Genomic DNA, 55,601 nt, shown 5'->3' with positions numbered 1-55,601 from the left:
GGCCCGAGAAACCCGAGCCGGAGCAGAAAGAGGCTGCTTAAAACAGCTTTGCGCGACAACTATCTTGAAAAACGCCGCCAGCCATGAGAGCAGCCATAAAACATACCCCCCTCAATCTATTACTAACTTTTTTCATTGGCATCCCTATACTCCTCAATAAAATTTATTAATGCACTATTGCCTTAACAATCAGCAGGATCAAAGCGCTCAATACTACGGCGGTAATAATTGCCTTAAACATTCCATAATATGTTACTTTGTCTGTCCCCAATCCTTGATAACAGGCATAGGCTACGAACAGAATAAATATGAATGCAGCGGCGTACATACTGCCTTGAAGCAGAATTGATGTTTGGCTGAATGTGGAATTAGCTCCGACAGCAGCCATGCATTGAGATACATTTCCACCTGAACAAGATGCGCTCATTTTTTATACCCCATAGGTAATGCGCGTTCGCGAGACAAATTTGCGTCCGGCCGGGGTAACGCATGCGCTCTTTGGTAGTCCGTGTAGCCACCATCCAGGGGGACTATGGCTGCCGGATCCATAGGCGCGGAGAGGTATTGCAAGATCCCGTCTTCGACGGTGTTTAGGTCGTCACGAATGCTTCGATACTCCATTCGCAACCGGCTTTGGTTGTTCATGCCCGCGCTCTCAGCTTCGACGAGTAACTTGTTTACCCGAATCAACTGCTCACGTACACGGCTCAGGATCTCACGTTCTTGCCACGCATCAGCTACCGATGCTGTTGAAAAAAGCGCCAACATCCCAACACTGATCACCGTCTTAAACAATCTCACTCAACACTCTCCATTTGCTTGGATCCGTGGCACCGTAAAGAGCCAGGTCCCGTTGGTGCGGTCTTTGAGGCGTGGCATGTTTGTCAGTTAACTATCCACAATGGGATTCTAACTCGGCGCTTCAGGATAAAATGAGCGCTTAAAATTGGGGGGGTTTTCTAGCAGGGGCGGCAAGAGCTTTGGATGCTTCACTTCTTAAGGGGCTATCAATAAAAAAGGAGGCCTTGGCCTCCCTCATTTCAAACTGACATTTTTAACCAACAGGTACCAAACTGATGGCGCCTCACTTAACTATGAGACGACGGGCCATTGCCACCAGTGCCAGCGCTATCAGGCCTACTGGACCAGTTGAACCACCGCCACCACCATTTTCTGTAGGTTCCGGAGTCGGGGTCACGGGCGTTGTCTTTTTATTCACCTCAACCGTGTCGCTACCTGTAATTAACAGCTTGCCGCTTCCCTTCACAACAACGGTGCACTCCTCAAGAGGTGCTGCCGTCCCGTTTTTGCAGGTATTCGATTCAATTGTGAGATCCCCTTCGGTATAGGGTGCAAAAACTTCCGGGTCCTTGTGGAATGACTGCACCTTGATCGTTACGGTCCCCTCGCCCTTCACCTCGGCCGGATACGACCATGCAGCGATTGTTTCAAGCATCCATGCAGTAGTTTCTGCTTTATAAAATGCTTGGCACGATTGAATGAAAGTGCCATCACCTTGACCAGCAGATCCTTGAATTACCCCCCATACACCAGCTTCGTTATAACAAGGACCACCGGAGTCACCAGGCTGAGAGGTACCGGTACCAATCCCATTTACGGTGTCATATTTCAGTTCGTAAGCATCTGGAGACCATCTTGCATCTGCTTTGCCTACAGTCTCATTGGAAGCACCTTTCAGTATTCCACCAGAGAGGCTTGACCAGCCAGCTATGGATTGAATTGAACCGACCGCGGGTTCGGTGTTAATAACACTTGCTGTCGCTGGCATTTTTTTATCAAGCTCCAGCAATGAAATATCATATACACGCGGTACGCTGCCATCATGCATTGGATGAATTACTGTGCGTTTAATGTTCACAACACTTGCATCGATGTTACTTACAGTCTGCCCTGTCAAATCACCACAGTGTGCAGCTGTTACGACCCATTTACCAGCAATTACAGTACCAGAACAGATTCCCCCAACCCGAACAAACTCAGGTGATTTAATTTCAGCGCCATTGTAAATAGCATGCGCAGGAGAAATGGCTGACAAAAGCAGCGCGGCAACAATAGTTTTTCTCATATCATCCCTTTTTTTCAAGTTTATGTTTCATTGCCAATGACGTTCTCATTAATCTATCCAGATTTATTACATCCGTCTCTAATTGTGAGACATCTTGCTGAGAAACCTGATCAAACTTCATAGCTCTTTGTATTTGTGTGTTTCCATAAAGTATACCAAGTCTGACTACGGTAGCGAAGTTACTTCTTTCAATCTGTTTCCCCTCTTTTCATGCCGATTTCTCTAACCCACACGTCGATGTCGCCGAGGGAATCGTCCTGGCTGACGCCGCTTAGTGGCCGACATCATATGTTGCTATTGGATAACGGACGAACCGTTTATCTGTACTCATCATGTCATGAGTTATGCCAATGCAAATTTGGTTGCCTGGCCCACCCGGTCCGCCGTGCGCCGAGGTTCTATAACAAGCTTTTCAGCTAGGCAGTGGAACGAAGTGCTTAAACAGTTCGCCTGAATCCAGGCTTACGAACTCGACACGCAGATTGACAGACAAAAACCATCATCCATCGCAGGGACCAACACTGGATTGCCCGCCGAATGCTCACCTGATACAGCACATCCGCTAGCATGCCGTGAGATCCTGCAGGGCCCTGCCAGATCTCGTGCCTCACGAGCGGAGCCCAGGGCTCCATCACGAGGGCTCTCGAGGTATTGACCCTCAATAATGTCGTGCTAGGTACGCTGCTGACCTGAACCTACCCCGGTGATCATGGTTTCGGCACAATCGCCTCTGTCGCGCGCTTGAGTAGCCTGATAATGCCCTTTCTCGATACCCTACCCATTTGTTAATGACTGCGTTGCTGGCCTGTTGCAGTGGGGCCGCAGCGGCGAGCGTCGATGATGCCTGGAATGCCGCTCCGGCGACTCGGGACACCACATGGGCACAAGCCAATTCAGGTCCTGTCAATCCGAAGACCAACGGCCAAGATACCGGCGGGATGTTTGATGGGAAGTGGATTAGAGGTAGTGCGAGTGGAACTAACTCATACGGGGCTGGGATTCTTGTTAGCGCACTCTCAGCTACTGCTAACAATCGCTCTCTATCGGTTGTTGTTGATGGTGTGCAGCTGTGCTCCTCGTCCTTTTCGTCATCCATGAACAACACTAATTCTGAAACCTGCGTGGTTCCTGTTCCATCAAACTCAACTTGGGGAGTCACCGGCTCTGTGAGCGTCAATTTGTTCGTCCCCAAATGATGGTAATGGGCTTGTAGTATCGAGCTACAGGCCCTGCTTATAGGCTGTATCCCACAACCCGCTTTATTACTGGAGCACCAGTCCAAACCCCCTCCCCCCGCAGTGTTACCAGAACACCCGATCGACTCACTTTTATGAGGGCGTCATAGGGCCTGTCAGCGTTCTCCCCCCCCCGGTTGTACAGTCTCACATCACCTCTGGTGACGGCCTCCTGAAGGTCGAACATCAACTGAGTGATCCCACGACCGTCCAGATCAAAGCTCACATAGAGCACATTGACGGTGGTAGGCACAGAAATGTTGACTGAAGTGGATGAACCGCTATACAGATCGACTCGTCCACCCGAACCAGAGAAAGAGGGGTTGACTGCTGCTGCATATGCTTGCGCCCACTGGGTATCGTAAGTCGCCGGAGAGGCAGCCCACACATCATCGACACCAGCCGTTACTGTTCCGCTGCAACACGTCAGCAACGCGGCCATTAACAAACGGGTAGAGAATCGAGAAAGGGCATTATCGCTATAAAGTTTCATTCAGACCTCTTATTTGGTGGGATTTTTAAACAATTTATTTGCTACATTGTTGCTGAACCAAAACGGATGCGTTTGGTGGAGCAGGAATAAACCATGCCTGGGTTCCATTCTGATCAGTTTCCCATATCCGGACGTAAGCTCTCGTTCCATCAAACCGGCCCTCAACAGCCCCCATTTTGTTAAACGGGAAGCCATTTTTGCTGTATGACAGAGGAATCACGTTTACTTTGCGAGTCCCGCGATTAGTAGGACAGGAGACAAGGGAAACGATCTGGTTATTTTGTTGCACATTACCCCAAGCCAACCCAGAAAGTACGGTGCGATTTGTGAGGCCGGAAATAGAAAGATCTTTTACGTTCTCGATGGCATATCCGGCAGCATTCATGTTCCCCTTTAGCGCCCTCGATCCATCAAGCATATAAAAATTGTCGTGAGCAACCTCAGTGCCTGGTCGACCAATTTCCGTAACTATATTTGTTCCAGATACGGTAGCAAAAGGCAGTGAAGACAATAATCCAGCGGCAACGTCATTTCGTTGATCTGCTGGCACTTTTGCGAGTGGTATGGTCAATTCGAACCTTGGAATTGTTGGGTTCCCAGCTACACCATAAGTCCTTACAGAAATAGCATCCCCCCAGAGAGTTTCAGTCATTGGCCGGCAGTTACCCGCACTCGCATCACTTACGGTACAGTTCCTAATGTAACCCTCATTAATTAGTACCTGAATCGATGATGGGAAGTTAGTAGGTGTAACTGTGTTATTGCTCTTAGATGTGAACTGATACCTTTCCGCTGCTTTTGAAAAAAGCTCAGCAATGCGAAGGCCTTGTTGTTCCGCAGCAGAATCAATTCTTTGCTGCCTCATTTCATTGTAAACAATCATGCTCACGAAAATTAAAACTGGAAGAACTATAGAAAGTTCAATGAGTGTAAATCCACTCTGGCTTTTACGCATTACTTATCTCCAATGCCATGTGCCCAGCAATTTGTTGGACTCCTATACATTTCTCCAAACGAAGATAGCCTTGGAGACTTAATAGGGAACTGAAATGATAATGTACTACCTGACATGTAATCTGCGCCAGAATCAGTATATAGCTCGCCAGCAAAAGCGGCATTCCTTACATCTATTGAAACCACGACATGAACAGGCTCACCCCCGCGATACCCAAAAGCGAAACTTGTCGCCCACGGCGCAGGATATACCGATGAGTTGGGCACCCCTGCTGTAATTAAATCAGCATGAGAAATGCTTATGCCAGTCAGGCAACCATTAGGCACCTTAAGTCGAAGCGCTGAGTTAACTCCAGCATTCACATCAGAGGCGATTCCATGAGCCTTTATAGATTGCATTGCTATGTTTAAATTATACCCAATAGCAGTCACGCCAAATGAGATAGTGGCAATTACCGCCATAGCCACCGATAGCTCAATCAAAGTGTAACCACTACATTTCTTCATAAATATGCCTGCTATGTTCTAAAATATGGAGGCGGCTAAGCCGCCTCCTTAACAACGATAATTTACATCGTTCCTTTAACACTGCTGCCAGTGACGGTAATAGTTGTGCACCCTGTAGCCGTCTGACAACGCCCTGTAGTCATGGGGGCTAAGGTATCAGCTAGATCGGTTATGTAGTCAGCCGGCAGGCCCGCCATCGTGATATCAACCAGGCTGGGGTTGGTAGTGTTTGCTACAACGGTAATATCACCACCAAATGCATTTGCCGCCTTACCATCTTTGGCAGTACCACAGACGCTGGCATCAAGCAGCTTAGACCCCGTCGCACACAACACGCTCATGCTCACACCATTCTTATTCGGGCGCCCTTTTTTCCAACGCTCCGTTGCAGTTGTGATTTGTTGCATCTGCTTTATGAGCGCCTCTTGCTTAGTTTGATATTTTACACCTTCAGCTACTTGCAGAACGACCACCAAGAGAACGGCTGCAATTGCCACCACAATGGAAAACTCGATCAATGTGAAGCCGCCTTGTTTTTTGGAAGCCATGATTTCATTGTTCTGGTTTACGTAGTTCATCATTCAACCCTTAAAAATTAATAAGCAACTCTAGCGGACTGCGCCACCACGAGATATGTACCACCGGCCAATATAGCCATACCGCAACCTGCAGCCATCATCGTCAGCAAGTTTGCCAATTTCCCCAAACTAACTATCTGTTTTTTTAGCCTCCTTCGCTGTCTTATCGAGCTTTGCATTAGCACCGATGGAATGTCTTCACTATTACTTAATATTTTAATTCTTTGAATTTCAACTTGACCAAGTAACCCCACATCAAATACATCACCATAGTTTTTCTTACCTGATGCTATTTTCAACTTTATTTTCTGTATTTTTGCTCGAAGCCAACGACTTGAACCCTGGCCAATAATGCTCATACAATCATTAATCCCGACCCCGGCTCTCATAAGGCTGGAGACACTAGCTAACACTGCTATCGCATTGAGGTCTCTATATTGTTTAAAAACTATGGAGTTATCAAGTGACTCTCTATATGGAAAATTCGGTAACATCCACATCAAGCTTATGAGGCTAGTAATGGCCAAGCACATAAGAAAAAACATCCAGTTATGACTGAATTCTGCAAGACTCCATGCTGCCTGTGATATCCCCCCCCATTTGTAGAGCGGCAGTCTGTTTTGCATATCCAGCATATACTCATATGACGGACCACCCGCTACAGTCAACAACGCAACAATCATTACTGCAGGATATTTTACTGCATTCAAAATATCCAAAGTCAATCCAGAAGCATCTCTGATGGTGTTTATACCAACATCAAGCCCCATGTCTATGTCACCAGTTTCTTGTCCAGCAGCAATTGTAGAAATTATTATTGGTGAGAACCATCCTTGCATACCAGATGTAACTGGCCTACCATTTCTGATAGCCATCAGCATATCACCTGCAAGCGCTTTAGCAGAGGGAGATCCGAACTCTACCAAATTAATACAAATATCTTTCTCATCAATACCAGAGTTGATTAACTCCTTAAAGTCCTCGAGGAATTCAATTTGGTCGGTTTTAAAAAAAACCAACTGGAGCCACGTCTTCGAAAGGATGTCAAGATTCACAACAGCTCCTTAATTTGTTCAGCAGCAGAGTGAATATCGCATATCCCAGCCCTTACTTTTTTAAGTGCATAGTGCTTAATATTTTTCCAGCCATTCTCCAACAAGTGGATCTTCCACGCCAACGCATCACCTTTAGCTATGAATTTACGGTCGTCATCTGTTAAGACGATGACCTCCATTACCAAGGTTCTACCTTTTTCACCTTCAACACATTTGCTGCAACCATTACTATTCTTTACTCGAGCGAGGTGTAGATCTACACCCAGAGCTCTGCGCAAAATAGCCTGCTGTTCTTCGGTTGCCTTTTCATGCGGAATTGAACAGTACGGGCAAAGAACCCTGATTAGCCTCTGATGAGCGAAGACTGAGAATACATCAGGGCTACTGGCGATTACTGACGGCACGCGTAAATGTTCTACCAGCTTGGTTGCAAGACCGGTTGCACTTGAAGTATGTGTGGTTCCGATTAACAAGTGCCCGGATTCTGAAAGGTGAGTAAATTCCGCGGCGCTTTTTTGGTCACGCACCTCACCAAAATAAATGACGTCAGGATCTTGCCTGAGCATTACTTTTCCGTAATACGCAAAGTCACGCTCTTTACCTTTCTTTGTCAGGCCATAATCAATTCGCGTTTGAGAAACCCCATCCAAACTCCATTCAGGTGGGTCTTCAAGCGTATTGATATTGCGGCCATCATCAATAGTTGATAGCCCCGCCATAGCTACTGTGGTTTTCCCTGAACCGGTGGGTCCAGAGAAAAAAACGGCCCCTTGAGGCTGCTTGAATGCATGCTCAATGATTTCAATGTGATCTTCGTCCATCCCCATATCTGCGAACGAAGGAATATCGTCCCTAATGGGTGTCAGTAATCGCAGTACGGTTTTGGTACAGTCTTTATCGTCGCTACTGCTACTAACAGGTAGCATTGACGTCCGCCAATCCCATGCTTTTTGAACATTATTTACAGAGATAATCTTACTAAAGCTTCCAGCATTTGGAATTAACGCTGAATAGCTTTCTTCTGAACCGCTGTGACCATTAAATACATAAGCTGTTAGTTCTGCCCCATATTCTTTTGTCTGAGGTGCAGAGATATCAATCAAACGACCATCAATACGACATTTTATTATTGTTTTCTTTCCTTTCACCAAAATGTGTATATCAGATCCCCCCATTCTAATACACCTTGACAGCAATCCCATCAAGCGGTCTTCAACTTGTGTTGGTGCGACATCAGTGGCGTTCTTAGCACTTTGTTGGACTGTGTCGACACTTTGAGTTGAACCGACCTGCAAAGCATTCAGTACTACTTCGCTATCAGCAAGATTAATATTCGGCTCCTTACCATGCAGCTGAACCTTAACCTTAGAAATTATTGTATTTAAGTTATCACTCTTTGGATCTGATGTGTAAACGACCCAGTTCTCATCAACGAAGCAGCTTTTGTCCTCCCGGCAAAGTGCTAAGATTTCATCATCATCAATTAATGACACAGTGTTTTTAATTGCCATGTTCATATTAACATCCGGTTCCTCAATAGACCATATTTATGCAGCGAGATGACTTTCCATATCTTGCGCACAATTGCCTATCATTCAGGGAGATAATCTTAATACCATCTATTGTCTTACCTACCAGAGCAGGAATCATTCTTCCAGACTCACCAATAGAAACATACGCGGTCAGCCTCCCATCTACACGGGCCGCATATCGAAGAATGAGTCTGTCAAGTTTGCTACCAGGCTGGTCCATCTCCTTAGGCTCATTAAATGCGATTCCAGTTCCTACCGGCATTGGATTGCTAGAGGACACGGTTGCGCCTACAGGCATTTCGTCCTGAAGCAAGAATGCCCCAGAAGGTGGGGTGCTTTCCGCTGGCTTCTCTGCTGCTACTTTTTTCTTTGCGGCATTAATCTCAATCAGCTCTTCCACCGTGTTTGTTGCCAGCAAGGCCTCTGCCTTAGCCCTTCTTTCTCCGAGGCTCATCAGCTCTTGTATGTTTTTTGGCAGCTTCGGCATCTTCACTGCAGCCGGGGGGTCAATCACACTTTGGCTTGCCATATCGCCCCCTCCAACTACAGCGGTTGATGCCGGCGCCCGCTGCTCTGACTGTGCGATAAGAGCATTGAGACGCTCATTCCGCTTTTCCTTTCTATTTTCTTGAGCCTGATATAAATAAACCGCACTGGCACATGCTACTGACAGCAACCCTAAATATGTTACCAACTTTTTAGTGTTATATTTATTTTTGTTCTCATTCATTGTGAGCCACCTCCAAACTGAATTACCGCATTATTGAGGGTGCAATCCCCTTCCTTGCTAATGCTGAACGTTGCTGATTCCAATTTTATTGGCATTCCTTTCATCGCATTACCAAGCTCGCTAATGAACCAAGGATTAGCCTTTGCGATGGTCAGGCTGGCCTTTCTACTTGCCCATACCCCATTAGCTTCTATGGGTTCATAGCTTGCTTTCAAACCTGATATCAACGAAAGCTTTGAAAACAAATCAAAGACTGTATCATCAAGAACCTTGAAATTGGCATGATGTGAACTCCAATAGGAACTCAGAGGGATAGCTACTCGAATAAATGGTGATGACCCGCTGAATGACATAGATAGGTTATTTTTTTCAGTCCATGCATTTATCACTTGTCTATCGATCACAACTTCAGGCAACACCATATTGATGCTGCCTATTTCGATGGTTCCCGCAGGCAAATCCGTGACAACGGGAATTGTTCCAAACTTTGCACACGTCACACCAAACTCACTGATCGCATCACCCGCAAGTTGCACATCTGTCCATGCTGCGCGATAGGCATACCAGGGATCCGTTACTTCCGGTGGCGGCGGTGGTGGCGGTTCAGGCCATAGAAACCAGGTAACAGCTGCAATAACAGATATACAAACAAGTGATGGTTTAACCATTCTTGCCAATGCAGAACCACGAAACTCAACGAGCTCGAAGTCATCAGGCCTTAAATTTAAAGCCTCAATTATCGTTGTTTCTATGCCATGAACAGATAATTCGGTTGTAGAAAAAATGCGGTCAGATGGGTGTACCTGCAACCACTCAGACAATTCCGTAGCATCGACGACTTCATCACGACGAATATCTCCAGCGTCCCAGAGAACGCATCGATAGGCGCGGTCTGAAGCAATAATGCACACCCATTTCCTGGGGGTGTCTTTCACTTCGTGAATTAGTGCCTCAGCAATGCATTCGCCCCAAGCAATATCAGCCTCATCAGAGGCTACCCGCGTTAGCAGTTCTCCATTCTCGAATATCCGCTCATACTTAGCCGGATACTCCACCCGCCACCGCTTCAGGACTTCTTTTTGCTTACCACCATGCGGCAGAGTAGTTCTGATAGTTCCCATGGCTCTATATCCGCTTAGGGGTGATCAGAACAATTGTTTCTGTCATGCTACTTTCACCTGAGTTCCCACCCAAGAATGAATTCTTAAATACAGATGTCTCATCAGACTTATTTGACTTCTGTTTGTATCCATTAAGCACGAGGGTTTCGCCATATTTAAGGCCAATATCTTGATCAAACTTTATTTCTTGAACTTGCGGCGCCCGAATTGTTACACCGCTCACTTCTGTATCATCCCATTTAATAACTTTTGATAGAACTCCAGAAATTTGGAGGTTTACCATATCATCTGATATATTTGGCATCACGGACATTGTAAGGCCATCACTTACAACGGCATCTTCAACTTCAACGCTTGCATCGGCATTTTCATTTGGTGTAACTGTTACTCTGGCAATATATGTCAGTTTTTCCGAGTTATCTATTGAGGCCACTCTGTTATTTCTAGCAACAGTTCTTGGCTCATATTCTACACCAACATGCCCTTGAGTTTGCAGTGACTTCATCAGGATGGTTGTTCCATCCCATTTTGGATTTGTCGAGGTAAATGAAAATCCATAATTCCCTGAATCACCTAGGGTTGGCAGTGATGGACCAGCAAACTGCAGCTTACCTTCTGAAAGATTTCGTATAACATTCCAATCAATGCCAAACGCAGAACCTTTGCCTCCTTTGAATTGGAGAACCTTTACTTCAATCATTACCTGGCGAGCTATTGCCTGTTTTCTTGATGAAATATAGCTCTCAACCAGGCTCATACGATGCGGGGTTGTTCTAACAAGAATAGAAGCAGTCGAGGAAGTTACGATTACATTCCCTTCTAATGGGTTCTTATCATCCTTACTTGCACCGTCACGCCTCAGAATCGACTCTATAGCAGCTAAATAGTCATCAAACGGATTTATGTCGACCACTTCAGTGGTTGCGTAAGTATCCGAATTCCCAAGAGAGCTTGTAATTGTTCGGTTTGCTAATCCCTCACCGCTATTATTTACTGAGTTAGCCTTGCGGCCAAAGAGGAATGAACTTTTTCCCAAGAGTGAATTTAACTCAAATACTTTTGTGACATATCGTTCAAAATTAATTTTGTTCCCAAGAACACTAACGGAAATGTCAGCTTTTGCTGCGATCTCATTTAGCGCCCCATTCACATCCCCCTGATAATCCACAGAAATAATTTTGTCTTGGACCACATCAGGTCCATAGTTAACTGATATTTTCTGATCGGCCGATTGCAGCAAGTTCCTTACTGCAAAGCTAAGCGGTATATTTTGGCCTTGAATGGTGGCGGGCTTTCTGACCCACCAAGGGGCCCCCTCACCGATTGTCGGATTCAAGTCCAAAGGGGGCTTGTCGATATAGATACTTTTAGAGGATTCATGCTTACCCTCATACGCCTTAATTTGTCCAAGTGTATCGTTAGCAGCATTTTTCTGCTCCAAATGATCCGTGGCACCACACCCTGAAAGAGCTATGATAACTGCTGTTGCAATAGCACTGCGCGATTTCATGATCAGTTCCCCTGCACAAAATAAACGTGTTGTGTTGACTTCAGTAGCTGTGGTTGGACTGGGTATGATTCGATCAACGCATTAAGTGCTGATGCTATATCCCCTCTTTCCGTGACGATTGGCCAGCTTGACGATACGTAATAATCCTGAGGACGCCAATCTTGTATTGTCGTATTCCACCCATAGGACTTGGTAAGACGAATTGCATTTTCTTTCAGGCTGCCGGCAGTGACATTAAATGTCTGTACCAACACCCCTGGAACGTGTATTACGGCACTTTTACTCATAGCGTCGTAGCTAACAATGAATTTTGAATTTGTTTCATTGCCAAATGCGCTTTGCGCGTCGGATATTACCCCTTGGAAGTCATACGCAGAAAAGTGCGTTTTCTTTGGTATAGATGAAAAGCCAGTAGGCACTCCCCCTGGGAAATAATAGAGAACTGTTTTATACCCGTTATCTCTAAACCATCTCGATAAAGCACGCTCCCAAGATTCACCAGCTCGAACAACCATAGACAACTTTTCTACTGTGATGGCAGGCGGCTTTGTTTCATTAATTGGAACGAACACCTTCCCACTCGTCACAACAGGAGCCAGAGGTTTCATCAACTCTTGGGGCGTGCTTGCCATTGGATTCGATGCTGATGCAAGCATCGGCTTCTTGGTATTACTTGCCGTCGCAACAGGGGTCCATTGGTGCTTAGTTGTTACCTGCTCAACTTTTTGTTGAACAGCTGCAGCCAAGTCATTCTGCTCCGCTCCAACAGTGTTATATACGCCGGTGTCGTTCTGGCTGCGCGTCGACACGATCTGCGGGGCGCTGTGGTCTTTTAGTACGTTGTTCGGGCTGCACCCTCCTACCAAGGCTGCAGCTACCGCCACCGACAGGAGCTTCAGTCGCACTTGATGATCTCCGTCGCTGTGATTGTCGCGGATCGATCCCTTTCATGTATCTGCGGAAGAAGCGGCAATCCAGCCAGGAACGCTTCAAGAGCCTTTATCGGCTCTTTTTTATCGACCTCAAAACCGGCATCAAACTGCCAATCGCAGTGAGCCGGTACGGTCTTAGACCAACGGATTGCCTGCAACCCCAACGCAAAGCGGAGGCTCTCCAGCTGTCCACGTAGTGATCCAGGATGCACGCTGAAGTAACGCTGTTCTCGGTCCCGACGAATGAAATTGATCGCCTGCTGACGGTCATTGATGATGTGACGTAGGCGAGTAATCTGCCCGGTGATCCGCGCGTTATGCTTGGCATACTCATCACGCAAAAGGGCCAGGTCGTTCTGTAGCAGTTCGATTTCAGTGTTGAGCTCTATGAGCGTTTTGTCGCCATAAGTATCACGTGCCATCTCCGCCATTGGCGGAGTTCTCCTCTCAGGCCGTGTGTCGCCTGGTGAAGCCTGCACCTGCGATATCCCCAGCAGGGCAACGACACTGAATGCCAAAACACTTTTTCTCATAGACGCCACCGTATAGAAAATCCTAGGGGGCGTTATACCGCACTCAAGCGGAAATAATTGCACAGCTAAAATGGGGGGGGTTTTCTGAACGGTCTCGAGATAGGAGGAAAAAAAACCCGCCAATTACTTAGGCGGGTTCTGGGTTTATGTGTTTTCCATCTGGCGTTGTCGCTGATGGATTCGGCTTGGCGTGAACTGACCAGACCATACAAGCCCGGTGTCTATCGTGACCTCTTGCCGTATCCTGATCTTCATGCTCTCACCGCTCATGTCTTGGATCGTCTCAAGTAATCTACTCTCAACAGAGTGCAGGAACTCGAGATCCCTCATAGCAACTTTGAGTAAGGCTTTCTGTCGTTCTTCTCGCAATTTTGCCTTGCGATTTCGCATTTCAAATATGCATGGGATCGCGACAGCGATAACGGCGAAGAACCCAGAAATCAAGGCCACTGTGATAGTTTCCATAGTGCCCTTCCTTAGTATTCATCACTCATGATGATTGTTGTGGTGCTGCGGTCTGCCTCAGTGATAACCCATATCCTACCTTGGCCTTTATCAGCCGGCAGGCTGGATAGAACCCTCTCATCATTGCTGATAGCATCAAGGTTCTTAAGTCTCTGTGCATGGCTCCACAATAACCCCTCTCGATGAGCGTCAAGCAAAGCTGATGACGATATGCCCAGGCGTTCAAGTGTTTCCATAGCGACTGGAGTGGCACCGCACGTTCCTAAATTAAACATTTGTAGTTCCTGTTTCTGTGCCCTGGAGGCTTAAATTGTTAAGCCGCCTTCTCTGCAAGCGCGTTCGCAAGCAGCAAGGGCCACGCAGGATCGACACTGTTCAATGCCTGAATGACTTGATCAGCATCTAAAACGCAAGATGTGAATGTTGAATTAAGTTTGTCTATGTCTGCGGCCGGCGATCTCACAACTGTTCTTATGAAGTTGCATCCTTCGCCTGGGTTCACGCTTGCATAAACGTTGGATTCCCCCAGCCTTACAAGCTGGCCAGTAGAGATAAGTTCTCCAGTTTTGGTTACTTCGAACATGATTATGCCTCGTTGAATTTGGTTTTAATCCCGGGTTGGTGTTGGTCACGAGTGACACATTGCGGACCGAGTGCCATAAGACAGCCTTGGGCTGTTTCTGCATGTACGCTGACGCCGGAGAATAACCGGTGAACGGACATGCAGAATCAGCCTACGAGGGCTTGGGTGATGGATCACAGGTGGAAGTACCTGCAGAGTGCAGGTAGAGTTGATGTTGGTGCCAGGCCGGGCGGCCTGTCCCCACGTAGGCACCGAGGACTTATACAGAATAACCTAGCGGACTAATATCTGGCAATCTGGTACAGATTTAAAAATTGATGGCCATGCATAAATGGCATGGCCATCACATTCAGATGAGGAAATCGTCCAGCGAGCGCCCTTGTGCTATCTGCTCAGCCAAGTGCTTCGGGGTGCGCCCCTGACCTGTCCAAGTCTGTTCGTTTCCATCAACAACATAACGATACTTGGGCGGTCTCGGAGCGCGTTTTTTCTTTTCACTAGAGTTTACGCCTGAAGCATCCCCGACAAGTTCTTTGGGGTCGATGCCGGCCTTGGCCAGCAACTCCTGGAACTCTGCCAACTTACTCATTCGTTCTGATTGAGCAGCCTTTTCTTTGTCTACTTGAGTCTTACGTTCCAAGTACACCAACTCGAATTTTTCGTGGGCCTCTTGTACTTGTTCAAAGGGCAGATCTCGAAGTGCTGCCCGGAGGCTTCGAATATTCAACAGCATTTTCAAAAATTCTTGCATGTGTGATCCCTACTAAAAAATTCAACGGAAAGAAACTAACTATTAATGCTCAATAATTGTCACTCTCCGCTTACCCCATTCTGAGAGTTGTCTATAAACGACTGCGCATCAGCTTTAGATTATATTGATCTCATAAAAATGAAAATGATATTTTTCATGTTTCGGATACTCTGAGTATTTTTTCTACCCCCACATCACCCATCATGCCCCCAGATTGGTAACTTTGGCTATATGATCCGATTCCACCCCGGCAGTGGCCCGCGGCGACCAAGACGGAACAACCGATTGGCAATAGCACTGAAGACATACCGCACTGGTTGGTAGCCTTAGAGCAAGCCACCAGAACATAACTGCGGTGTTCGAGCCCTACACTTGACGAATCACTGGTTGGCTGGGCCGCCGCAAACACTTGTGCGACGGCTTAGTTCCACAGCAATGCTTTGCGGCACCCTTGAGCCACAATGGGCCGCGACTTGCAAGAGCTCCCCTACAACCCAAACTGAATAATCTGCTCTGGTGGCGGTTAATCTTCAAGAACATCATCAATCTACCCACCAAAGTGCCGACCAACCTAGTGCTGGGTCTCACCCTAATAACCATTCAACCGAATTAATTTTTGTATAGATTGATTGGGCAACTATTTTGTAATTGAGGAACGTCTACCATTCTACGTATTGCCAATCTTGCAAGCGCAAGATTGAATCCGATATCTATATCCTGCTCAGGGTATCGAGCGCCCCTCAACTTTATAACTACATTTAAATTACTACCGGTTGTGAACTCAGACCATACGAGTGTATCTTGCTTACAACCAAAATAGTCCAACAGGGCTATTACATTCTTAGCATAAACACCCTTATAATTACTAATAGCAACTGCATCGGCGAAGTGTTTATATGCTTCAAAGTATTCCCCTTTCTCAACTCCCAACCTTCCAATGTAGCTATATGATGCAGCTAACCCCTCATGAGATAAAGTTTTGTCACCAGAACTAAACTTAATAAATTCAACAAACTGCTCCGACTGAGTTTTTGTCAGTTCAAACTCATCCAGATTAACCATGGCCGGCAAATTGACAATAATATTTGCGTCATTTTTTTCCATTCCTGAAAGAAATGCTTTTTTGGCTAACTTTACCCACTCCAAACGCTCTTCTGTTACATAACAAATCCGGGATGAAAAACGTTCACAGTTTGGTTCCATAACATCAAGCATTCTTCGCTCATCAAGATGCTTTATTAAGGCATTTCCATAAACAGTTAAATTGATTGCATTATCCATGCTTTGATTGTGGTACTTATCAACAAGTCTCACTCCCTCATAATCTGTGTCTTTGCACCCGCAGAGAACAGCACCCAGGACCACCATACAAAAAGTAATCTCAAATTTATTCATATTTCCCTACCATTCCTTCATACATAAGTAATTACCGATAGCACTACGCTTTTATCGTCCATGCTCTCTTCGATATAATCTGCATGAAAATCCGAGCTATCTTACAAATAAAACTCCCGATCCTCATGGGGACCTACGAGTATGCTTGGTGCAGAACTATCAGTGCTGATTCTCCCGCTATTTTGTCTAATGCAAGGCTGTCATCGACTCAACACCGAGTTATTCAGGGCACCGGCCTGTTAGTGCTCCAAGCATCCCACGGGGGCCTTGTTCCACTTGTAATACCGGCACCACCCAGCCGGTACTGGCCAACTTGAGCGCCGAGCTCGCAGCAGCCCGGGGCCACCTGATGCACAGACCCGCCGGACCCAGTACCGGCACAACCCCGCCGGCAGTGGCCAACCTTGGCGACGAGCTCGCAGCAGCCCGGGGCCACCTGCAGCACTGACCCACCGGACGCAGTACCGGATCCACAGCCAACCTAGACGCCGGGACCGCGGAGGCCCGCAGCCACCTACGGCACCGGCAACACCGGACACTGCGCCAGATCCCCCCGCCAGCTGTCGCCACCCTGGCACCGAGAGCTCGGCGGCCCAACTGGCGCAGCACCTGATCACCCTGCCGGCACTGGCCACCTTGGGCGTCGAGCTCGCAGCGACCCGGGACCACCTGCAGCACAGACCCAACAGACGCAGTAACGGATCCCCCGCCGGCAATGGCCAACCTGGGCGACGAGCTCGCAGCAGCCCAGGGCCACCTGCAGCACTAACCCACCGGACGCAGTACAGGATCCCCCGCTGGCAATGGCCAACCTGGGCACCGAGACTTCGGCGGCCCGCAGGACGCTGCACCGGCCTCCCACCCGGTCGACGGCTACTTTGGGTGACGATCTCGCAGTAGCCCAGTACCACCTGTTACTCCTTCCCACCGGGCGAAACACCGAATCACACGCCGGCTGTGGTCACCCTGGTCGTCGGACTCCCAGCGGCCCAGGGCCACCTGCTACTCCTTCCCACTAGGCGAAGCGCCGGGTCACCCCGCCACCGCTGGGTAACCTCTGCCCGAAACCGCAGCGACCCGAGGCCACCGGCAGCACAGACCCGCCGGACCCAGTACCGGCACCACCCCACCGGCAGTGACCAACCTGAGCGCTGAGACCGCGGCGTCCAGGGGCCACTTGCTGCACCGGCAACACGGGGCGCACAGACCCGCCGGATGCAGTTCCGGATCACCCGCCGGCTGTGGCCCCCTGGGTGCCGGCTCGCAACTGCCCGGGGCCACCGGCTACACCGACCCAACTGGCGCAGCACCTGATCACCCAGCCGGCAGTGGCCACCCAGGGCGTTGAGCTCGCAGTGGCCTGAGGCCACCGGAAGCACAGACCCGCCGGATGCATTACCTGATACACCCCGCCGGCGGGACCGCGGAGGCCCGCAGCCACCTGGTGCACCGACCCCCACCCGGTCGATGGCCACCCTGGGCGCCGGCTCGCAACTGCCCGGGGCCACCGGCTACACCGACCCAACTGGTGCAGTACCTGATCACCCCGCCAGCAGTGGCCACCCAGGGCGCCGGCTCGCAGCTGTACGGAGCTACCTGCAGCACCGACCCACCGGACGCAGTGCCGGATCCACCCCGCCGGCGTTGGCCACCCTCGGCGCCAGGACCGCGGAGGTCCGCAGCCACCTACGGCACCGGCAACACCGGACACTGTGCCAGATCCCACCGCCAGCAGTGGCCAACCAGGGCGACGAGCTTGCATCTGTACGGAGCTACCTGCAGCACCGACCCACCGGACGCAGTACCGGATCCACCCTGCCAGCAGTGGCCACCCTCGGCGCCGGGACCGCGGTGGCCCGCAGCCACCTACGGCACCGGCAACACCGGACACAGCGCCAGATCCCACCGCCTGCAGTGGCCAACCTGGGCGACAAGCTCGCAGCAGCCCGGGGCCACCTGCTGCACCGGCAACACCGGACACTGCGCCAGATCCCACCGCCAGCAGTGGCCACCCAGGGCGTGGAGCACGCAGCGGCCCGGGGCCACCTGCAGCACAGACCCACCGGACGCAGTACCGGATCCACCCCGCCAACAGTGGCTACCCTCGGCGCCGGGACCGCGGAGGCCCGCAGCCACCTATGGCACCGGCAGCACAGACCCGCCGGGCGCAGTAACGGATAATAAAAATCCGCCTCAAGGGGCGGATTAGGTTTTTCCAATTTCAATAAGTGGTGATCAGCGCGGTGCCCGGCAGCATCTTGACGCAGTTGGTGACGATAGGGCGTTGAGGTTCAATGGCCTTACCTGCCTCCTGCATTGACTCACCAGCCTGCTGCAAGGCCTACAACAGTCGTCGATAAGCCTACGTAAGGGCAAGGCAAATACTGTTATCCATTCGGTCGGCAAAGCGTTCTGCCGGGTTTCTGCACTCGGCCAAGACGCCAGTACAACGGAGCCAAGCGCCATTTGCTTGATCTTCATTGGTGTTTTTTCTCTTACTTACCAACTTCGACTTGGGTATCCGAAATCAGCTGCTGCATTTCTTCGATATGGCGGCGATCAGAGTCGTCTAGTTCGGTGCTCTCGGCCAGATAATCCAGATCTTCGGCCAGCCTGAAAGTCAAATTCTGCAACGTGGTAATCCGGCCCAGCGCCACAACCTGAGCCATCGTCAGCCCCTCCCAATTTGACCAGGGACATTCTGCAACAGGGTGCGCCCATGTCTCCCCACTCAGGGTATCCGGCCCATTCCGGGGCTCTAGCTTCGCCCCACAACAACCGCAGTTCTGTTCAGCCATGCCGTATTCCCTCTTACTCAAGCCGCAAACGTTCTTGCGCCATCATTAGCTCATATCCGCTGATCCGATCTACCCCTTGAACATCACGTTTGGGTGATCGAATTTCCTTACCGTTAACTGTGCCCGTCAGTATCCACTGTCGAAGCTGGCCAAGCGATAGGCCCAACTGCTTGGCTGCATCGTCCATGCGCCATGAATACTTGAGAAGTAGATCATCTGCTACTTGGTCAAAATTCCCGGCCAGCATCCGTTCCAGCGCACGACGAGCCAAGCCCTCAGCAATGTCTCCATAGCGGGCAGTGTTGTAAGTAACCCGCAGCCCATTGTACTGCGCCTGCCACTGGCCTGTTGCGGCCTTAAAGGAGAGTCCTTTAGGGAGTCGGTCGCTCACGGTTCCTTTACCTCAATATGACGGGCTTAATGAGCCCACGACTGCGCGTTATATGGAGTCTCCAGCAGCTCACCACGAAGAATGCAGTCCCCTAAGAACGCAGCCCTCGATTCAACCCACTTCACCTCCTCTGGTAGGCAAGCTGCGAGGTCAAACATGCAATAGAGATGGCGTTGCCGGTACGTATCTTTTTCAGATTTGAGCCCATCACGTAAGGCTCGGATGCTTTGAACAATGATCACTTCTTGCCCGCGGTGCAACACGGCTACTCCGCATTTTCGTCCCAACCGACCCAGCTCAAACTGGTCTATGGCACCATCGGCGTAATCCAGTTCAACGATGCGGGCGGCCTGACCTTCAATCAGCTTAAGTGCAACTTCTTTGCTACCCGCTTGCAGAATATTCATCGTTTTTCCCAAGTAATCATCACTCAATGTCATTTGTGGGTTCTTTACACCAGGCTCTAGATGTTCCAATGGCCACCACCCCCATCACTACGCCTGCCAAAAACACGCATAGAAAGGTCAAGCATAAACTCTCATATCTAATTGATATATCGACCAAAACAATCAAAGAAAATATCGCAATAAGAACTATCAATCCAGCTATCGGATGTAACCTTATGCCTAAATTTCTAACCGATGTTGGTTTACCATATTGTTTAAAGTTCAACCCCATTTTCCCTCGATCAGTTGCTTGTTGCTGCGAGCATATCAGCCGCCATGACGTTAGCCAGCTCGGGAGCCAATACTGTAGTGGCGCTGATCAGCCTGTACTCGCTCGTCTCATACTCGCTCGGCCAGCCTACCAGTTCGGCATGAACCTTGATAAGGCCGGACTTCGACAAACCAGCGCCGAGAGCTTCAATAAACTGCTTGTCGCCATCCTCGGCTATATCATCAAGAACCATCTTCCGCACATCCGCGTCATGTGATGACACCTCAAGAACGGCACCGGCCGACCAGCTCACACCAAGTGCTATCAATGCTGTAAATGTCATTTCCATGGTCTTTGATTCCTTGCTTTCCAATCAGCTTGCTTTCGCGTAAGGAGCCGGTGGTCTCCCCTTTCACGTATCTTCGACATTGCCGGTTCTTTGTAAAGATGCACACTCTACTTGTGCCGGCATTGTGTGGTTTTCACACAATGGCCATCAGTTTCTCAGTGCTAATTCTCCCACTGGTTTTACCAATGCAAGGCGGCCGCCCCTTCAACACAGGTATTCAGGCCGCCGACTTCGCCGGACGCTGTGGACTTGATCTCTCAACCAGCTCGGCACAGGTCCGGGGCGATCCAGCCCTACCACACCGGCAGCGTAAACGCTGAACATCGATTAGCTCGGTGGTCCATTGCCACCTGCAGCCACTGGATGCTAATCCATATCACTGGTTGAGGTCGTTCTTAGCTCCGTGCACCAGATCAATGACACCAGAGCTGGCCGCTCTGGAGGCGCAGTAAGCACCATCGGATAAAGGTTCCCGAACTCTACATTCACCCCGGCAAGGGCCCTCAGGTCACCAGCCGTGTCGACCCCAAATATCAAGCCGGTCGGCAGCTCGCTTCCACCTACAGTGCTAGCAGCGCCGAACTATACACCTGACCTCCGGAACCAGCCCTAACCACTCTGAACCTACGTACCAGCTCAGTGGTACCGGCGTGCCCCCTTGGACGCTGAGCTCACAGCGGCCCAAGGCATGTCAGATCCCTCCCCTCCTCTCGGCCGAAGCGAGCTAAACCGGAGCCCTGGGTCCCGAGATCGGCATGCACACCGACAAAAGCCCACAACCATCCCCAGGCCCCTCCGCTCACCGGCACCGGTGCAGGTCTCCCAGGACGCCGAATCCACTGTGGCCAGGGGTCCGTAACATCTGGTCCTTCAAGGGTACTGGGTCCAGAACTCGGCAAGCACACCAACTAGATCCCGCCACCACCATTGCAGGCCCCACTAAACACCTGCACCGACCCAGGATCCGTTGAACACTTCGCACAAGCTCACTGGTGCCCCCTTCCCTGAAATCAACCAGTAGGCATCCCACACCAGGTCACCAGCCCCGACGCTAGCCGCTCAGGGGGTGCCTTGAAAGACGCCGTAGCACAGAGGCCCGAATTCAGCATGCACACAGACAAAAGCCTGGGCCTAGCACACGAGTGAGATCTTCCGGGCCACTTGCTGTACCGCGAGCACATTGATAGTGCAGGCCAACACCAATCAGAACTGGGGGCTAATCAGGCGTGTGTTCAGGAGGCTGTGACTGGCGGGCTCGCCAGTGAATACCTGCAACTTGCTGACGGAATGGATTTGCCCGTCAGTGCGCTCATGGCGCCAGTTGCATTGCGAAGATCTGGGGGATGATCGAAGTAAGCAAAAAAATCGTCTACGGGTGCTATAAATGTCCTTTTTGAACGCAACGGCTTTCCTTGATTACTTGTTCTGCCCTCCCCTTTCAGGGCACAAAACAACCGTCATCGCAAAAACGGTGTCCCAAAAAATCAGGTGCAATATTGAAGCGATCAAAATTGTAAAGCGCTGCTTGGCTGATGGCTCGCTGGCTGTATCTGACGTCGAGCGTGATGTCCTTACTCAGTATACCGGATGGGGTCAACTATCAGGACTCTTTGAGCCAGAACACCCCCAGCATGCCGAATTGAAATCGCTAGTCACTCAAGCAGAATTCGCTGCGTTGGAAGCATCTGTATTGACCTCCTATTACACCTCCGAATGGATTATTGATGCCATGTATCGTGCCGTGGCACGCCTGGGTGTGCAGGAAGGTCTATTACTCGATTTCGCTACAGGCTCAGGTAAATTTTTGGCGGGGCGCCCAGCGACTCTTTCAGCGATGAAATCCTTTGCTGTTGAGTTGGATGGCCTGACAGGGACTATCGCCCGCCTGCTGAACCCTGCAGCCAAGATCTATGTCAATCAGCCGTTCGAGCAAGTAAAGCTCCCGAATAGTGGCGACTTTTCCCTAGTTATTGGAAACCCGCCATACTGCTCTGTTCCTGCCAGGGATAGAGCATTTGGCACTCTTCCACTACATGCCTACTTTCTGATTAGGGGGTTGAGCGAACTGCACCACGGCGGGCTAATGGCTGTTGTCGTATCAAGCTGGGTAATGGACTCGAAAGATAACGATGCGCGGCTATCTCTCTCGGCCAGGGGAAATTTGGTTGCAGCCTGTCGTCTGCCGAATTCGGTGTTCAAGGGTGAAGGAGCCAACGTTGTTACCGATATTCTGGTCTTTCAAGCCTGCCAGCACCCGGAAGAAAACCCTTCATGGATCGACACCGTAGAGGTCAACGACGAAGCAGGCTCGGCATATCGTGTGAATCGCTTGTTTGTGGATCGTCCTGAACTCGTCGCCGGCAAAATCTCAGCTCCTAGCACCTTCAATGTGTCTTGCAACGTTGCAGACCCTGGCCGTGATCTTGCGAGTGTTGTAACTGAAATCCTCGATATCCAGACTTCCAACCCCTTATTTTACCGTAAGTCTACGGTTCCAGTTGCAAGGAAAGGCGTCATTTCTGCCCCCGCTGGTATGAGCGATGTTGGGCCATATGAGTTTTGCCAAACTCCGGCGGGCGAGTTGATGCGTCGAGTGGCAGATCATGTTGATGAAAACGGGGCTAAGGTGCCCACGTTCCAACAGTGCGAGTTTAAATCAGCCAAGGATAGGCTGCGTATATCGGCCATGCTGAGAGTTAAGAGGGTCTTGGCATCACTCATCAACGCAGAGCAAAGCAATGCGCCAGACACCAGCTTGCGAGCTATTAGGGCTGATCTTAATGCAACCTATGACCGCTTTACTGCCGACTTCGGTCCGTTCCACGCCTCAAAAAACAAATCTGTACTTGGGGAAGATCCGTGGTATTACCGCTTACGTGCTCTCGAGCTGGACTACATCGCACCGATCAGTACCACGGTTGCCGAAAAGGAGGGCATCGCAGAGCGTAAAGAGCAATGGAGTAAGGGGGATCTGTTCACCCGCCGCGCAATCACTCCGTTGATCACTCCCAGCTATGCCGCGAACCTTGCCGACGCCGTGCTAATTTCCGTGAGCTACAAGGGTGAGGTCGATCTTTCATACGTTCGGGATCTGGTCGGCTTTAAAGGGACAGACCAAGAACTTTTGCATCAGTTGGCCGAACAATCTCTGGCATTTGCCGAACCAGATAGTGGCAACCTGGTCATTGCTGCAAAGTACCTTTCAGGTTACATCCCCAGCAAGATTGAGGCTGCACAAGGAGCGGCCGAATCCGACCCTCTGTTTGCTATCAATGTTGCCAAACTGCAGCGAGTCATGCCCTCCCCCATCAAGGCGGTAGACATTTTTGCACCGATGAACTCCCGTTGGCTGCCTAACCATTTCCACGCCGATTTTATCCGCCATCTGGTCGATCAGCCCAAATTGAATGCACAAGTTACCCTTATCGACAACGAGTATCATGTTTCGCATGGCTCTCTTCCTCAAACCGTCTTAACCTCTGAATGGGGTACGCAGCGCCGCGATATGACCACCTTGCTCATTGCGCTTTTGAACAATCGCGCGATTGAGGTACGCGATCCACATCCGAGCATATCTAATACGACTGTTCCGAACCCGGACGAAACAATGGCCGCCCAACACAAAGCAGAGGAAATTAAGGCGGCCTGGGAGTCGTGGGTGCTGGATGATTCCGAACGCCGCAACGAAATTGAGCTTGCTTATAACGCACATTTCAACGGCTTTGTTGCCCCAAAATATAATGGCTCACGCCTGCCTTTAACTGGTAGTGCAGTAGACCTATATCACACACAGAGAAACGCCATTGCTCGGGTCATTCATGAGTCGTGCACTTTGATCGATCACGCTGTCGGCGCCGGAAAAACGTTCACAATGATTGGCGCGGCAAGCGAACTAAGACGCATTAATAAATATGAGCGTGTAGTGCTGGTCGCGCCTAATCATCTTGTTGCTCAGCATGCCACCGCTGCACAATTTATTTTCCCTGGCATGAACATCTTTGTGCTCGATAAAACGATGATGACCCCGGCCACACGCCGCACAGCCTTAGCCCGCCTTGCAATGACAGACTTCGATCTATGCATCATCCCGCTGAGTGTGTTCGGGCTAATCCCAGCCCCTCACGATCTCTTAGTCGAAATGTTGGAAGCAGAGATTGATGATCTTCACCGGTGTTTGTCGGAGCTGAAAAATGAGCGGTTATCTGTACGCCGGATGCAGACGCGGATCCAGCGCAAAGAAGCAGAACTCGAAGAACTGGTGAACAAACGCACTGATGAAATGCTCGACTTTGCTGACCTAAGGATCACAACTCTAATCATTGATGAGAGCCAATTCGGTAAGAACCTAAGTTATTCTTCATCCCTGCAAAGCGTTGCCGGCATGGGCCAGGCATCAGGCAGTAAGCGTGCCTTTGATCTATTTATCAAAAGCCGTGCTGTTCTGCGTGCCGGTGGGCGATATGTTGAGGCTACCGGAACACCAATCCTCAACTCCGTTGTGGAAGCACATCGACATCTGCGAGTGATGGCCGAAGATTTTACTCAGTCAGCAAAGCTGACCCACTTTGACGCATTCAGTGCAGTTTTCGCCCAGCCAGTGACAGATTATGAATTGGCGGCGTCCGGGCGCGGCTACAAGATGAGAACTCGAATTAGTACATTCACAAATTTGACAGAGCTTCAAGCTATCTACTCAAGCTTCGCTGATGTAGTTACTTCTGAGCAGTTGCCTAATGTCTTGCCAAAACTAGCTGATGGCCGCAGTGCTATACCTCCCCTCACAGGGGGCAAGATCATCGAGCTGGTGATTGAACCCAATGAGCACCAGGAAAACGGCTTCGCCGAAATCGTCAGTGCATATTCTCGAGTCGATAACCGGGAGAACAACCCCCTTAAACTGCTCAACCGGGGGCGAATGCTCTCTCTCGATGCTCGGCTTGTGTACCCAGACGCACCGGACTACCAGGACAGCAAAATTAATACCGTAGTGCGCTACCTGCTCGAAAAATATCAAACGACAACTAGCGTTCGCGGTACTCAGATGGTCTTCATGGATCGCAGCATTCCCGCTCGCCATCGTGCCGGAGCTTCGAAAGAGTGGGCGGCAATATTCAACCTTGCTAGGCAGGGCGATGAAGAAGCGTTAGAGCGTATTGAAGGCCTAGACGAACTCGAACTTACCGCCATGGTCTGCAGTTCATTCAGCCTCTACGATGAGCTGGTAGAAAAATTGGTTGAGGGTGGCGTCCCCCGCAACGAGATCGCAGTGATCCACGATTACCGGACGGACACCAGAAAGGAAGCGTTGCGTGACATGATGAATGAGGGGCAGATCCGAATTTTGCTTGGCTCTACTGAACTGGCAGGCTCTGGGCTCAATATCAACCGGCGTTTGGTTTCGTTGGTTCACTTCGATCTCCCATATCGGCCCGGTGATTTGGCGCAACGAGCTGGCCGCATTGAGCGCCAAGGCAATCTGTTATGGGCGAATGACCCCGAGTTCACCATTGATATTGTTGTGCCAATCACCCGTCGCTGTCTTGATGCTTGGCAACTGGGTTTGCTCAACACCAAGCAGCGCTTTATCAGCCGTTTCCGTCAACTCGATAGCTCAGTCCGGCACTACACAGAGCAAAATGAAGCGATTGATTATGCCGAGTTAAGCGCCATCGTAGCCGATGACCCGCGAATCCTGGCTCATGTCAAAGGCAAAGCAAAGCTGCGAAAGCTTGAGGCAGCCCGGAATAACTGGTTCCGGAATCGCGTCAGATTGGACGACCAGGCACAATCCCTTGAGCAAAGAAGCGCAACCTTGGCGACCAAAATACAGATGATTCGAGCCGATGCAGCTAACATTGCGGCCACGGCGGATGAGTTGTTGATCACTGTGGATGGTGTGACATATGAAAAAATGGGGGTGGATTCGACGGCTACAGATCGTCTAAACATAACCGCCGCCGCCCCGGCTGTCGGTTCAAAATATGGCAGACTGAACTACCGTGCAGATATTGGCAGTCAACACGACATGGCTACTTACCGGGGGGCTACTCTGGTCTATGAAAAGCCGTATTTCGCCAAGTTGTGCTTCGCCACCGAGTTCACAGTTCGCGGCCCCTCTGGTCATCACTACGAGCTGAGAAATTTAGAGCGCAATAGCATTAACGCTGTGATGGCCGCCTTTGTCGTGCTCGTCGATACCTTGCCGCGCTTACCAAACATAGCCACGGCCCAAATGGCTACTTGGACAAAGAACGCTACCGACTATCGCACTGAGGCAGCGAAGCCATTCAGCGCCCAAGCAGAGCTTGATGAACTGATCCCATTTTTGCGGCAACTTGAAAAGGAATTGGCAGATTCAGCCACACATTCAGTAAATCAAATGGCCGCTTGAGGAATGATGTACCCCCCCACCTGCTGACAGGGGGGTTGTTCATTGACGAAAGATATTCGTCTGCTATTTGATAGCCCCAACTAATGATTATTGGTTTGCCCTCCCTTGCATTGACCGATGCCGTGGGATCATAACCCCATTGAAACCAGAATGGGGTTATGAACATGAACGCATTGAAACAAGGCGCCTCCAACCACACGGATGATTCTTTGGTGATGCTCACTGTTGATCAGGTAGTCGCAGCCCCCTGGGGCAACGTCCGTCGCGGCAGCCGCAACAATACCAAGTGGACGGATTTTCTCGCTGATGTAAGGCTGCGCGGGATCATCCAATCGGTGACGGTTCGCCCCCATCCAGAAGTGGCAGGTGTTTTCGAGCTGTTAGCAGGATATGGCCGTTGGGATGCCGCCAAAATTGTGGGTTGCCCGCTCCCCGCCCTTGTCGTCAATTGCAGTGACTCAGAAGGCGTTGCTATTGGCATGATGGAGAACCTGCAGCGGGAAGACATGGGGCCGGTTGATGAAGCCCACGCAGCACAAACGGCACTAGCTCTATGCAATGGTGATTACGAAGAAGCCCGTAAGCAACTCGGTTGGTCGCTGGGTCGCCTCAAACAGCGCCTGCATCTTACTCGCTGCACTCCGGCAGTGCTTGATGCAATCTCAGCCAAATTGGTTTCACTTCGCCATGCCGATTTGCTCGCAGGTATCAGTGCTGAGGCGCAGAACGCTCTGTTGCCCTCAATTACTGAGAAAAGCCTTAGCGTGGATGCGCTCAAAGCCTTGCTTGGTAAAGCCTCGGCACCGATTTCCTCTGCGCGTTTTGATGTAGGAGATTGCGCCTCCTGCATTCACAACAGCCAGCAACAATCCAGCCTGTTTAATGAGTTCGCTGTTGTTGACGGGGCTGTTTGCCGGAATCTTGTGTGCTTTAAACAAAAAACTGCAGCTATGGTTGCGGCCCGCAAGGGCGAACTCGCCGAGCGTTACGGCACCATCATTGTTCTATCCGAAGTGTCCCAAGGTTCGATTAACCATGTAAGCCATGACACCGTTGGCGCAGAGCAGATGTTTGATGGCTGTTTACCTTGCTCGAAGCGTGTTGCATTGCTCGATGACCGCATTGATACCGCAGGTGATGTGCTCGAAGATCGTTGTACCGACCCAGATTGCTTCAAAACGTGTGTTGCGAAGCACTGTGATGCAGTGGCGGAAGCTGCAGAAATCACTGAACAGGCGAACTGGGCGGCGGGGATTGATCCCGCTCTCACCAATACAGCCCAACCCTTGCAATTGGATGACGGGAATAAGCAGGCTCCCAATGTGCCCAAAAGAAAGGCTGCCGATAGTGATCCCGCTACCTCTTTGAGTAGTTCGGTGGTTGCAGACCACAAGATAATGCTAAGACGCGCAGCCGTTGAGGCGTGGGGAAGCGACGCAGAGGCTTCACAGCGTTTCCAACTATCAGTTGTTTTGTCGAGCCTTTTGTCCGTTGCTGGCAAAGCAACCTTTGGACGCGCCCTGCCGGATACCATTGCTGATAGCAGCAAAAGTATTGAGGCGTTGCGAAGCGAGATCGCCAGTACCATGAGCTTTATCGTCGAGCGTTTGGACGGCACCGGCTACTGCCCGATGGTGGACGTTATGATGGCCACTCTCCCCCACGCTCCTAACGCTAAGGAGAAGGCTATAGCCCAATGGGTTCCCACACCCGAGCGACTGAAAAGTTACACGACAGATACAATCACCTTCATCTTGAAGGAGTCCGGCTTCTTGACTGCCTATGAGGCTGCCCACGATGCCAAGGCACTGAAAAAGCTTATCGGTATGAACAAAGGCGATCTTATCAAGACAGTTGGCTCCTTTGAGTTCAGTTGGTCAGGCTACGCCCCCAGTTTTTACTTTAAGGGGTTTGAATAGTCCCTCTCCCCTCCCCCGCTTAGTAGGCGGGGGAACACCCCTTTATGATCCCCTATGCTTATTCCACTATATGTCCTGTTCCTGGTAGCCCTCTAGCGGGGTTGTAATCTGCTAGGATTCGCAAGGGTGACAATATGCTCAGTTCATCCGGTCCGGTACAATTGTAGGTTTTGTTTTCTTCCCTTACTCCAATCCATCAGAGTATTTCTGCAAGGTGACCTACCTGATGGGCACTTGCATTATCAAGTAACAGCGTAAGTTGACTCCACGCACCAAGGAGACAACCGTTATGATGGAATTTACCTTTAAATCCAGTTCATCTTTTACCGACGCAATCACCTTCGTTGCAGCTCATGCAAAAGGGAGCATTGCACCGATTCATAAATACCTTCTACTGCAAATAGCAGAGAACGGCGTTCTGTCAGTTCAAGCCACGAATGGTGGTTTCTTTGCTACCCGCATGACGAAAATGGATTCGTTCAGCGGCACGGGCTCTATCTGCGTTGATGCGGCAAAATTCAATGCCATCGTTCACTCGATGCCCGTTGATGCAACCGCAACTGTCAAGTTTTCCTCTGACGGCAATAAATTATCAGGCGTTGTTCAAGCAGGGCGTAGCCGATTCCAGTTAGTGTGCTTATCAGCAGACGAGTTCCCTCAGCCAGAGATTTGTAATAACACCTCTCGCTTTTCCATCCAAAGTAGCGATCTGCTTCCCACCCTGACCCGTCTAAACCGTATGGCTCCGGCTAATGATTGCCGCCCAACGCTCAATTCCATTTGCGTTGAGCTGGACGATACGAGGGCCGTAGTTGTGGCATCTGATGGATTGCGGCTGGCTAAAGGGGAGTTCCCTATCAGCAGTATTAGCGGTGATGTGCGGGGGCATCAGTTGTTGATCCCTAAACAACAAGTGCAGCAAATAATTTCAATGACAAAGATGGGGTGTGAGCTGGTAGTTCTCTTTGATGCTTCACGCCTTGCCATCATCTGTCCGGTACATGGTTGGAAACTACAATTCAGCCTGCTGGAAGGAAAGTACCCCAACTGGCAGCGTGTTATCCCGAATCCCTCTGGTCATGGCTGGGCTGACCTAGGGGTAGATCGGGAATATTTCATTTCATGCCTTGAGAGAGCCAAGATTTTGGCTGATGGTCGCAAACAAACTGTGCGTTTCCAAGTCCAAGCTGGGGAGATCACTATCAGCTCGAAGAACGAAGGGAGCGACGAGGGGGCGACCGAGATCGTCCCCTGTAAGATGCCGTTAGGCTTAGAGAGGGTATCGGCCATCTTCAATGTTGGTTATCTCGTCGATGCTCTGCGCGGATTGTCCGGCGCAATAGTCAATCTGACCATCGATACCTCGGAGCAGAATAGTGCGGTTCTCATGCGTTCTGAAACTGACATTACTGCATTGCAGGTGTTGGCCCAAGTTAAGGCTTGATGTTATCTGACAGCTTGCTTTTGTCGTTCTATTGGGGGGCAAACTAATCGCTATGCCCCCTTGCATCATCCGGTATCGGGTTAACCTAAGTCCACTGAATAAAGAAACAGACCGGAGAAATTTCCATGTTCCAGCCCCTGATTGAATGCCTTTCCACTCGCCTCGGGGTGAGTCAATTCAACCTTCAAGTGTCCGGCTCGGCAGAGTTAACACAGGTGATCATCATCCCCGTCCTCTCGGCTCCTGCGGCCAATGTTGCGGGGGCAGGCTATCAGGAGAGGGGGCAAGCCTACCGTGCTGCCCTGACAACTCCGGTTGTCGTTTCCGCACCTCTAGGTGACATTGATACTCGCTTAGCTGAGATCCTTGACGAGTACGCTCAAGGTCTCTCTGATACATTACGCCAGCCCAGCATCACTGAGCAATTGCAGAAGGCTGTATCTCAAGCGGCGGTCAAGGGTGTTGAGCCGAAGAAGAAAAAGGGGGAAGCCACACATCCAGTGACTGATGGAGCTATTCCAACAGGGGCAGGGGCAGGGGCAGGGGCAGGGGCAGGGGCAGGGGCAGGGGCAGGGGCAGGGGCAGTTCAGGAGAAAGTTGATGCCCAAGCACTTTTTGACCAAGACATTTTGTCCTCTTTGGGAATCTAAGGGGAGTCCATATGCAAACCATCAACTTACTGCGTCGAACCTTTAAAATTGGCTCTGCTATCGTAGATGACCCTGTTCCTGGCCTGCCACTCGAAACGGCACAACAAATCCTATCAGCCACCTACCCACAGGTACGTTGGACAACCTTGTACGAGACCGATGGCCTTCTGGTAGGGAATACCTTGCAATACGAATTTCTAATACCCCCAGTCAAAACCAACGGTTAGATGTTGGGAGGGGAGGGGATCGAAAACCGCCGCAAGGCGGTTTTATCTTTTGTGTGTGTGGATTCAGCCGCCAGCTATCAGTCCTAGGGGAGGTTTGAGTGACCCAGTACTGCTGATGGGGTGATGTTGTCGGTGAACAGGCAGCAGAAAAATACAGTGTATTTGTGTTTCCAACTTGTTATCGGCAGCGCAAGGGAGCAACAAAAATACACTGTATTTTTGGGAGTTTGAGCTGATCTTGCGTCTGAGCAATCTAAGGGATACTGGCTGCATAGGAGGTGCTTACATGCCGACTCATGATGAATTAGCCGCATGGCTGGATGTAATTGAGGCTGAGCCAGAACAGCCAACAGAGCAAGTTTCAGATCAAAACTACCTAGAAGAATTTGCCAAGGAGAAAGTGAAATGGATGCAGTTTGCTCAGAGAGTAGCGCGAGCACCAACCGAGCGGGATTTGCAATCCGGTTGGGCGAGCCGGCCTCGCTGAAAGGGCAGGCTAGCGCGCGTTTGCAAGTACCCCCCTCCTTGCGTCTGCGCGGGGCTGTAATACCAAGACCGGGGTTTGCGGCTACAGATGGTTTCCATTCATCAATTCATTCTCTGGGGGAAATTGCACCACTGTTGAAGCCTGTCGTCACGCTGGCTCACAAGAACGGCTGGGGGGCCACAGAACTGACCAATTTGATGGCAGCGCAGACTCTAGCTGAGCGCCTGAGTCGCTTTGAGGATCTTGCGCATGTTGTATGCCAAGAGCTGTCTGAGCGGGCTGAAAGGGCAGGGGAGGTATGTGCCTGCGAACTGCGGGAGATCCTAAAAAATGTGGGTGGGGAAGCGTTGGCCACAGAGTTTGACAATAACTACGCAACTTGTAGGCAGATACTTGATTTTAGTTTTGGCCTTGTTAACGACCGAAATGGTAATGAGTTCGGTCAGGCCAGCGAGCAGTTCAGATTTAGGCTGTTCTCTGACCTCGAATTCATGGTTTTTCCATCGTCAGTGTCCAGCGACTACCTCGCAGCATTTCAAAACCTCATGTTCTCACAACTCCCACTTGTTGGGTTCATCCCAAGTAATGCCTTCTTTGAATACACCCTCGACTGGATGACTGAGTGTTACGATCTTGAGTTACCAGAGACTTTGGAGGCCAGCCAAATTGACGAGTTCATCGGCGTTTTGGAGCAGGCCGAAAGTGAATTATCCAAGATAGACTCTGCTCCCAGCATCGAATCAGAAGCCCCCGACTTTTTCGATAAACTCGTGCTGCTAGTCGGTGGCAAAGCAGAGGCAACTGCTGTTCTTATGAAGGTCAAAGATGCCAGTGATGAACTCGGTGGTGATGGATACTCAGCCATGTGGAGCTGTTTTGATTATTGCCATCAGAAAGCTGGCTGGACTGAAATCGCTCAGTCAGTGAAGGAGATCACAGCTGAAGGGGGGCTTGCGGCTGTATTTGGCCGCCTGAGTGAGGTGGATGATAACACCTCTCTGAGTGCCTTCCTGTTGGGGGCTCAGACGATCATTGAAAGGGAAATGGCGACCAATAGGGTAGCGAAAGAGGTTTTCGACTATCAAGACGAGTCTGACATATCCATTGACTTTAAAATCCCCTTTGAAACAAAGGTGCTGTCGCGCAGGGAGCTTGCTGATGATGCCTACAACACTCACAACGAATTTGCCATGAACGGGGATCTTTGTACCTCTAGCGTTTGCGTCCACATCAATGATGATACTTTGATGGCCATGGAATCGTGGCAGCGAAGCATTGCAATTATGGCCGCTGTGTACGTCGCAGGAAACAACATGAAAGAGGAAACAGGTCATGCAAGTGGTCAGAAATAACGCCTGTCAGAATAAACAGAGTCTACCCCGCCTTGCGCTCGTATTTTCCAGCTCTAGTGAGCAGATGGCAGACCTGACCGGCATTACACGACACGCCATCGTTGACGACAAACTTGGGCTAGGTGAACCCCTTTCAATGCAGACGATTCAGGATCTGTTGGCAGACCTCACAGGGTCGCTGGATCGCTCCCAGGGTAACACGAAGGGCAACTACCAATTCATCCCCTCAAACGTGCTGCTCAGTAGCCCAAGCGCCATTACATGGTATCAGCCCTCGCGGGAAGGAATGTTATGGTTACAGGTAGGTGGTGAGAGGTGCGGTTTCCAGATCCGTTGGCCAGCACTTGTGTTCAATATCCAGAAAGGGTCGGCACGGCTATCTGTAGCCGCTCTGGAAACCGATGAGCGCCCTACACCCGAGAACCATGTCTACGATGTTCCGATGCCCAACTGCTACCACGGGGGAGGGTTTTGCCTTGGGAGTGCAACGTTGCCCCGAGAAATTAATTTCTCGACCTTGCCGGAGATTGAGGCTTGCATGTACGAGGCGCTGAAAACACACAGTAACAACTCCCAAGCGTTAGCCGACGGCTCTACGCCAACCGCGTTTTGGGTCGGAATGGACGTAGAGCGGAGAAAGACCGGCGTAATCCCGACAATAACAGCCTCCCAAATGACGAGAATTGGCTATCTCGGAGATTGGATTGAGCAGGTTGCATCACGATAAAGAAGGGGATAATTGCGAACGTTGAGTTGAGTAAAGGAGCAGGGCGATGAAGTGGAAAACCCCCATTGAGTATTTGTCTCAGGAAGTGGATGTTGTGCTTATTGGGTGTGGAGGGACTGGCAGTTTTGTCATGGGCGAACTGTCAATGTTACATGATCTCTTGGCCCGTCTTGGTCATCCCGGCATCAGTGTGACCGCCTATGATGGCTCTCCGGTTCGTGAAGCTAATTTAGGTCGCCAGAGGTTCCATGCGGCAGACCTGGGGCTCCCCAAAGCACAAGCCTTGGTCGATGCGGAGCGTTGCTATAACGGATTCGCTTGGGAAGCTAAGGCAGACTATGATGTGGGCCAAGGACACTTTAATCGCCGCCGTCCAACCGTATATATCACCGCTGTGGACAAGCCCAGTTTTCGTGCGCAATTCGGGTCGAAGTTTGCAACGTTGAGCAAAGGAAACGGCCTCTGGATTGACGCAGGCAACGATAACAAGACGGGGCAGGTAGTCTTAGGGGGGGCGGGATTGCCGACAGCCTATGACCTGTTTGCGGGGCAGTATGAGGTGATGGTGGATGACCTATCCAAGAGCTGTTCATCAGCGGAGGCCGTCGCCAAGCAAGATTTCGGGGTTAACTCTACGGCAGCCAGGATTGTTGGCCAACTCATGTGGAATATGTTCCGGCATGGCGGCCTTGATTCCCACGGTGCGTTTTTCGACGTACACCGGTTATCAGTTGACCCCATACCCATTGACGAAAAAGTGTGGTCATCGTTCGGTTACTCTCCGAAGACTCAGTGAGTGCCATGAACGCAACCCTAAATAAAAACCGCCCGATGGCGGTTTTTATTTACTGGCAGGTTGGTGGAATCCTATTGATGCTGTTGCTCCCATGCCCAGCCCTCCCTGCTTGATCCTCACTTTTTGAGCATAGCAAGGAGATCGAACAGTTGCTGACTGGAAATCTCGTCTGGTAGGGTCAACTCGAAAGTATTGCCCTTTTTTTGCTTCACCTCGATTCCGGCAATCACATTCACATTGGTGCGCTTTTTCGGCTTTTCACCCGCAAGTTCTGTTGCTTGTGCGGCAATGTCGGCCAGTGCTTTCGGTGCTGAGGGGTATGGCTCTTTACCTTGGGCCCATAATATCAGGGCTTCAACTTGTCCCTTCGTGAGTAGCTTTAGGGTTCTTCGCAGATTTAGTATTGTTGGGCGCCCAGTACCAGTTCCATCCGGTAGCAGTTCATAGAGTGGCAGCGGGATCTCAAGTGCCCACTGTGAGGCGCGGACTTCTGACTCATGCACCCCGAAAAGTGCTGCGGCCTGGAGTACATCTAACCCTTCATCCTTCATCACCCGGGCATAATGCAGCCCTTTATCATAAAGCGAGTTGGGTCGAGTGAGGTTGGCAAGTCGACTGAGCTCGCGTAGCTCTGCCATGCTCAGATCCTCTGTTTCGTCGGTGTAAGCTATGGGTAAGCCTTTATCCGCCAACAGTGCACAGTATCGGCGACGCTGACCGTCAAATATGCCATACCTGGTATCTGCTCCTCGTACTGCCAACACCTCCATCACGACGCCACCAGACCGAACTGAGCCGATCAGGTCATCTACAGTTTCTTCAGTCACTCCCGACTTGGAGCGAATATTCGCTTCGTGGATATAGGTTAGCTCCTCAACATGTGCGGAGGGGATATAGACTGACGTCAGCCGCACGAGGCGCCCATTTTTAAGGCGTATAACCCGGAAAGCACCAGTCGATCGAATCTTGCTGGCCAATGCTTCTTCCGCGTCCAGAAATCCCCCAGCCACATCCTCAGGTATGCTGAACACACCGCTTGAAATGGACGGCTCGGCTGCTGATGCAGCCATGTGGGCCACTAGGCCTGTGCTCATTGGCGTGCGCTTTTTGCTCATCAGTTCGATACCTCAAGAATGTTAGAGAAAAACTCAGCCACAACGTTCTCCGCAACGTTCTGGGCACGTCGGAGTGACCGGGTATCTCCTGCATAATGCTTCGGTTGGATGGTGAATACGGTTCGGCCATCTTCAGTGACAGAAGAGAATGGCCTCAGTTGCTCCATCCTGTTGACAAACAACTTCGCTGGTTCAAGGTTCTTGAGCATCATGTAGTTATCCAGATGCTGTGGATTGGTGCCGTCAAATTTACTGCCCAGAAGCCAGACTGATGCGGGATCCAGGTTTGGGGAGGGGATATTCGCCAACAACCCATGAATGGACTCGAGGAATTTCAAGCTCGAGTCAAACTCCAGCGGGTCGAGGCCAATAGCAACAAACAAGCTGTCACTCGCTTGCAAAGTGTTAATCAAGGCCGCGTCAAGATGAGGACCCGCATCAAGCAAGATGAGATCGAAGTGATCACGAATCGGATCAATGACATATTTTGTCAGCAATTCGGTCATGTTGATGCCGGTATCTGCAGCGTGTTGGTATGCCTGCAGTGAAAAGAAACCATCAGCTGTACCCGCCGGCATGACGAATAGCCCATCGCTAGAAGTAGGCAGCATCCATGACCTTACCGTTTCAGGTGTGGCTCTGCTGGCAATGGCTTCGATTGCAGAATGCTGTGGCACTTTTCCAAGCCCGGCGAACCCAAAAGCAACGGAAGTTGACCCCTGGGGATCCATGTCAATAACCGCTACCCGCAATTGATGACGGATCAGGTTGCGATGATGAACCAAACCGGTCGCGATGGTAACGGTCGATGTGGTCTTGCCAACCCCCCCCTTTAGGTTCTGGCAAGCTACCACCTTAGCGCGAGTATCGGAGCCAAGAGTGGACTTGATCTCGGCAAACGAACGCTGGCCTGCGGCCTTGTAAATGGCCCGCACATCGGCATGAGAAAATGTGTGTGGTTGGAGCGCGTTTTTCTCTGCTGGTAGCCGGCTAAACTCTCGGCCACCATCACGCAACACCTTGATGGCCCCTTCAACTCTGGCCCGGGTCATTTCCGGTAAACGCTGCACCTGGTACATCGTGTAAACCGCACTTTGATAGCCGTCCTCAATGGAGGAGTCCCGGCGGTCTTGCTTAACATCGGCTATGTACCCCAACACCATTCTTGCTTGGTTGCGGAGTTTCTCGAAGCCCACCAAGCGTTGCTGTCTTTCCAATACACTGATCATTCGACTTCCACCGTCAATTCCATGTTTTTAGGTCTTGGGATGATAATTCAGGAATTATGGGTTTGTCTATTTTTTGGCAATAGGCGCAGCTGGAGGCACAAGCTCTGCCCTCAGCTAAATGCGGCCAACTAAACCAAAAGCACATCAGATGACCGATCACATTCATTCGTCACCAGCCCCAGCCTGATTGGAAGAAGTAACTGCATACTGATTCTTCCCCGCAAATCATCACCGTCACCAACACGGTCGTTAACCCGCCGAGAAGTGATACAAGGCAACTACGACAGTAGTTCAACAGTGATACAAGGCGACTACGTTGGTAGCTCAATGGTGATACGACTTGCATCAAATGTGATTCGTTTATGATGCAAAGCGTTGACAAGGGTAAGGGCGAAAATGAGCACAACAATCACCAATCCTTGGCACCTAGACAGCATCTCTTAGCGAGGACCTTATGTTACCAAGCAGAAAAGGCGCATCGAAACTCGAGCCCTATACAGATGAACTCCTGGAGCTGAGGGGTAAACATTCGCTTGAGGTGATCCGTGAGTACCTAGAGGAGAAGTACAACATTGAGATAACAAGGTCCGCAATAAATGCGTTCGTAAAACGAAGACAGAAAATATTGGCAAGCCATAGTTCGACCCAACCAACTCCTCTCGTCCCCAGCGAGGAACCCAAAATGGCGCCAGCCGCCGTGCAGCGTAGTCATGTGGCCGAACGACTTCCTTCTGCCACATCCAATAAGGTGGAAACGCCTGTAGTTGTTGACGTGTGGGCAGGCAAGGTAAAACTCTGAATATTAGGGAATTAATAGATGAAGATTGTTGTTGTATCTAAAACAGGATTTGTAGGAAAAACCGTTCTGTCTGCCCACTGGTTGAAAACCATGATGCCCGCAGCCCAGCTCTTCTCGATTGAGGACATGAACCAGGCCGCTGATGCACTTGGTGTTGACGTAACCACAATGAACGGGGGTCAATTCTCAAATCTGATGAATTCAATCATGGTAGAAGATGAGGCCATCATCGATGTGGGTATGAGCAACGTCCGGTTCTTCATCGACGGACTTCGCAAGTTCAGTAACTCTTGCCAAGAGTTCGACTACTACTTTATCCCCCTCACACCAGAGAAGCGTTGCCAGGCAGAGGCGGCAGAAACCATCAACACGCTGTTGGAAATTGGCGTTGACCCTGCTCGGATTCGCCCGATTTTCAACAAAATTCCAGCCACATTCTTCTCCTTCGACCAGTTTGCAAGCTTCGTGTCATACATGAAAAAGCATACAAAAGTGGAGACCGACTTCCGGTGGGCAGTAGAAGAAAACCCGGCGTTTGAAATGCTGTCGCGGCAGGAGCTGAGCCTTGCTAGCGTGGTAGCTGATACTCGAGACTACAAAAGTGAGGCAAAGGCTATCGTTATGAAATCTCGTACAGAAGGGTTGGAGCTCGATGCCAGGAAGGTAGAAGAACTGACGTCCATGCACACTCTACGCATGTGCTGTGTTCCGCTCCTTGAGAAGCTCACTACAGTCTGGGGGGATTTACGTCTTACTAAGCAGGTCGCCTAATGGCCCCGGAAAACCTATCGTTGAAGGGGGGCTTGTTACCGGCAGAACATTACCAGGCGATCTTTGCATCCATGCTTGGTGATGTGTACGAAGCCATTCAGGCAGCCAGCCGCCTACAACGAGAGGTGGAGCGTACCCACGAACTGTTTAGCAAGATTGAGTCGCTTTTAAAATGGCTATCCCGTGAGCGGCAAGAGATACATGATGCAGCAACACGCTTTGGTGTCATGCTAGAGCGGCTTGATGAAGAAAACGAGCGATTTATTCGTGTGCATCGTTCAACTCTCGATGCGATGAGGAGTGAGTTAGACTTCATAGCCCGCTCCGAAATGAAGGAGAGGGGAAGCAAGCTGAATGTTGTTACAAATGTTCCCTGGTTGGTAGCCATTATCTGTTCAGGCATTACAGGTTACTTACTTGGTATGATGGCGAAATGAATTGAAGGCCGTACAGCGATTGTGCGGCCTTTTTTTGCTTATTCACTTCAGGTCGACTCGGCGATGCACCGTTCGAGAGATCGCTAGGTAGGCACATCAGCAAGCTGCAGCTAGATTCTGTATGGGCAGGGGGCCAACTAAGGCGAAGGCCGGGGGGGGGGCATCGGCTCTCGCCGGCCCGAGGCCCCGCCAGTACCGGCCGGGTGGAGTTATCCAAGGTACTGGCCTAGCATGCCTGGAGCCGGCGCCAGATCCTGCAGGGGCGGGGCCAACCAAGGTGCCGGCCGAAGAAACACCGGCTCCCGCACACCTGCAGGCCTGACCGTGGCAGCCCTAAGGCTGAGTTCTACGGCCTTAAAGCGTCAGAACAAACGCCCTCATAATCTCCTCCTTCCTCACATCCATGACTTGGCAAGCAAACAAATGCCTGCCGCCATCTCGAGCCTAACCGCATGACGCGAACCGGATATCCAGCCCGGGACGCACCGAGCATCCCAAACCGGTCCTCTGAACACCGAACCGAAACCGATAATGGGGCGGGCTACCTGGGACGTTGAGCTCGGGCCTTGCCAGCCCCAGCACACCTGACGGCCCCGCCGACTGCCATGAACCGGAACACTCGTCCAGCAGGGTACCGAGCCTGCGACGGCCCTGGCTCGACTTAACCAGCCCCGGCCCAGGGCCCGCCATGCACCGGCTCCCCCTGAACACCGAACCGACCGGCAGCCCGGGGCCACCTGCTGTACCGGCCCGCCGGACAGAGTACCGGATCCACCCCGCCGGCGGTGGCCAACTCGGGCTCCGAGACCGCGGCGGCCCGGGGCCACCGGCAGCACCACCACACCGAATACAACTCCGGATCGGTCCACACTGGCCAAAGAGTCCGCGGCGGCACGATCCGTCAACCACACTCCACAAAGGCCAGCGCGAGCGCTACCAAAGCCCAGGATCTTGAGATCGGCATGCACACCGAGTAAATCCCGCCGCCACCTGGTCCAGCACACTTGCCGGCACCGCCGGACGTAGCACCCGATCCCCCGCCGGCGGTGGCCGCCCTCTGCCCGATCCCACGGTGACCCGGGCCATCCTGCTGCACCGCCCCGCCAGACGTTGTACCTCAGTGGCCCCCCATGCGCCGAGCACGCAGCAGCCCGAGACGTACCAGGTATTGCGCATCGGCTTACTCGACCCAGGGCACCAATGGGGATAGCGGTACCCGCTCGGCGGCCAGCATCTGCAGAATCAGCCCTGATCATTTAGTCCGGGCCCCTTAGACTCAGCACACCAGTGTGTGGAGCTCGAATACCGCCGGAGCCTTGGCTTGCTACTCTGCATGCACACCGACAAAAACCAGCCACCACAACTCCCGGCCCCACCGGCAACAGCACCGATCCGGGAGCTGCAGCGCCACCGGCAAGCACCGGAACACCCGCAGGCAGTGGCCACCCTCTAACCGAACCCGCCGGCCGCTACAACCGATCACCCCGCCGCTGCTGGGCACCCTGGATGCCGAACTCGCTGCCGCCCGGGGCCACCTGCAACACAGACCCATCGGAGGCCGCGCCGAATCCCCGCCCGGTCGCCGGCTACCCGGGGTCGTTTGCGGGAGAGGGCGAAATCCTACGCTAAGGCTTTGGCCAACGATATTCTCCGGTAAGATTGATGTGTTCCCAGGGGATAGGAGAAGTCGCTTGATATCTAGTATGACGTCTGTCGCACCTGCTTGATCGCGGCCGCGATAGCTAGATCGCGTTGCTCCTCTTCTCCATCCGCGTTCCAAGCTGCGGAAAGGCACCCATAAGCGTACGCCTGGTCGAGCAGGCGACGCGGATCGACGTCCAGCGCACGAGAGAATGCGTCCGCCATCTGTGCAATGCGTCTAGGATCGAGACAAAGGTCGTCTCTGTCAGCCGGATCGTAGAACATATTGGCGGCGCCAAAGCCCACTTCACCGACCAGACCGACGGGATCTATCACCAGCCAGCCGCGACTGGAGAACATGATGTTTTCATGATGCAGATCGCCATGTAGCCCACGCAGTTCCGAGGCATTGCTCATCATTTGATCGGCTATAATCGCCGCGTGGACGTAGTCAGTTTGACAACCTGCGTTTTGATCATCGCGCGCCCGCTGAAACAAAGCTGCAAAGCGATCCCGGATCGGGAGAAGGGCAGAAGGCAGGGGTTCCTCAGATGCGGCATACAGCTTCGCCATTAGTTCCGCTGCAATTTCGGTCGCCTGGTAGTCGCCGTGCTCGGCAACGATGTGAGAGAGCATTCGCTCCCCGGCATATTCGAGCAACATCAGATTGTTCTCACGACCGAGCAACCGGACTGCTCCCCTCCCATTGCGCCATACCAGATAGTCGGCCCCGCGCAGTTCATCAGCAATGTCTTCTATAGGTTTCAATCCCTTGACGATTGCAGGAGTCCCGTCTGGCAATGAAACTTTCCAAACGAGGCTGGAAAAGGTGTCCGCAATGAGAACAGGTTGCGAAACGTGCCAATGAGCAGGAAAAACAGGCGGCATGAACATCAACCCCAAGTCAGAGGGTCCAATCGCAGATAGAAGGCAAGGCGTTCGCGGTCGGGGGCTTCGATCCCCAATACATTGAATAGGACAGCGAAGGCGCGCTCTGCTTCATCTGGCGCTGCCCAGTTCTCTTCGGCGTTAGCAATCATGAGTGCCAAATCGGCATAGCGATCTGCTGTTCCGAGCCGCCCAAGGTCGATCAGACCCGTGCATTGAAGAGTTTTAGGGTCCACCATGAAGTTCGGCATGCAGGGATCACCATGGCAAACAACCATATCGGTGCGCTCTTGGTCGAGCCGCACCGGTAGCTCTCGTTCGACACGAGCCAAAAGATCGAGCTGCGGCGTACTCTTGTCCTCGTCCGGTAAGAAGTCGGGATTGACGGCATTGCGGGACACCACATCAACGGCGCGTCCGAACATTCGCGACAGCCTGCGCTCAAACGGACATTGATCAACCGATAGGCTGTGAACAGCGCCAAGTTGCTGCCCCATTGACGGCCACGCTTTGAGCAAATCCGCTCCAGACAGATCAGCCGCCGGTACTCCCGGAATTGCCGTTATCACCAAGCATGCACCCTCCTGTTCCTCCTGCCAGTTGATCACCTCGGGGCAAGCCACACCTCGACCTTTGAGCCAAATGAGGCGGTCACGCTCTCCAGCGAGCTCACCGCGGCGGGAAGCAGGTGCGATTTTCGCGAAGGCATGCCCGTCACCACGTCGAAAAACAAAATCACCAGATTCTCCGCCTCTGACAGGCAACCAGTCAGAATGCGATTCACCAAAAAAAATATTAGTTCGATTCAATGGAGGTTCCTTCAGTTTTCTGATGAAGCGCGGAGGTGGCTCAACCTGCGAAAAGAAACGAGTTGCTACGTAAGTCCGAGAACATGCTTTCCATGGTCTCTGAGCTCGCCTTTGGGACCGACATATCGGTAGAGAGTGACGCGCTCGATGCCGAGTTCCTTGCAGAGATCGGAAACTGAAGTATCGCGCTGGGCCATGGCGGCTTGCGCGAGACGCACCTGAGCTTTGGTGAGCGCGAATTTTCGTCCGCCCTTGCGACCGCGCGCTCTCGCGGAGGCGAGACCCGCCATGGTGCGCTCTCGGATCAGATCCCGCTCGAACTCGGCCAAGGTGGCGAAGATTCCGAACACCATGCGACCGGACGCAGTCGTGGTGTCGATCTGAGCGCCCTTTCCAGTCAGAACCCGCAGGCCGATCTTGCGGTCTGACAGCTCCTTCACCGTGTTGACCAGATGGGCAAGCGATCGTCCGAGGCGATCGAGCTTCCAGACCACCAGCACATCGCCGTCACGCAATGACTTGAGGCAGGCAGTCAAGCCAGGGCGATCATCACGACCGCCGGAAGCAAGATCATCATAGATATTGTCCCGTTCGACACCTGCGGCGCGCAAGGCGTCGTGCTGCAGGTCGAGAGACTGCGAGCCATCGGCTTTGGAGACGCGGGCATATCCGATCAGCATGTATCACAAACGTTGGTTTGAGGCGGCGCTTCGGCCACGATTGCATTGACCTCTGGAAATGTATCTCAACCAGCTTCATAAACAAAGCGTCTTGAACGCTATCAGATTTTGAAAAAGGAACATGTATGCCGCGTCGCGTCACTCTAACCGATCGGCAGAAAGACGCGCTGTTGCGCTTGCCGACTTCACAGACGGATTTGCTCAAGCACTATACGCTGAGTGATGAAGACCTTGGGCATATCAGGCTGCGTCGGCGCGCTCACAACAGGTTCGGCTTCGCCCTGCAATTGTGTGTCCTGCGCTATCCCGGCCGGGTGCTGGCTCCAGGCGAACTGATCCCTGCAGAGGTCATCGAATTTATCGGAGCGCAGCTTGGCCTGGGTGCCGACGATCTCGTAGACTATGCTGCCCGCGAGGAAACACGGCACGAGCATCTTGCCGAGTTACGGGGGCTCTACGGCTTCCGCACCTTCTCCGGACGTGGTGCGAGCGAGCTGAAGGAATGGTTGTTCCGAGAAGCCGAGATGGCGGTGTCGAACGAGGATATCGCCCGTCGCTTCGTAGCCGAGTGCCGACGCACCCGCACTGTCCTTCCCGCGACATCCACGATCGAGCGGCTTTGTGCCGCGGCTCTCGTCGATGCCGAGCGACGCATCGAGACGAGGATCGCCAGTCGGCTGCCTATGTCGATCCGAGAACAGTTGCTGGCATTGCTCGAGGAGACGGCTGATGATCGGGTGACCCGTTTTGTGTGGCTGCGCCAGTTCGAGCCTGGCTCGAACTCTTCGTCGGCCAACCGGCTGCTCGACCGGCTCGAATATCTGCAACGCATCGATCTCCCCGAGGATCTGCTTGCCGGCGTTCCTGCCCATCGGGTGACTCGTCTGCGCAGGCAGGGTGAACGGTATTATGCCGACGGCATGCGCGATCTCCCGGAGGACAGGCGGCTTGCGATCTTGGCTGTTTGCGTCTCGGAATGGCAGGCGATGTTGGCCGACGCAGTGGTCGAAACCCACGACCGGATCGTCGGCCGTCTCTACCGTGCTTCGGAGCGTATTTGCCATGCAAAGGTCGCAGACGAAGCGGGGGTGGTGCGTGACACCCTGAAATCCTTCGCCGAGATCGGGGGCGCCCTGGTCGATGCACAGGATGATGGCCAGCCGCTGGGCGATGTCATCGCGAGTGGGTCAGGGTGGGACGGCTTAAAAACCCTTGTTGCAATGGCAACCAGGCTGACCGCCACCATGGCCGACGATCCGCTCAATCATGTGCTCGACGGTTATCACCGCTTCCGCCGATACGCTCCACGCATGTTGCGCCTGCTCGATCTGCGAGCTGCGCCCGTTGCACTGCCGCTTCTGGAAGCGGTGACGGCCCTTCGTACCGGTTTGAACGATGCCGCGATGACCAGCTTCTTGCGGCCCAGCTCGAAATGGCATCGCCACCTTCGGGCCCAGAGGGCTGGCGACGCTCGCCTATGGGAGATCGCGGTGCTGTTCCATCTGCGCGATGCGTTCCGCTCCGGAGATGTCTGGCTTACTAGGTCCCGGCGCTATGGCGATCTGAAACACGCACTCGTTCCGGCACAATCCATCGCGGAAGGCGGTCGTCTCGCTGTGCCATTGCGGCCGGAGGAATGGCTGGCAGACCGGCAAGCTCGCCTCGACATGCGGTTGCGCGAGCTTGGCCGTGCCGCTCGCGCAGGCACGATCCCGGGCGGGTCGATTGAAAACGGCGTTCTGCATATCGAGAAACTCGAAGCCGCCGCGCCGACAGGCGCCGAAGATCTGGTGCTCGATCTCTACAAGCAGATCCCGCCCACGCGCATCACCGATCTCCTGCTGGAGGTGGATGCGGCGACCGGCTTCACCGAAGCGTTCACCCATCTGCGCACAGGAGCACCCTGCGCTGACCGGATCGGGCTAATGAACGTTATCTTGGCGGAAGGGATCAACCTCGGCTTGCGCAAAATGGCGGATGCGACAAACACCCACACCTTCTGGGAATTGATCCGCATTGGACGGTGGCATGTCGAGGGCGAAGCCTATGACCGGGCGCTGGCCATGGTGGTCGAGGCACAGGCAGCGTTACCCATGGCCCGGTTCTGGGGCATGGGCACGTCGGCTTCGAGCGACGGACAGTTCTTCGTCGCTACAGAGCAAGGTGAGGCCATGAACCTGGTCAACGCGAAATATGGCAATACCCCGGGCCTGAAAGCCTATAGCCACGTCTCCGACCAATATGCGCCGTTCGCAACCCAGGTGATTCCTGCAACGGCAAGCGAAGCGCCTTACATCCTCGATGGCCTGCTGATGAACGATGCTGGACGCCATATCCGCGAGCAGTTCACCGACACGGGCGGCTTCACCGATCACGTCTTTGCCGCATGTGCCATTCTCGGCTACCGGTTCGCTCCGCGCATCCGCGACCTGCCATCCAAACGGCTCTACGCGTTCAATCCGTCGGCCGCCCCGGCGCACCTGCGAGCGTTGATCGGCGGAAAGGTCAACCAAGCCATGATCGAGCGCAATTGGCCCGACATCCTGCGCATCGCCGCCACCATTGCTGCCGGGACCGTCGCGCCAAGCCAGATTCTGCGGAAACTCGCCTCCTATCCGCGGCAGAACGAGCTCGCGACAGCCCTGCGGGAAGTCGGTCGCGTCGAGCGCACCCTGTTCATGATCGACTGGATTCTGGATGCCGAACTCCAACGGCGTGCCCAGATCGGGCTCAACAAAGGCGAAGCTCATCATGCGCTGAAGCGGGCAATCAGCTTCCACCGCCGCGGTGAAATCCGCGACCGTTCCGCCGAAGGCCAGCATTACCGCATCGCCGGCATGAATCTGCTCGCCGCCATCATCATCTTCTGGAACACCATGAAGCTCGGCGAGGTCGTTGCAAACCAGAAACGCGATGGAAAGCTGCTATCGCCCGATCTCTTGGCCCATGTTTCGCCGCTCGGATGGGAACACATCAATCTCACCGGAGAATATCGCTGGCCAAAGCCTTAGCGTAGGATTCCGCCCCCTCCCGCAAACGACCCCTACCCGGGGCGCTGAGCCCGCGGTGGCCCGCAACCACCTGCTACACCGGGGCACCGTAAGCCGCACCGGCCCCCCCCTGCCGGCAGTGGTCGACCTGGGCCACCAGCAACACCAGCACCGCCGGACGCAGTACCGGAACAACCGCCGGCAGGGTACCGAGCCTGCGACGGCTCTGGCTCGACTTAACCGGTCACGGCCCGAGGCCCGCCACGTACCGGATCCCTCTGAACACTGGACCGACCGGCAACACCATCCCACCGAATGCAACTCCGGTTCGGTCCACACGGGGGAACCGCAGAATTCGGAAAAAATCGTACGCTAAGCTAACGGTGTTCTCGTGACAGCTCTTTGACTAGGCTTTCTAAGGCCATTCTGATAGCCCTGACTTCCTGAAAAGCCATGGCTAAAATTTGTGCGGCTAAAAGGGATAACCGATGGTAAAGTAAGTTATCCCTGTCGAGATACTGAAAAGCGTTATCCTCGTTTTTCCCAAAACTGTTTTGCCAGTTCGCTCAGAGCGCTAGTTAACTGAGCGACAGATTTCGCACTTTGCAAATTATTCTGCCCGGTCTGTACATTGGTATCAGCAGCATCGCGTATATTGATAATACTGCGGTTTATGTCTTCACTTACTGCTCCCTGCTGCTCGACCGCAGTCGCTATTTGCGCGTTCATGTCGGTAATTTCGTTAACGCGTTGGCCAATTCCATCAAGAGCTGTAGCTGCTTCCTCTGCGTGAGCTACACTCGTGTGCGCTTGCCGACTACTTTGCTCCATGACTGTAACAGCGGATTGCGCTCGCTCTTGTAGAGCGCTGATCATGCTTTGAATATCCGTTGTCGATTGCTGTGTGCGAGCAGCAAGACTGCGAACCTCATCGGCGACAACAGCAAAACCACGCCCCTGCTCACCAGCACGCGCGGCCTCAATTGCTGCGTTGAGTGCCAACAAATTCGTTTGCTCGGCGATCCCTCGTATAACGTCAAGAACTTTTGATATCTCGTTACTTTGACCTTCAAGCTCATGAATAACCTGAGTGGCTTGCCTAATTTCACCTTCAAGGGCAGTGATTGACTGGCTTGTGTGGGCTACCAGACGCTGGCCAGATGCCGTCTCAGTGTCTGCTCTTCCGGCCGCATCTGCAGCATGCTGTGCATTGCTCGCAACCTCTTGAATGCTTGCCACCATTTGGTTTACTGCCGTTGCTATTTGATCTGTCTCTGCCTGCTGCTCAACTGTAAGTACATTGCTTGACTCAATATCCTTTAGTAGGCCTCGGGTGTGTTCGCTAAGCCGATTTGATGCATCACCTATGCGACCTACTATGGCGCCTGTTTCAGCTTGCATCATTCGTAAAGCAAACTCTATTTGGCCAAACTCATCGGTGCGCCCAGTGTAGAGGGATTGACTTAATGGGTTATTGGAAATATTCCTGGCTCTTTCAACCAGTCTTCCAAGAGGAGAGAGAATAGCCAAAACACTAACAGAGCTTAAGCTTCCTGACATTAAAGTGGCTAACAATAAGCTGCTTATTGATGTATCAGTAAGCAGCTTATTGATGTATCAGTAAGCATGCCGGCAGCCATTGCGCTTGATATAATACTACCCCATATGAGCAAGAGTATTTTCACGGAAAAGCTAGCAGCCAATTTCGGCCTCGCGGCCTTCCCGCTTCTCAATTGAGCATATAATTTTTCCGCAGCCAAAACCTGCTCAGGTTCAGGCTTGGTCCTTACAGACTGGTATTCAACAATCGAACCATTCTTAGCTATTGGCGTTACATAAGCACTTACCCAATAGTGGTCGCCATTTTTACAGCGATTTTTTACTAGCCCCATCCATGAGCGGCCAGATTTTAATGTACTCCACATATGCTCAAATGCAGCAGGCGGCATATCTGGGTGTCTTACGATGTTGTGAGGCTGGCCTAATAGTTCTTCCTCAGTGAAACCACTGATTTTAATGAAGTCAGGATTAACGTACGTGATATGGCTTTGAGGGGAGGTAGTCGAAAGAATATTGGCATCTTTTGGGAGTTCTAAGTTTCGACCCGTCACTGGTAAATTCTGGCGCATAAGAACCTCAAGGGTTGGCTGTTTTATTTTATTGTTTTCGGCATTAAGCCCAATTTCTTGAGCGTTACGATAAAGCTAGCATGGAAACGATAGGTGCAAGCAAGTTAAGGGTTGCATCGCGCATGTCAATCTAGGCTATACCCTAACTTGATGTCAGGCAGGGCCGCTGTCATTTTCAGAAGACGACTGCACCAGTTGATTGGGCGTAATGGCTGTTGTGCAGCCAGCTCCTGACAGTTCAATATCAGAAGTGATCTGCACCAATCTCGACTATGCTCAATACTCGTGTGCACCAAAGCGAGGTGAGCATGGCGACGGACACCCCACGGATTCCAGAACAAGGCGTGGCCACTCTGCCTGATGAGGCTTGGGAGCGTGCGCGCCGTCGTGCGGAGATCATCAGTCCGTTGGCGCAGTCGGAGACGGTCGGGCACGAAGCGGCCGATATGGCGGCTCAGGCGCTGGGCTTGTCTCGGCGCCAGGTATACGTTCTGATCCGGCGTGCCCGGCAAGGCAGCGGCCTCGTGACGGATCTGGTGCCCGGCCAGTCCGGTGGAGGTAAAGGTAAGGGGCGCTTGCCGGAACCGGTCGAGCGCGTCATCCACGAGCTACTGCAAAAGCGGTTCCTGACCAAGCAGAAGCGCAGCCTAGCGGCCTTTCACCGCGAAGTCACTCAGGTGTGCAAGGCTCAAAAACTGCGAGTGCCGGCGCGCAATACCGTGGCCTTACGGATCGCTAGCCTTGACCCGCGCAAGGTCATCCGCCGGCGGGAAGGCCAGGATGCCGCTCGTGACCTACAAGGTGTGGGCGGCGAGCCTCCTGCCGTGACCGCGCCGCTGGAGCAGGTGCAGATAGACCATACGGTCATCGACCTGATCGTGGTCGATGACCGCGACCGGCAACCTATTGGCCGCCCGTACCTGACCCTCGCCATCGACGTGTTCACCCGCTGCGTGCTCGGCATGGTCGTCACGCTGGAAGCGCCGTCTGCCGTTTCGGTTGGCCTGTGCCTCGTGCATGTCGCCTGCGACAAGCGCCCTTGGCTGGAAGGACTGAACGTGGAAATGGATTGGCAGATGAGCGGCAAGCCCTTGCTGCTCTACCTAGACAACGCGGCCGAGTTCAAGAGCGAGGCCCTGCGCCGGGGTTGCGAGCAGCATGGCATCCGGCTGGACTATCGCCCGCTGGGACAGCCGCACTATGGCGGCATCGTGGAACGGATCATCGGCACGGCGATGCAGATGATTCACGACGAACTGCCGGGAACGACCTTCTCCAACCCTGACCAGCGCGGCGACTACGATTCCGAAAACAAGGCCGCCCTGACGCTGCGCGAGCTAGAGCGCTGGCTCACATTGGCGGTCGGCACCTACCACGGTTCGGTGCACAACGGCCTGCTCCAACCGCCGGCCGCGCGCTGGGCCGAGGCCGTGGCGCGTGTCGGCGTACCGGCCGTCGTCACACGCGCTACTTCGTTCCTGGTCGATTTTCTGCCGATCCTCCGGCGCACGCTGACCCGCACCGGCTTTGTCATCGACCACATCCACTACTACGCCGATGCGCTCAAGCCGTGGATTGCGCGGCGTGAACGCTGGCCGTCCTTTCTGATCCGGCGCGATCCGCGCGACATCAGCCGTATCTGGGTCCTGGAACCGGAGGGACAGCACTACCTGGAAATTCCCTACCGTACCTTGTCGCACCCGGCTGTCACCCTCTGGGAACAACGGCAGGCGCTGATGAAATTGCGGCAGCAAGGGCGCGAACAGGTGGATGAGTCGGCGTTGTTCCGCATGATCGACCAGATGCGCAAAATCGTGACCACCGCGCAGAAGACCACGCGCAAGGCGCGGCGCGACGCAGATCGACGCCAGCATCTCAAGGCAACGGCACCGCCTGTCAAAGCCACGCCACCACCGGACGCTGACATGGATGACCAGCAGGCGGACAACCAGCCGCCCGCCAAACCGTTCGACCAGATTGAGGAGTGGTAGCCGTGGAAGAATATCCCATCATCGAGCTGTCCCACCTGCTGCCGGCGGCGCAGGGATTGGCCCGGCTGCCGGCGGACGAGCGCATCCAACGCCTTCGCGCCGACCGCTGGATCGGCTACCCCCGCGCGGTCGAGGCGCTGAACCGGCTGGAAACCCTGTATGCGTGGCCAAACAAGCAACGCATGCCCAACCTGCTGCTGGTCGGCCCGACCAACAACGGCAAGTCGATGATCGTCGAGAAGTTCCGGCGCACGCATCTGGCCAGCGCCGATGCCGACCAGGAGCACATCCCGGTGCTGGTCGTGCAGATGCCGTCCGAGCCGTCTGTGATCCGCTTCTACGTCGCGCTGCTCGCGGCGATGGGTGCGCCATTGCGACCGCGCCCACGACTGCCGGAAATGGAGCAACTGGCGCTGGCACTGCTGCGCAAGGTCGGCGTGCGCATTTTGGTGATCGACGAGTTGCACAACGTCCTGGCTGGTAACAGCGTCAACCGCCGGGAATTCCTCAATCTGCTGCGCTTCCTCGGCAACGAACTGCGCATCCCACTGGTCGGGGTTGGCACGCGCGACGCCTATCTGGCCATCCGCTCGGATGACCAGTTGGAAAACCGCTTCGAGCCGATGATGCTGCCGCTGTGGGAGGCCAACGACGATTGCTGCTCACTGCTGGCCAGCTTCGCCGCTTCGCTTCCTCTGCGGCGACCCTCGTCGATTGCCACGCTGGACATGGCCCGCTACCTGCTCACACGCAGCGAGGGCACCATAGGCGAACTGGCGCACTTGCTGATGGCAGCGGCCATCGTCGCCGTGGAGAGCTGCGAGGAAGCGATCAACCATCGCACGCTCAGCATGGCCGATTACACCGGTCCCAGCGAGCGGCGGCGGCAATTCGAGCGGGAACTGATGTGAAGCCAGCGCCACGCTGGCCACTGCATCCGGCTCCCAGGGAAGGCGAAGCCTTGTCTTCGTGGCTCAACCGCGTGGCCCTTTGCTATCACATGGAGGTGTCCGAGCTGCTGGAGCACGATCTTGGTCACGGTCAGGTTGATGACCTGGACACCGCGCCACCACTGGCGCTGCTGGAGATGCTCTCCCTGCGGAGCGGCATCGAGCCGGATCGGCTGCGTTGCATGAGTTTCGCCGGCTGGGTGCCTTGGCTACTGGACAGTCTTGATGATCAGATTCCAGATGCATTGGAAACCTATGCGTTCCAGCTCTCGGTGCTGCTGCCGAAACTCCGCCGTAGGACGCGATCCATCACGAGCTGGCGTGCCTGGCTGCCCAGCCAGCCGATACATCGCGCCTGTCCGCTCTGTCTGAACGACCCGGCAAACCAAGCCGTACTGCTTGCATGGAAGCTGCCCCTGATGCTGAGCTGCCCGCTGCATGGCTGCTGGCTGGAATCCTATTGGGGCGTGCCAGGGCGGTTTCTCGGCTGGGAGAACGCCGACGCCGAACCGCGCACCGCCAGCGACGCGATTGCGGCGATGGACCAGCGTACCTGGCAGGCACTGACAACCGGTCACGTGGAGCTGCCGCGCCGACGCATCCACGCTGGATTGTGGTTTCGGCTGCTACGCACGCTGCTCGATGAGCTGAACACCCCGCTTTCGGCGTGCGGAACCTACGCGGGGTATCTCCGCCAAGTCTGGCAAGGCTGCGGGCATCCGCTGCGTGCTGGGCAAAGTCTGTGGCGACCGTATGAAACCCTGAACCCGGCAGTACGGTTGCAGATGCTGGAGGCAGCGGCAGCGGCAATCAGCTTGATTGAGGTGAGGGATATAAGCCCGCCAGGCGAGCATGCAAAGCTGTTCTGGTCCGAGCCCCAAACCGGGTTCACCAGTGGTCTGCCGGCGAAAGCGCCGAAGCCCGAACCCGTCAATCACTGGCAACGGGCGGTCCAAGCTATCAGTGAGGCGATCATTGAAGCGCGGCACAACCCCGAGACGGCGCGCTCGCTGTTCGCCTTGGCTTCCTATGGTCGGCGCGACCCAGCTTCCCTGGAACAGTTGCGAGCCACCTTTGCAAAGGAAGGCATCCCCCCGGAATTTCTGTCACATTACGAGCCTGATGGACCCTTTGCATGTCTTAGACAGAATGACGGGTTAAGTGACAAATTTTGACGGCCAGAATTTTCCGGCGCACACTGTCACATAATCGAACGTATACGTGACGGGTGAAAAGGTGCTGATCGGCTACATGCGGGTATCGAAGGCGGACGGATCCCAGTCCACCAATTTGCAACGCGATGCGCTCATCGCCGCTGGTGTGAGCCTTGCGCACCTTTACGAGGATCTGGCCTCGGGCAGGCGCGATGATCGCCCAGGGTTGGCTGCTTGCCTGAAGGCGCTTCGTGAAGGGGACACGCTGATCGTGTGGAAGCTCGATCGGCTTGGCCGTGATCTGCGCCACCTGATCAACACCGTGCACGACCTAACTGCGCGTAGCGTGGGCCTGAAGGTCCTGACCGGTCACGGTGCGGCGGTCGACACGACGACTGCCGCCGGCAAGCTTGTGTTCGGTATTTTTGCCGCGCTGGCCGAGTTCGAGCGTGAGTTGATTTCCGAGCGAACAGTCGCTGGACTTATCTCGGCGCGCGCTCGCGGCAGGAAAGGGGGGCGCCCCTTCAAGATGACCGCCGCCAAGCTACGCCTGGCGATGGCCAGCATGGGGCAACCGGAAACCAAGGTGGGCGATCTCTGCGAAGAACTCGGGATTACCCGGCAGACGCTCTACCGGCACGTGTCGCCCAAGGGCGAACTGCGGCCAGACGGCGTAAAGCTGCTCTCCCTCGGTTCAGCCGCATAAATGGAGGCGACCTGGAACGGGGCGCTGTTCAGTGCGGCAACGATCCGATTACCGGTGTCGACCCAGAGCAGCCGTAGAGCTTTTGGGAAAGCTGTCGTTCAACGTTTGACATGAGGGGCGGCCAAGGGCGCCAGCCCTTGGACGTCCCCCTCGATGGAAGGGTTAGGCATCACTGCGTGTTCGCTCGAATGCCTGGCGTGTTTGAACCATGTACACGGCTGGACCATCTGGGGTGGTTACGGTACCTTGCCTCTCAAACCCCGCTTTCTCGTAGCATCGGATCGCTCGCAAGTTGCTCGGCGACGGGTCCGTTTGGATCTTGGTGACCTCGGGATCATTGAACAGCAACTCAACCAGTGCTCGAACCAGCTTGGTTCCCAAGCCTTTGCCCAGTTGTGATGCATTCGCCAGTGACTGGTCTATTCCGCGTACTCCTGGATCGGTTTCTTCTTCCCACCATCCGTCCCCGCTTCCAAGAGCAACGTACGACTGGGCATACCCAATCGGCTCTCCATTCAGCATTGCAATGTATGGAGTGACGGACTCTTGCGCTAAAACGCTTGGCAAGTACTGTTCCTGTACGTCAGCAAGTGTCGGGCGTGCTTCTTCTCCGCCCCACCACTCGACGATATGAGATCGATTTAGCCACTCATAGAGCATCGCAAGGTCATGCTCAGTCATGAGGCGCAGTGTGACGGAATCGTTGCTGTTGGTCACGATGCTGTACTTTGTGATGCCTAACGCCCGAAATAACCGGCGTGCGCTAGCACGTCCGGCGCCGCAGGCGCGTAGTTAATTGACTTGTTATGTTTGCTTATAGCCATACTAACCCTTGATAGGGTTTAGACTTCAACGATTCCAAACGACTTTGTAGGCTACCGCTATGGATTTCCAATATATGGCCGTCAGGATCGAGCAAGTATAAAGAAAGTCCTTCGCTTCTATTTTGTTTCCATTCAACGACATGTGCTTCGCGAAGCTTTTTAGTAACTGGTTCGAAATTCTCTTCGGAAACATCAAACGCGATGTGACAGTAATCTTGGCTCGGATGCACTTCGTCACAAGACAAGCAAATCCAAGTAGCCTCCAAGCTCAGATATGCCCCACTATCCCAGCGGACATGTGCCTTCATTCCTAATAGACGCGTATAGAACTCCACGGAACGTTCAAGGTCACTTACTGCAATAGTAATATGATTCAATCCTCGTAACACTGACTCTCCTCAGCGAACATAACTTTGTTTTAGGGCGACTGCCCTGCTGCGTAACATCGTTGCTGCTCCATAACATCAAACATCGACCCACGGCGTAACGCGCTTGCTGCTTGGATGCCCGAGGCATAGACTGTACAAAAAAACAGTCATAACAAGCCATGAAAACCGCCACTGCGCCGTTACCACCGCTGCGTTCGGTCAAGGTTCTGGACCAGTTGCGTGAGCGCATACGCTACTTGCATTACAGCTTACGAACCGAACAGGCTTATGTCCACTGGGTTCGTGCCTTCATCCGTTTCCACGGTGTGCGTCACCCGGCAACCTTGGGCAGCAGCGAAGTCGAGGCATTTCTGTCCTGGCTGGCGAACGAGCGCAAGGTTTCGGTCTCCACGCATCGTCAGGCATTGGCGGCCTTGCTGTTCTTCTACGGCAAGGTGCTGTGCACGGATCTGCCCTGGCTTCAGGAGATCGGAAGACCTCGGCCGTCGCGGCGCTTGCCGGTGGTGCTGACCCCGGATGAAGTGGTTCGCATCCTCGGTTTTCTGGAAGGCGAGCATCGTTTGTTCGCCCAGCTTCTGTATGGAACGGGCATGCGGATCAGTGAGGGTTTGCAACTGCGGGTCAAGGATCTGGATTTCGATCACGGCACGATCATCGTGCGGGAGGGCAAGGGCTCCAAGGATCGGGCCTTGATGTTACCCGAGAGCTTGGCACCCAGCCTGCGCGAGCAGCTGTCGCGTGCACGGGCATGGTGGCTGAAGGACCAGGCCGAGGGCCGCAGCGGCGTTGCGCTTCCCGACGCCCTTGAGCGGAAGTATCCGCGCGCCGGGCATTCCTGGCCGTGGTTCTGGGTTTTTGCGCAGCACACGCATTCGACCGATCCACGGAGCGGTGTCGTGCGTCGCCATCACATGTATGACCAGACCTTTCAGCGCGCCTTCAAACGTGCCGTAGAACAAGCAGGCATCACGAAGCCCGCCACACCGCACACCCTCCGCCACTCGTTCGCGACGGCCTTGCTCCGCAGCGGTTACGACATTCGAACCGTGCAGGATCTGCTCGGCCATTCCGACGTCTCTACGACGATGATTTACACGCATGTGCTGAAAGTTGGCGGTGCCGGAGAGCGCTCACCGCTTGATGCGCTGCCGCCCCTCACTAGTGAGAGGTAGGGCAGCGCAAGTCAATCCTGGCGGATTCACTACCCCTGCGCGAAGGCCATCGGTGCCGCATCGAACGGCCGGTTGCGGAAAGTCCTCCCTGCGTCCGCTGATGGCCGGCAGCAGCCCGTCGTTGCCTGATGGATCCAACCCCTCCGCTGCTATAGTGCAGTCGGCTTCTGACGTTCAGTGCAGCCGTCTTCTGAAAACGACAGTCAGAATAGAGTCTGCTTTCCCATTTTTTGACACATGCCCGCGAAGGTTATAGATTTCAGCCTGACAGAAATGGGC

Annotated in this window: 48 protein-coding genes; 17 read left to right on the top strand and 31 right to left on the bottom strand. The window is 53.0% G+C overall.

Annotated elements, in window-relative coordinates; all coding sequences use genetic code 11:
* Positions 1 to 423: 423 nt before the first annotated feature.
* From OKC29_RS20375 to OKC29_RS20270, 22 genes are all read right to left on the bottom strand, one after another.
* Entirely contained in the window at positions 424 to 801 is a 378-nt protein-coding gene (locus OKC29_RS20375; RefSeq protein ID WP_103828363.1) for an RAQPRD family integrative conjugative element protein, read from the bottom strand.
* A gap of 283 nt (positions 802 to 1,084) precedes the next feature.
* Entirely contained in the window at positions 1,085 to 2,104 is a 1,020-nt protein-coding gene (locus OKC29_RS20370; protein ID WP_103828364.1) for a trypsin-like serine protease, read from the bottom strand.
* Positions 2,105 to 3,319: 1,215 nt separating this feature from the next.
* Positions 3,320 to 3,814, bottom strand: coding sequence for a hypothetical protein (locus OKC29_RS20365; protein ID WP_134695602.1), 495 nt, complete (start codon positions 3,812 to 3,814; stop codon positions 3,320 to 3,322).
* Between the two features lie 34 nt (positions 3,815 to 3,848).
* On the bottom strand, positions 3,849 to 4,769 hold the full coding sequence (locus tag OKC29_RS20360; protein WP_134695601.1) for a type II secretion system protein: 921 nt from the start codon (positions 4,767 to 4,769) through the stop codon (positions 3,849 to 3,851).
* Positions 4,769 to 5,275: a type II secretion system protein gene (locus OKC29_RS20355; RefSeq protein ID WP_103828366.1), complete on the bottom strand. Its 507-nt coding sequence runs from the start codon at positions 5,273 to 5,275 to the stop codon at positions 4,769 to 4,771. The genes OKC29_RS20360 and OKC29_RS20355 overlap by 1 nt, the downstream gene beginning before the upstream one ends.
* A 62-nt stretch (positions 5,276 to 5,337) precedes the next feature.
* The gene (locus tag OKC29_RS20350; protein WP_134695600.1) at positions 5,338 to 5,856 is read right to left on the bottom strand and encodes a prepilin-type N-terminal cleavage/methylation domain-containing protein; all 519 of its coding nucleotides are present in this window, start codon (positions 5,854 to 5,856) and stop codon (positions 5,338 to 5,340) included.
* 14 nt (positions 5,857 to 5,870) lie between these two features.
* Positions 5,871 to 6,908 (bottom strand): type II secretion system F family protein, encoded by a 1,038-nt coding sequence (locus tag OKC29_RS20345; protein WP_128345057.1) that lies wholly within the window; start codon positions 6,906 to 6,908, stop codon positions 5,871 to 5,873.
* Complete coding sequence (locus OKC29_RS20340) at positions 6,905 to 8,425, bottom strand: GspE/PulE family protein (RefSeq protein ID WP_103828369.1); 1,521 nt, start codon at positions 8,423 to 8,425, stop codon at positions 6,905 to 6,907. The genes OKC29_RS20345 and OKC29_RS20340 overlap by 4 nt, the downstream gene beginning before the upstream one ends.
* Positions 8,426 to 8,441: 16 nt before the next feature.
* A complete protein-coding gene (locus tag OKC29_RS20335) occupies positions 8,442 to 9,170 on the bottom strand; it encodes a hypothetical protein (RefSeq protein WP_128345055.1) in 729 nt (242 codons plus the stop codon).
* On the bottom strand, positions 9,167 to 10,291 hold the full coding sequence (locus OKC29_RS20330) for a hypothetical protein (protein ID WP_128345053.1): 1,125 nt from the start codon (positions 10,289 to 10,291) through the stop codon (positions 9,167 to 9,169). The genes OKC29_RS20335 and OKC29_RS20330 overlap by 4 nt, the downstream gene beginning before the upstream one ends.
* Before the next feature lie 4 nt (positions 10,292 to 10,295).
* Positions 10,296 to 11,801 (bottom strand): hypothetical protein, encoded by a 1,506-nt coding sequence (locus OKC29_RS20325; RefSeq protein WP_103828371.1) that lies wholly within the window; start codon positions 11,799 to 11,801, stop codon positions 10,296 to 10,298.
* A gap of 2 nt (positions 11,802 to 11,803) precedes the next feature.
* Positions 11,804 to 12,706, bottom strand: a complete 903-nt coding sequence (locus tag OKC29_RS20320) for a hypothetical protein (protein ID WP_134695599.1) — start codon at positions 12,704 to 12,706, stop codon at positions 11,804 to 11,806.
* Entirely contained in the window at positions 12,697 to 13,266 is a 570-nt protein-coding gene (locus tag OKC29_RS20315) for a hypothetical protein (protein ID WP_128345049.1), read from the bottom strand. The genes OKC29_RS20320 and OKC29_RS20315 overlap by 10 nt, the downstream gene beginning before the upstream one ends.
* 144 nt (positions 13,267 to 13,410) lie before the next feature.
* A complete protein-coding gene (locus OKC29_RS20310) occupies positions 13,411 to 13,731 on the bottom strand; it encodes a hypothetical protein (RefSeq protein WP_103828373.1) in 321 nt (106 codons plus the stop codon).
* 11 nt (positions 13,732 to 13,742) lie between these two features.
* Positions 13,743 to 14,006: a hypothetical protein gene (locus OKC29_RS20305; RefSeq protein ID WP_103828374.1), complete on the bottom strand. Its 264-nt coding sequence runs from the start codon at positions 14,004 to 14,006 to the stop codon at positions 13,743 to 13,745.
* A gap of 38 nt (positions 14,007 to 14,044) precedes the next feature.
* Positions 14,045 to 14,314 (bottom strand): hypothetical protein, encoded by a 270-nt coding sequence (locus OKC29_RS20300; protein ID WP_128345047.1) that lies wholly within the window; start codon positions 14,312 to 14,314, stop codon positions 14,045 to 14,047.
* A gap of 349 nt (positions 14,315 to 14,663) precedes the next feature.
* Complete coding sequence (locus OKC29_RS20295; protein ID WP_103828375.1) at positions 14,664 to 15,065, bottom strand: H-NS family histone-like protein; 402 nt, start codon at positions 15,063 to 15,065, stop codon at positions 14,664 to 14,666.
* A 609-nt stretch (positions 15,066 to 15,674) separates the two neighbouring features.
* Positions 15,675 to 16,460, bottom strand: coding sequence for a hypothetical protein (locus tag OKC29_RS20290; RefSeq protein ID WP_194760746.1), 786 nt, complete (start codon positions 16,458 to 16,460; stop codon positions 15,675 to 15,677).
* Positions 16,461 to 18,955: 2,495 nt separating this feature from the next.
* Positions 18,956 to 19,258 (bottom strand): hypothetical protein, encoded by a 303-nt coding sequence (locus OKC29_RS20285; protein WP_103828378.1) that lies wholly within the window; start codon positions 19,256 to 19,258, stop codon positions 18,956 to 18,958.
* Between the two features lie 13 nt (positions 19,259 to 19,271).
* Positions 19,272 to 19,649, bottom strand: coding sequence for a hypothetical protein (locus tag OKC29_RS20280; protein ID WP_103828379.1), 378 nt, complete (start codon positions 19,647 to 19,649; stop codon positions 19,272 to 19,274).
* A 26-nt stretch (positions 19,650 to 19,675) separates the two neighbouring features.
* Positions 19,676 to 20,089 carry a hypothetical protein gene (locus OKC29_RS20275; RefSeq protein ID WP_206618415.1) on the bottom strand — a complete coding sequence of 138 codons (414 nt, stop codon included), beginning with the start codon at positions 20,087 to 20,089 and terminating at the stop codon, positions 19,676 to 19,678.
* A 248-nt stretch (positions 20,090 to 20,337) separates the two neighbouring features.
* Positions 20,338 to 20,655 (bottom strand): hypothetical protein, encoded by a 318-nt coding sequence (locus OKC29_RS20270; protein WP_103828380.1) that lies wholly within the window; start codon positions 20,653 to 20,655, stop codon positions 20,338 to 20,340.
* 1,384 nt (positions 20,656 to 22,039) lie between these two features.
* Between OKC29_RS20270 and OKC29_RS20265 the strand changes: the two genes are divergently transcribed.
* The 8 genes from OKC29_RS20265 (at position 22,040) to OKC29_RS20230 (ending at position 34,648) form a co-directional block, all read left to right on the top strand.
* Positions 22,040 to 27,046 carry a DEAD/DEAH box helicase family protein gene (locus OKC29_RS20265; RefSeq protein WP_134695596.1) on the top strand — a complete coding sequence of 1,669 codons (5,007 nt, stop codon included), beginning with the start codon at positions 22,040 to 22,042 and terminating at the stop codon, positions 27,044 to 27,046.
* Between the two features lie 164 nt (positions 27,047 to 27,210).
* Positions 27,211 to 28,965 (top strand): PRTRC system ParB family protein, encoded by a 1,755-nt coding sequence (locus OKC29_RS20260; RefSeq protein WP_167576737.1) that lies wholly within the window; start codon positions 27,211 to 27,213, stop codon positions 28,963 to 28,965.
* Positions 28,966 to 29,254: 289 nt separating this feature from the next.
* On the top strand, positions 29,255 to 30,409 hold the full coding sequence (locus tag OKC29_RS20255) for a DNA polymerase III subunit beta (RefSeq protein ID WP_103829025.1): 1,155 nt from the start codon (positions 29,255 to 29,257) through the stop codon (positions 30,407 to 30,409).
* A 125-nt stretch (positions 30,410 to 30,534) separates the two neighbouring features.
* Positions 30,535 to 31,059, top strand: a complete 525-nt coding sequence (locus OKC29_RS20250; protein ID WP_134695594.1) for a hypothetical protein — start codon at positions 30,535 to 30,537, stop codon at positions 31,057 to 31,059.
* Between the two features lie 513 nt (positions 31,060 to 31,572).
* Positions 31,573 to 31,773 carry a hypothetical protein gene (locus tag OKC29_RS20245; RefSeq protein WP_128343913.1) on the top strand — a complete coding sequence of 67 codons (201 nt, stop codon included), beginning with the start codon at positions 31,573 to 31,575 and terminating at the stop codon, positions 31,771 to 31,773.
* A gap of 134 nt (positions 31,774 to 31,907) precedes the next feature.
* Positions 31,908 to 33,125 (top strand): hypothetical protein, encoded by a 1,218-nt coding sequence (locus OKC29_RS20240; RefSeq protein ID WP_128343915.1) that lies wholly within the window; start codon positions 31,908 to 31,910, stop codon positions 33,123 to 33,125.
* Positions 33,106 to 33,852 carry a hypothetical protein gene (locus OKC29_RS20235; protein ID WP_134695593.1) on the top strand — a complete coding sequence of 249 codons (747 nt, stop codon included), beginning with the start codon at positions 33,106 to 33,108 and terminating at the stop codon, positions 33,850 to 33,852. Before OKC29_RS20240 ends, OKC29_RS20235 begins: the two co-directional genes overlap by 20 nt.
* Before the next feature lie 46 nt (positions 33,853 to 33,898).
* Positions 33,899 to 34,648 (top strand): PRTRC system ThiF family protein, encoded by a 750-nt coding sequence (locus tag OKC29_RS20230; protein WP_103829029.1) that lies wholly within the window; start codon positions 33,899 to 33,901, stop codon positions 34,646 to 34,648.
* Between the two features lie 116 nt (positions 34,649 to 34,764).
* Here the strand turns inward: OKC29_RS20230 and OKC29_RS20225 are convergent, their stop codons facing one another.
* Positions 34,765 to 35,763 (bottom strand): ParB N-terminal domain-containing protein, encoded by a 999-nt coding sequence (locus tag OKC29_RS20225; RefSeq protein WP_103829031.1) that lies wholly within the window; start codon positions 35,761 to 35,763, stop codon positions 34,765 to 34,767.
* Positions 35,763 to 36,992 (bottom strand): ParA family protein, encoded by a 1,230-nt coding sequence (locus OKC29_RS20220; RefSeq protein WP_103829032.1) that lies wholly within the window; start codon positions 36,990 to 36,992, stop codon positions 35,763 to 35,765. The genes OKC29_RS20225 and OKC29_RS20220 overlap by 1 nt, the downstream gene beginning before the upstream one ends.
* Positions 36,993 to 37,446: 454 nt before the next feature.
* On the opposite strand from OKC29_RS20220, the gene OKC29_RS20215 reads away from it, so the two are divergent.
* The 3 genes from OKC29_RS20215 to OKC29_RS20205 are packed head-to-tail and all read left to right on the top strand — an operon-like array spanning position 37,447 to position 38,999.
* Complete coding sequence (locus tag OKC29_RS20215; protein ID WP_128343918.1) at positions 37,447 to 37,791, top strand: hypothetical protein; 345 nt, start codon at positions 37,447 to 37,449, stop codon at positions 37,789 to 37,791.
* 18 nt (positions 37,792 to 37,809) lie between these two features.
* On the top strand, positions 37,810 to 38,562 hold the full coding sequence (locus tag OKC29_RS20210; RefSeq protein ID WP_103829033.1) for a hypothetical protein: 753 nt from the start codon (positions 37,810 to 37,812) through the stop codon (positions 38,560 to 38,562).
* A complete protein-coding gene (locus OKC29_RS20205) occupies positions 38,562 to 38,999 on the top strand; it encodes a hypothetical protein (protein WP_103829034.1) in 438 nt (145 codons plus the stop codon). Before OKC29_RS20210 ends, OKC29_RS20205 begins: the two co-directional genes overlap by 1 nt.
* A 1,698-nt stretch (positions 39,000 to 40,697) precedes the next feature.
* Here OKC29_RS20205 and OKC29_RS20200 read toward each other — a convergent pair.
* From OKC29_RS20200 to OKC29_RS20190, 3 genes are all read right to left on the bottom strand, one after another.
* On the bottom strand, positions 40,698 to 41,534 hold the full coding sequence (locus tag OKC29_RS20200) for an aminoglycoside O-phosphotransferase APH(6)-Id (RefSeq protein WP_000480968.1): 837 nt from the start codon (positions 41,532 to 41,534) through the stop codon (positions 40,698 to 40,700).
* Positions 41,534 to 42,337 (bottom strand): aminoglycoside O-phosphotransferase APH(3'')-Ib, encoded by an 804-nt coding sequence (aph(3'')-Ib, locus tag OKC29_RS20195; RefSeq protein ID WP_001082319.1) that lies wholly within the window; start codon positions 42,335 to 42,337, stop codon positions 41,534 to 41,536. Before aph(3'')-Ib ends, OKC29_RS20200 begins: the two co-directional genes overlap by 1 nt.
* A gap of 65 nt (positions 42,338 to 42,402) precedes the next feature.
* A complete protein-coding gene (locus OKC29_RS20190; RefSeq protein WP_000904906.1) occupies positions 42,403 to 43,017 on the bottom strand; it encodes a recombinase family protein in 615 nt (204 codons plus the stop codon).
* 125 nt (positions 43,018 to 43,142) lie between these two features.
* On the opposite strand from OKC29_RS20190, the gene OKC29_RS20185 reads away from it, so the two are divergent.
* Positions 43,143 to 46,028 carry a Tn3 family transposase gene (locus tag OKC29_RS20185; protein WP_001138082.1) on the top strand — a complete coding sequence of 962 codons (2,886 nt, stop codon included), beginning with the start codon at positions 43,143 to 43,145 and terminating at the stop codon, positions 46,026 to 46,028.
* 507 nt (positions 46,029 to 46,535) lie between these two features.
* On the opposite strand, the gene OKC29_RS20180 is transcribed toward OKC29_RS20185, so the two are convergent.
* Entirely contained in the window at positions 46,536 to 47,582 is a 1,047-nt protein-coding gene (locus OKC29_RS20180) for a methyl-accepting chemotaxis protein (protein ID WP_024175926.1), read from the bottom strand.
* An 8-nt stretch (positions 47,583 to 47,590) separates the two neighbouring features.
* A complete protein-coding gene (locus OKC29_RS20175) occupies positions 47,591 to 48,136 on the bottom strand; it encodes a PAS domain-containing protein (protein ID WP_245155528.1) in 546 nt (181 codons plus the stop codon).
* A 308-nt stretch (positions 48,137 to 48,444) separates the two neighbouring features.
* Here OKC29_RS20175 and OKC29_RS20165 point away from each other — a divergent pair, with 308 nt between their 5' ends.
* The 4 genes from OKC29_RS20165 (at position 48,445) to OKC29_RS20150 (ending at position 52,937) form a co-directional block, all read left to right on the top strand.
* Positions 48,445 to 50,127, top strand: coding sequence for a Mu transposase C-terminal domain-containing protein (locus OKC29_RS20165; RefSeq protein WP_172688984.1), 1,683 nt, complete (start codon positions 48,445 to 48,447; stop codon positions 50,125 to 50,127).
* A gap of 2 nt (positions 50,128 to 50,129) precedes the next feature.
* The gene (locus OKC29_RS20160; protein WP_028604704.1) at positions 50,130 to 51,038 is read left to right on the top strand and encodes a TniB family NTP-binding protein; all 909 of its coding nucleotides are present in this window, start codon (positions 50,130 to 50,132) and stop codon (positions 51,036 to 51,038) included.
* Positions 51,035 to 52,252 (top strand): TniQ family protein, encoded by a 1,218-nt coding sequence (locus OKC29_RS20155; RefSeq protein WP_230064635.1) that lies wholly within the window; start codon positions 51,035 to 51,037, stop codon positions 52,250 to 52,252. The genes OKC29_RS20160 and OKC29_RS20155 overlap by 4 nt, the downstream gene beginning before the upstream one ends.
* Before the next feature lie 61 nt (positions 52,253 to 52,313).
* Complete coding sequence (locus OKC29_RS20150; RefSeq protein WP_003155741.1) at positions 52,314 to 52,937, top strand: recombinase family protein; 624 nt, start codon at positions 52,314 to 52,316, stop codon at positions 52,935 to 52,937.
* Between the two features lie 162 nt (positions 52,938 to 53,099).
* Here the strand turns inward: OKC29_RS20150 and OKC29_RS20145 are convergent, their stop codons facing one another.
* Positions 53,100 to 53,654, bottom strand: a complete 555-nt coding sequence (locus OKC29_RS20145) for an aminoglycoside N-acetyltransferase AAC(6')-Ib4 (RefSeq protein WP_003159191.1) — start codon at positions 53,652 to 53,654, stop codon at positions 53,100 to 53,102.
* Positions 53,655 to 53,751: 97 nt separating this feature from the next.
* A complete protein-coding gene (locus OKC29_RS20140) occupies positions 53,752 to 54,150 on the bottom strand; it encodes a FosC2 family fosfomycin resistance glutathione transferase (protein ID WP_270669568.1) in 399 nt (132 codons plus the stop codon).
* 158 nt (positions 54,151 to 54,308) lie between these two features.
* Here OKC29_RS20140 and intI1 point away from each other — a divergent pair, with 158 nt between their 5' ends.
* The gene (gene intI1 / locus OKC29_RS20135) at positions 54,309 to 55,322 is read left to right on the top strand and encodes a class 1 integron integrase IntI1 (RefSeq protein WP_270669567.1); all 1,014 of its coding nucleotides are present in this window, start codon (positions 54,309 to 54,311) and stop codon (positions 55,320 to 55,322) included.
* Positions 55,323 to 55,601 lie beyond the last annotated feature (279 nt).

The sequence above is a fragment of the Aeromonas sp. QDB34 genome, assembly GCF_027705405.1.
In the GTDB taxonomy this organism is placed as follows: domain Bacteria; phylum Pseudomonadota; class Gammaproteobacteria; order Enterobacterales; family Aeromonadaceae; genus Aeromonas; species Aeromonas hydrophila.
The sequence above is the reverse complement of the archived record's forward strand: the minus strand, read 5'-3'. Positions and strand labels throughout refer to the sequence as shown.

What these genes read in the sequence shown, in the direction of transcription:
- OKC29_RS20325 (WP_103828371.1), bottom strand. Translation starts at nt 11,801, where the DNA reads ATGAAATCGCGCAGTGCTATTGCAACAGCAGTTATCATAGCTCTTTCA.
- OKC29_RS20260 (WP_167576737.1), top strand. Translation starts at nt 27,211, where the DNA reads ATGAACGCATTGAAACAAGGCGCCTCCAACCACACGGATGATTCTTTG.
- OKC29_RS20265 (WP_134695596.1), top strand. Translation starts at nt 22,040, where the DNA reads ATGTCCTTTTTGAACGCAACGGCTTTCCTTGATTACTTGTTCTGCCCT.
- OKC29_RS20350 (WP_134695600.1), bottom strand. Translation starts at nt 5,856, where the DNA reads ATGATGAACTACGTAAACCAGAACAATGAAATCATGGCTTCCAAAAAA.
- OKC29_RS20340 (WP_103828369.1), bottom strand. Translation starts at nt 8,425, where the DNA reads ATGAACATGGCAATTAAAAACACTGTGTCATTAATTGATGATGATGAA.
- OKC29_RS20245 (WP_128343913.1), top strand. Translation starts at nt 31,573, where the DNA reads ATGCCGACTCATGATGAATTAGCCGCATGGCTGGATGTAATTGAGGCT.
- OKC29_RS20255 (WP_103829025.1), top strand. Translation starts at nt 29,255, where the DNA reads ATGATGGAATTTACCTTTAAATCCAGTTCATCTTTTACCGACGCAATC.
- OKC29_RS20220 (WP_103829032.1), bottom strand. Translation starts at nt 36,992, where the DNA reads ATGATCAGTGTATTGGAAAGACAGCAACGCTTGGTGGGCTTCGAGAAA.
- OKC29_RS20270 (WP_103828380.1), bottom strand. Translation starts at nt 20,655, where the DNA reads ATGGAAATGACATTTACAGCATTGATAGCACTTGGTGTGAGCTGGTCG.
- OKC29_RS20185 (WP_001138082.1), top strand. Translation starts at nt 43,143, where the DNA reads ATGCCGCGTCGCGTCACTCTAACCGATCGGCAGAAAGACGCGCTGTTG.
- OKC29_RS20305 (WP_103828374.1), bottom strand. Translation starts at nt 14,006, where the DNA reads ATGTTTAATTTAGGAACGTGCGGTGCCACTCCAGTCGCTATGGAAACA.
- OKC29_RS20335 (WP_128345055.1), bottom strand. Translation starts at nt 9,170, where the DNA reads ATGAATGAGAACAAAAATAAATATAACACTAAAAAGTTGGTAACATAT.
- OKC29_RS20315 (WP_128345049.1), bottom strand. Translation starts at nt 13,266, where the DNA reads ATGAGAAAAAGTGTTTTGGCATTCAGTGTCGTTGCCCTGCTGGGGATA.
- OKC29_RS20215 (WP_128343918.1), top strand. Translation starts at nt 37,447, where the DNA reads ATGTTACCAAGCAGAAAAGGCGCATCGAAACTCGAGCCCTATACAGAT.
- OKC29_RS20290 (WP_194760746.1), bottom strand. Translation starts at nt 16,460, where the DNA reads ATGAATAAATTTGAGATTACTTTTTGTATGGTGGTCCTGGGTGCTGTT.
- OKC29_RS20235 (WP_134695593.1), top strand. Translation starts at nt 33,106, where the DNA reads ATGCAAGTGGTCAGAAATAACGCCTGTCAGAATAAACAGAGTCTACCC.
- OKC29_RS20275 (WP_206618415.1), bottom strand. Translation starts at nt 20,089, where the DNA reads ATGACATTGAGTGATGATTACTTGGGAAAAACGATGAATATTCTGCAA.
- OKC29_RS20355 (WP_103828366.1), bottom strand. Translation starts at nt 5,275, where the DNA reads ATGAAGAAATGTAGTGGTTACACTTTGATTGAGCTATCGGTGGCTATG.
- OKC29_RS20310 (WP_103828373.1), bottom strand. Translation starts at nt 13,731, where the DNA reads ATGGAAACTATCACAGTGGCCTTGATTTCTGGGTTCTTCGCCGTTATC.
- OKC29_RS20330 (WP_128345053.1), bottom strand. Translation starts at nt 10,291, where the DNA reads ATGGGAACTATCAGAACTACTCTGCCGCATGGTGGTAAGCAAAAAGAA.
- OKC29_RS20205 (WP_103829034.1), top strand. Translation starts at nt 38,562, where the DNA reads ATGGCCCCGGAAAACCTATCGTTGAAGGGGGGCTTGTTACCGGCAGAA.
- OKC29_RS20295 (WP_103828375.1), bottom strand. Translation starts at nt 15,065, where the DNA reads ATGCAAGAATTTTTGAAAATGCTGTTGAATATTCGAAGCCTCCGGGCA.
- OKC29_RS20285 (WP_103828378.1), bottom strand. Translation starts at nt 19,258, where the DNA reads ATGGCTGAACAGAACTGCGGTTGTTGTGGGGCGAAGCTAGAGCCCCGG.
- OKC29_RS20360 (WP_134695601.1), bottom strand. Translation starts at nt 4,769, where the DNA reads ATGCGTAAAAGCCAGAGTGGATTTACACTCATTGAACTTTCTATAGTT.
- OKC29_RS20250 (WP_134695594.1), top strand. Translation starts at nt 30,535, where the DNA reads ATGTTCCAGCCCCTGATTGAATGCCTTTCCACTCGCCTCGGGGTGAGT.
- OKC29_RS20175 (WP_245155528.1), bottom strand. Translation starts at nt 48,136, where the DNA reads ATGCGCCAGAATTTACCAGTGACGGGTCGAAACTTAGAACTCCCAAAA.
- OKC29_RS20230 (WP_103829029.1), top strand. Translation starts at nt 33,899, where the DNA reads ATGAAGTGGAAAACCCCCATTGAGTATTTGTCTCAGGAAGTGGATGTT.
- OKC29_RS20210 (WP_103829033.1), top strand. Translation starts at nt 37,810, where the DNA reads ATGAAGATTGTTGTTGTATCTAAAACAGGATTTGTAGGAAAAACCGTT.
- OKC29_RS20300 (WP_128345047.1), bottom strand. Translation starts at nt 14,314, where the DNA reads ATGTTCGAAGTAACCAAAACTGGAGAACTTATCTCTACTGGCCAGCTT.
- OKC29_RS20200 (WP_000480968.1), bottom strand. Translation starts at nt 41,534, where the DNA reads ATGTTCATGCCGCCTGTTTTTCCTGCTCATTGGCACGTTTCGCAACCT.
- intI1 (WP_270669567.1), top strand. Translation starts at nt 54,309, where the DNA reads ATGAAAACCGCCACTGCGCCGTTACCACCGCTGCGTTCGGTCAAGGTT.
- OKC29_RS20165 (WP_172688984.1), top strand. Translation starts at nt 48,445, where the DNA reads ATGGCGACGGACACCCCACGGATTCCAGAACAAGGCGTGGCCACTCTG.
- OKC29_RS20190 (WP_000904906.1), bottom strand. Translation starts at nt 43,017, where the DNA reads ATGCTGATCGGATATGCCCGCGTCTCCAAAGCCGATGGCTCGCAGTCT.
- OKC29_RS20225 (WP_103829031.1), bottom strand. Translation starts at nt 35,763, where the DNA reads ATGAGCAAAAAGCGCACGCCAATGAGCACAGGCCTAGTGGCCCACATG.
- OKC29_RS20365 (WP_134695602.1), bottom strand. Translation starts at nt 3,814, where the DNA reads ATGAAACTTTATAGCGATAATGCCCTTTCTCGATTCTCTACCCGTTTG.